The 56,252-nt window shown below is 66.9% G+C and carries 50 protein-coding genes and 1 pseudogene (2 of these 51 cut by a window edge); 22 read left to right on the forward strand and 29 right to left on the reverse strand.

The annotated features are described in order from the left end of the window. The 3 genes from DIE06_RS05815 to DIE06_RS05825 all read right to left on the reverse strand — a co-directional run. A protein-coding gene (locus tag DIE06_RS05815) for a LysR substrate-binding domain-containing protein (RefSeq protein WP_185733353.1) crosses the window boundary here: on the reverse strand, nt 1-635 show its 5' portion. It extends 286 nt beyond the left edge of the window; the window shows 635 of its 921 coding nt (coding positions 1-635); its start codon is at nt 633-635; the stop codon falls past the left edge of the window. A gap of 238 nt (nt 636-873) precedes the next feature. Beyond that, nucleotides 874-1,467 (reverse strand): hypothetical protein, encoded by a 594-nt coding sequence (locus DIE06_RS05820; RefSeq protein WP_124660559.1) that lies wholly within the window; start codon nt 1,465-1,467, stop codon nt 874-876. A gap of 241 nt (nt 1,468-1,708) precedes the next feature. Then, complete coding sequence (locus DIE06_RS05825) at nt 1,709-3,097, reverse strand: NCS2 family permease (RefSeq protein WP_124660560.1); 1,389 nt, start codon at nt 3,095-3,097, stop codon at nt 1,709-1,711. Nucleotides 3,098-3,507: 410 nt separating this feature from the next. On the opposite strand from DIE06_RS05825, the pseudogene DIE06_RS39520 reads away from it, so the two are divergent. Then, nucleotides 3,508-3,603: pseudogene (locus tag DIE06_RS39520) on the forward strand (O-methyltransferase); the annotation flags it as partial. Nucleotides 3,604-3,787: 184 nt separating this feature from the next. Here DIE06_RS39520 and DIE06_RS05830 read toward each other — a convergent pair. The 7 genes from DIE06_RS05830 to DIE06_RS05860 all read right to left on the reverse strand — a co-directional run bounded on the left by DIE06_RS05830 (nt 3,788) and on the right by DIE06_RS05860 (nt 10,176). Next, nucleotides 3,788-4,324 carry a DUF3455 domain-containing protein gene (locus DIE06_RS05830; protein ID WP_124660561.1) on the reverse strand — a complete coding sequence of 179 codons (537 nt, stop codon included), beginning with the start codon at nt 4,322-4,324 and terminating at the stop codon, nt 3,788-3,790. A gap of 138 nt (nt 4,325-4,462) precedes the next feature. After that, complete coding sequence (locus DIE06_RS05835; RefSeq protein WP_124660562.1) at nt 4,463-5,467, reverse strand: aldo/keto reductase; 1,005 nt, start codon at nt 5,465-5,467, stop codon at nt 4,463-4,465. A gap of 29 nt (nt 5,468-5,496) precedes the next feature. Further along, nucleotides 5,497-6,612: an alkene reductase gene (locus tag DIE06_RS05840; protein WP_124660563.1), complete on the reverse strand. Its 1,116-nt coding sequence runs from the start codon at nt 6,610-6,612 to the stop codon at nt 5,497-5,499. Between the two features lie 68 nt (nt 6,613-6,680). Then, nucleotides 6,681-7,487 carry a 2,5-didehydrogluconate reductase DkgB gene (gene dkgB, locus DIE06_RS05845; RefSeq protein WP_124660564.1) on the reverse strand — a complete coding sequence of 269 codons (807 nt, stop codon included), beginning with the start codon at nt 7,485-7,487 and terminating at the stop codon, nt 6,681-6,683. A gap of 147 nt (nt 7,488-7,634) precedes the next feature. After that, a complete protein-coding gene (locus DIE06_RS05850) occupies nt 7,635-8,603 on the reverse strand; it encodes an LLM class oxidoreductase (RefSeq protein ID WP_124660565.1) in 969 nt (322 codons plus the stop codon). 16 nt (nt 8,604-8,619) lie between these two features. Continuing rightward, complete coding sequence (locus tag DIE06_RS05855) at nt 8,620-8,943, reverse strand: MoaF-related domain-containing protein (RefSeq protein ID WP_124660566.1); 324 nt, start codon at nt 8,941-8,943, stop codon at nt 8,620-8,622. A 30-nt stretch (nt 8,944-8,973) separates the two neighbouring features. Then, the gene (locus DIE06_RS05860; RefSeq protein WP_124660567.1) at nt 8,974-10,176 is read right to left on the reverse strand and encodes an MFS transporter; all 1,203 of its coding nucleotides are present in this window, start codon (nt 10,174-10,176) and stop codon (nt 8,974-8,976) included. Nucleotides 10,177-10,277: 101 nt separating this feature from the next. Here DIE06_RS05860 and DIE06_RS05865 point away from each other — a divergent pair, with 101 nt between their 5' ends. Next, nucleotides 10,278-11,222: a LysR family transcriptional regulator gene (locus DIE06_RS05865; protein WP_124660568.1), complete on the forward strand. Its 945-nt coding sequence runs from the start codon at nt 10,278-10,280 to the stop codon at nt 11,220-11,222. A gap of 116 nt (nt 11,223-11,338) precedes the next feature. Here DIE06_RS05865 and zwf read toward each other — a convergent pair whose 3' ends face one another. After that, nucleotides 11,339-12,814, reverse strand: a complete 1,476-nt coding sequence (zwf, locus tag DIE06_RS05870) for a glucose-6-phosphate dehydrogenase (RefSeq protein ID WP_124660569.1) — start codon at nt 12,812-12,814, stop codon at nt 11,339-11,341. 204 nt (nt 12,815-13,018) lie between these two features. Between zwf and DIE06_RS05875 the strand changes: the two genes are divergently transcribed. Both DIE06_RS05875 and DIE06_RS05880 read left to right on the forward strand, forming a co-directional pair. Continuing rightward, nucleotides 13,019-13,597: a TetR/AcrR family transcriptional regulator gene (locus tag DIE06_RS05875; protein WP_124660570.1), complete on the forward strand. Its 579-nt coding sequence runs from the start codon at nt 13,019-13,021 to the stop codon at nt 13,595-13,597. Between the two features lie 186 nt (nt 13,598-13,783). Then, nucleotides 13,784-14,653 (forward strand): SDR family NAD(P)-dependent oxidoreductase, encoded by an 870-nt coding sequence (locus tag DIE06_RS05880; RefSeq protein WP_124660571.1) that lies wholly within the window; start codon nt 13,784-13,786, stop codon nt 14,651-14,653. Nucleotides 14,654-14,821: 168 nt separating this feature from the next. Here the strand turns inward: DIE06_RS05880 and DIE06_RS05885 are convergent, their stop codons facing one another. From DIE06_RS05885 to DIE06_RS05895, 3 genes are all read right to left on the reverse strand, one after another. Then, nucleotides 14,822-15,400: a peroxidase-related enzyme gene (locus DIE06_RS05885; RefSeq protein ID WP_124660572.1), complete on the reverse strand. Its 579-nt coding sequence runs from the start codon at nt 15,398-15,400 to the stop codon at nt 14,822-14,824. A gap of 85 nt (nt 15,401-15,485) precedes the next feature. Next, nucleotides 15,486-16,469: an MDR family oxidoreductase gene (locus DIE06_RS05890; RefSeq protein WP_124660573.1), complete on the reverse strand. Its 984-nt coding sequence runs from the start codon at nt 16,467-16,469 to the stop codon at nt 15,486-15,488. 45 nt (nt 16,470-16,514) lie between these two features. Beyond that, complete coding sequence (locus tag DIE06_RS05895) at nt 16,515-17,153, reverse strand: TetR/AcrR family transcriptional regulator (RefSeq protein ID WP_124660574.1); 639 nt, start codon at nt 17,151-17,153, stop codon at nt 16,515-16,517. A 229-nt stretch (nt 17,154-17,382) separates the two neighbouring features. On the opposite strand from DIE06_RS05895, the gene DIE06_RS05900 reads away from it, so the two are divergent. Together DIE06_RS05900 and DIE06_RS05905 are read left to right on the forward strand one after the other, a co-directional pair. Next, a complete protein-coding gene (locus DIE06_RS05900) occupies nt 17,383-18,573 on the forward strand; it encodes a M20 aminoacylase family protein (protein ID WP_124660575.1) in 1,191 nt (396 codons plus the stop codon). 56 nt (nt 18,574-18,629) lie between these two features. Continuing rightward, nucleotides 18,630-19,961 (forward strand): MFS transporter, encoded by a 1,332-nt coding sequence (locus tag DIE06_RS05905; protein WP_124660576.1) that lies wholly within the window; start codon nt 18,630-18,632, stop codon nt 19,959-19,961. Between the two features lie 35 nt (nt 19,962-19,996). Here the strand turns inward: DIE06_RS05905 and DIE06_RS05910 are convergent, their stop codons facing one another. Next, the gene (locus DIE06_RS05910) at nt 19,997-20,917 is read right to left on the reverse strand and encodes a LysR family transcriptional regulator (RefSeq protein ID WP_124660577.1); all 921 of its coding nucleotides are present in this window, start codon (nt 20,915-20,917) and stop codon (nt 19,997-19,999) included. A 136-nt stretch (nt 20,918-21,053) separates the two neighbouring features. Here DIE06_RS05910 and DIE06_RS05915 point away from each other — a divergent pair, with 136 nt between their 5' ends. Both DIE06_RS05915 and DIE06_RS05920 read left to right on the forward strand, forming a co-directional pair. Then, nucleotides 21,054-21,836, forward strand: a complete 783-nt coding sequence (locus DIE06_RS05915; protein ID WP_124660578.1) for a transporter substrate-binding domain-containing protein — start codon at nt 21,054-21,056, stop codon at nt 21,834-21,836. Nucleotides 21,837-21,879: 43 nt separating this feature from the next. Beyond that, a complete protein-coding gene (locus DIE06_RS05920) occupies nt 21,880-22,995 on the forward strand; it encodes a succinylglutamate desuccinylase/aspartoacylase family protein (protein WP_124660579.1) in 1,116 nt (371 codons plus the stop codon). A gap of 261 nt (nt 22,996-23,256) precedes the next feature. On the opposite strand, the gene DIE06_RS05925 is transcribed toward DIE06_RS05920, so the two are convergent. Continuing rightward, nucleotides 23,257-24,045 (reverse strand): IclR family transcriptional regulator, encoded by a 789-nt coding sequence (locus tag DIE06_RS05925; RefSeq protein WP_059508612.1) that lies wholly within the window; start codon nt 24,043-24,045, stop codon nt 23,257-23,259. A gap of 227 nt (nt 24,046-24,272) precedes the next feature. Between DIE06_RS05925 and pcaF the strand changes: the two genes are divergently transcribed. Beyond that, complete coding sequence (pcaF, locus tag DIE06_RS05930) at nt 24,273-25,475, forward strand: 3-oxoadipyl-CoA thiolase (RefSeq protein WP_124660581.1); 1,203 nt, start codon at nt 24,273-24,275, stop codon at nt 25,473-25,475. 101 nt (nt 25,476-25,576) lie between these two features. Here pcaF and DIE06_RS05935 read toward each other — a convergent pair whose 3' ends face one another. After that, nucleotides 25,577-26,089 carry a DUF523 domain-containing protein gene (locus DIE06_RS05935; protein WP_409364487.1) on the reverse strand — a complete coding sequence of 171 codons (513 nt, stop codon included), beginning with the start codon at nt 26,087-26,089 and terminating at the stop codon, nt 25,577-25,579. 448 nt (nt 26,090-26,537) lie between these two features. On the opposite strand from DIE06_RS05935, the gene DIE06_RS05940 reads away from it, so the two are divergent. Further along, the gene (locus DIE06_RS05940) at nt 26,538-28,082 is read left to right on the forward strand and encodes a PAS domain-containing methyl-accepting chemotaxis protein (RefSeq protein WP_124660583.1); all 1,545 of its coding nucleotides are present in this window, start codon (nt 26,538-26,540) and stop codon (nt 28,080-28,082) included. Between the two features lie 403 nt (nt 28,083-28,485). Beyond that, entirely contained in the window at nt 28,486-30,030 is a 1,545-nt protein-coding gene (locus DIE06_RS05945; RefSeq protein WP_124660584.1) for a PAS domain-containing methyl-accepting chemotaxis protein, read from the forward strand. 61 nt (nt 30,031-30,091) lie between these two features. Here DIE06_RS05945 and DIE06_RS05950 read toward each other — a convergent pair whose 3' ends face one another. The 7 genes from DIE06_RS05950 to DIE06_RS05980 all read right to left on the reverse strand — a co-directional run bounded on the left by DIE06_RS05950 (nt 30,092) and on the right by DIE06_RS05980 (nt 36,833). Then, the gene (locus tag DIE06_RS05950; RefSeq protein WP_124660585.1) at nt 30,092-30,538 is read right to left on the reverse strand and encodes a hypothetical protein; all 447 of its coding nucleotides are present in this window, start codon (nt 30,536-30,538) and stop codon (nt 30,092-30,094) included. 25 nt (nt 30,539-30,563) lie between these two features. Beyond that, nucleotides 30,564-31,022, reverse strand: a complete 459-nt coding sequence (locus tag DIE06_RS05955) for a hypothetical protein (protein ID WP_260433541.1) — start codon at nt 31,020-31,022, stop codon at nt 30,564-30,566. After that, complete coding sequence (locus DIE06_RS05960; RefSeq protein WP_124660586.1) at nt 31,015-31,662, reverse strand: M35 family metallo-endopeptidase; 648 nt, start codon at nt 31,660-31,662, stop codon at nt 31,015-31,017. Before DIE06_RS05960 ends, DIE06_RS05955 begins: the two co-directional genes overlap by 8 nt. A 4-nt stretch (nt 31,663-31,666) precedes the next feature. Continuing rightward, the gene (locus DIE06_RS05965; RefSeq protein ID WP_311767618.1) at nt 31,667-32,284 is read right to left on the reverse strand and encodes a PAAR domain-containing protein; all 618 of its coding nucleotides are present in this window, start codon (nt 32,282-32,284) and stop codon (nt 31,667-31,669) included. 331 nt (nt 32,285-32,615) lie between these two features. Continuing rightward, complete coding sequence (locus tag DIE06_RS05970; protein ID WP_260433542.1) at nt 32,616-33,707, reverse strand: hypothetical protein; 1,092 nt, start codon at nt 33,705-33,707, stop codon at nt 32,616-32,618. A gap of 267 nt (nt 33,708-33,974) precedes the next feature. Then, on the reverse strand, nt 33,975-35,444 hold the full coding sequence (gabD, locus tag DIE06_RS05975; protein ID WP_124660588.1) for an NADP-dependent succinate-semialdehyde dehydrogenase: 1,470 nt from the start codon (nt 35,442-35,444) through the stop codon (nt 33,975-33,977). Nucleotides 35,445-35,543: 99 nt separating this feature from the next. Continuing rightward, entirely contained in the window at nt 35,544-36,833 is a 1,290-nt protein-coding gene (locus tag DIE06_RS05980; protein ID WP_124660589.1) for a 4-aminobutyrate--2-oxoglutarate transaminase, read from the reverse strand. A gap of 120 nt (nt 36,834-36,953) precedes the next feature. Between DIE06_RS05980 and DIE06_RS05985 the strand changes: the two genes are divergently transcribed. After that, a complete protein-coding gene (locus DIE06_RS05985) occupies nt 36,954-38,462 on the forward strand; it encodes a PLP-dependent aminotransferase family protein (protein ID WP_124660590.1) in 1,509 nt (502 codons plus the stop codon). A 96-nt stretch (nt 38,463-38,558) separates the two neighbouring features. Here DIE06_RS05985 and DIE06_RS05990 read toward each other — a convergent pair whose 3' ends face one another. Next, on the reverse strand, nt 38,559-39,395 hold the full coding sequence (locus DIE06_RS05990) for a DMT family transporter (protein WP_124660591.1): 837 nt from the start codon (nt 39,393-39,395) through the stop codon (nt 38,559-38,561). Nucleotides 39,396-39,510: 115 nt separating this feature from the next. Between DIE06_RS05990 and selD the strand changes: the two genes are divergently transcribed. Next, nucleotides 39,511-40,575: a selenide, water dikinase SelD gene (gene selD, locus DIE06_RS05995; RefSeq protein WP_124660592.1), complete on the forward strand. Its 1,065-nt coding sequence runs from the start codon at nt 39,511-39,513 to the stop codon at nt 40,573-40,575. A 20-nt stretch (nt 40,576-40,595) separates the two neighbouring features. Here selD and DIE06_RS38175 read toward each other — a convergent pair whose 3' ends face one another. Further along, nucleotides 40,596-40,763: a hypothetical protein gene (locus tag DIE06_RS38175; RefSeq protein WP_185733354.1), complete on the reverse strand. Its 168-nt coding sequence runs from the start codon at nt 40,761-40,763 to the stop codon at nt 40,596-40,598. 194 nt (nt 40,764-40,957) lie between these two features. On the opposite strand from DIE06_RS38175, the gene DIE06_RS06000 reads away from it, so the two are divergent. Next, nucleotides 40,958-42,049 (forward strand): purine nucleoside permease, encoded by a 1,092-nt coding sequence (locus DIE06_RS06000; RefSeq protein ID WP_124660593.1) that lies wholly within the window; start codon nt 40,958-40,960, stop codon nt 42,047-42,049. 218 nt (nt 42,050-42,267) lie between these two features. Here the strand turns inward: DIE06_RS06000 and DIE06_RS06005 are convergent, their stop codons facing one another. Then, nucleotides 42,268-42,564, reverse strand: coding sequence for a DUF4148 domain-containing protein (locus DIE06_RS06005; protein ID WP_124497192.1), 297 nt, complete (start codon nt 42,562-42,564; stop codon nt 42,268-42,270). Nucleotides 42,565-42,981: 417 nt separating this feature from the next. After that, nucleotides 42,982-43,986 carry a putative multidrug efflux transcriptional regulator CeoR gene (gene ceoR / locus DIE06_RS06010; protein ID WP_124660594.1) on the reverse strand — a complete coding sequence of 335 codons (1,005 nt, stop codon included), beginning with the start codon at nt 43,984-43,986 and terminating at the stop codon, nt 42,982-42,984. Between the two features lie 173 nt (nt 43,987-44,159). Between ceoR and DIE06_RS06015 the strand changes: the two genes are divergently transcribed. From DIE06_RS06015 to opcM, 4 genes are read left to right on the forward strand one after another with little or no spacing between them, the layout of a single operon-like run. Beyond that, a complete protein-coding gene (locus DIE06_RS06015) occupies nt 44,160-45,020 on the forward strand; it encodes an alpha/beta hydrolase (protein WP_124660595.1) in 861 nt (286 codons plus the stop codon). Between the two features lie 31 nt (nt 45,021-45,051). Beyond that, entirely contained in the window at nt 45,052-46,269 is a 1,218-nt protein-coding gene (gene ceoA / locus DIE06_RS06020; protein WP_124660596.1) for a multidrug efflux RND transporter periplasmic adaptor subunit CeoA, read from the forward strand. Nucleotides 46,270-46,315: 46 nt separating this feature from the next. Next, nucleotides 46,316-49,528, forward strand: coding sequence for a multidrug efflux RND transporter permease subunit CeoB (ceoB, locus tag DIE06_RS06025; RefSeq protein ID WP_124660597.1), 3,213 nt, complete (start codon nt 46,316-46,318; stop codon nt 49,526-49,528). 10 nt (nt 49,529-49,538) lie between these two features. Further along, on the forward strand, nt 49,539-51,074 hold the full coding sequence (gene opcM, locus DIE06_RS06030; protein ID WP_124660598.1) for a multidrug efflux transporter outer membrane subunit OpcM: 1,536 nt from the start codon (nt 49,539-49,541) through the stop codon (nt 51,072-51,074). 143 nt (nt 51,075-51,217) lie between these two features. Here the strand turns inward: opcM and DIE06_RS06035 are convergent, their stop codons facing one another. Beyond that, complete coding sequence (locus DIE06_RS06035; RefSeq protein ID WP_124660599.1) at nt 51,218-52,327, reverse strand: 3-deoxy-7-phosphoheptulonate synthase; 1,110 nt, start codon at nt 52,325-52,327, stop codon at nt 51,218-51,220. 218 nt (nt 52,328-52,545) lie between these two features. Between DIE06_RS06035 and DIE06_RS06040 the strand changes: the two genes are divergently transcribed. The 4 genes in view from DIE06_RS06040 to DIE06_RS06050 are tightly spaced (at most 13 nt apart) and all read left to right on the forward strand, a layout consistent with a single transcriptional unit that may run on beyond the window. Then, nucleotides 52,546-53,508, forward strand: coding sequence for a diiron oxygenase (locus DIE06_RS06040; RefSeq protein WP_124660600.1), 963 nt, complete (start codon nt 52,546-52,548; stop codon nt 53,506-53,508). A gap of 13 nt (nt 53,509-53,521) precedes the next feature. Next, the gene (locus tag DIE06_RS38655) at nt 53,522-54,121 is read left to right on the forward strand and encodes an aminodeoxychorismate/anthranilate synthase component II (RefSeq protein WP_221624041.1); all 600 of its coding nucleotides are present in this window, start codon (nt 53,522-53,524) and stop codon (nt 54,119-54,121) included. Then, on the forward strand, nt 54,121-55,656 hold the full coding sequence (gene pabB / locus DIE06_RS06045) for an aminodeoxychorismate synthase component I (protein WP_221624042.1): 1,536 nt from the start codon (nt 54,121-54,123) through the stop codon (nt 55,654-55,656). The genes DIE06_RS38655 and pabB overlap by 1 nt, the downstream gene beginning before the upstream one ends. A gap of 11 nt (nt 55,657-55,667) precedes the next feature. Beyond that, on the forward strand, nt 55,668-56,252 hold the 5' portion of the coding sequence (locus tag DIE06_RS06050) for a prephenate dehydrogenase dimerization domain-containing protein (protein ID WP_185733355.1). 318 nt of this gene lie beyond the right edge of the window; the window shows 585 of its 903 coding nt (coding positions 1-585); its start codon is at nt 55,668-55,670; the stop codon falls past the right edge of the window.

The raw sequence follows: 56,252 nt of genomic DNA on the forward strand, positions 1-56,252 counted from the left end.
ATCATCACGCTGTGCGGGAACTGCTCGGCGCCGACCGTGACGATCCATTCGGCGTCGAGTAATTCCTCTAAACGGCGCGCGTGCGCGAGCGGATGGCCTTCGCGCATCACCACGGTGAACTCGGTCGACAGCAGCGGCACCTGCGTGAAATCGCGGTCGAGCGCGGGCACATGGTGCATCGCAGCGATGTCGAGCGTGCCGTTGCGCAGCTGCGCGAGCGCGTCGGGCACCGTCACTTCCTCCAGATGCAGGCTGACGTTCGGCATCGACCGGCGGAAGGCCGTGACCGCGTGCGGCAGCGCGGTCAGCGCGATCGACGGCATCGTGCCGACCGCGACGCGCCCCGACATTTCCCCTTTCACCTGCTCGACGGCCTCGACGGTGCGGCGCATGTCGCCGAGCAGCTGCTCGGCACGCGGCAGCAGCGCATGGCCGCACGCGGTCAGCTCGACGCCGCGCACGCTGCGCACGAGCAGTTCCGCGTTCAGCGCCGTTTCGAGTTCGCGGATCGTATGCGTGATCGCGGGCTGCGTGACGCCGAGTTCGCGTGCGGCGGCGCGCAGGCTCTTGTGATGCGCGGCGGAGACGAACGCCTGGAGCTGCGCGATGTTCAGGTGGTTTCGGATGCGGGTCATCGATCGGTTCGGATCTGGCGGCGGGCCGGGGCGCCGGCGCGAAGATCGACAGGGTAGCGCGCCGCGACGGCGGGCGCGGGGCGGAACAAAAATCGCGGAGCTGGGCACGGAATCGTTTCGTCGCGACCGACGGCTGACCGATCAGGATTGCCAATGACGGCGCGTGCGTGTTCGTCGTGTTGTCGATGCCCATCGCGATGCGGCGTATCCCGCCGATGTTGGACGGCCACCCCGTGTATCAGGCGAGTGCCAGTTCGACGGCCGCGAGCGTGCGGCGACGGATCCAGCCGCTCGCAAGCCGGATCGTGAGCCAGTACGGCAGGAACAGCAGGCGCGTGCGGATGCTCGGACAGTGCACGAAGGTCTCGGTGCGCAGCAGTCGCGTGCCGGCGGGCAGTCCGACGACCTCGAACCGCAGCACCAGCTTCGCGTCATTCGGATCGTCGTGCCGGACGAACGCCGCGGCGTCGTCGATCGTCCGCACGTCGGGTGTCGGGCGCCAGAAGCGGCCGACGAGCCCCAGCGACAGCGACGTGTCGTCGCGATGCAGCAGCGTGAACGTATCGAAGCCGAAGCGGGCGCGCTCGGCTTGGGCGGGGCGGTTGCGCAGCGCGCGGGCGATGGCCGCCGGCGATTCGCGCACGGCAAGCAGCGCGTCGATGACCGGGTCGGCGCGCATGTCGAGCGCGGCCACGGCGTCGATGATGCGCGACGGCGACGCGTCGATCGGCCGCGATTCGTGAATTTCGACGAACCCGAACGACGGGATGAACGGCGGCTTGTGCGCCGCGTTCCGCGTGTCCGATTCGCAGGCGATGCCGAACGGATTCATGAGGGTTCCGGAGGACAAAGCGCGATCGTAGCACTGCGTGGGGAATCGCGAGGCGACGCATGCCGCCGCGGCTTTCCGCGTCGACCGGACAACACGGGGCGGAACCCCGGCGGCGCCGACAAAAAAGGCCTGGAAGCACGCGTTTCCAGGCCTGGAGACCATCAATGACGATGGTGGAGGAGACGGTGTCGTCCCGATGCGCGCCGTCCTTTTCGCCGGCGGCGTCGCGCATGATCCGCGGTCAGATCGCCCAGCCGCCGAGATAGAACGTGACGAGCACGGCCGCGATGAGCACGGTGCCGACGTTGAGCTTGCGGAATTCTCCGCTGGCGACGCGGCCGATCACGAGCGTCGAGAAACCGAGCATGATGCCGGTCACGATGTTCGCGGTCAGCACGATGAACACCGCGCACACGAGGCCCGACATCGCGTCGACCATGTCGTCCATGTGCAGCTTGCTCACGCTGCCGAGCATCAGCAGGCCGACGTACATCAGCGCGGGCGCCGTTGCGTACGACGGCACGAGGCCCGCGAGCGGCGAGAAGAACATCACGACCAGGAACAGCAGGCCGACCACCGCGGCCGCGAGGCCCGTCTTCGCGCCGGCGGCCACGCCGACGCTCGACTCGATGTAGGCCGCGGCCGGCGCGCCGCCGAGGAAGCCGGAGAAGATCGAGCTGATGGAATCGGCGGTCAGTGCGCGGCCGCCGTTGATGATCCGGCCGTTCTCGTCGAGCTGGCCCGCCTGGCCCGCGACCGCGCGGATCGTGCCGGTCGCGTCGAACACGGCGGTCATCACGAGCGCCAGCACGCTCGGCAGCACGGCCATCGACAGCGCGCCCTTGATGTCCATCGCGCCGATCAGCGACGCGTGGCCAGGTGCGCTCAGCGACGGCAGCGCGAAGACGCCGCGATACTTCACGGCCGGATCGAACGCGAGGCCGATCAGCGAGATCCCGACCACGACGAGCAGGATGCCGCCCGGCACGCGACGCTTCTCGAGCCCGAAGATCGCGGCGAGGCCGACGACCGACATGATGACCGGGAACGCGGTGATCTGGCCGAGCGAGACCGGCAGGCCGGCGCCCGGGTTCTTGATCACGAGACCGACGTCGTTTGACGCGATCAGCAGCAGGAACAGGCCGATGCCGATCCCGGTGCCGTGCGCGACGCCCGCGGGCAGGTTGCGCAGGATCCACGAACGCACGCCCGTGACCGAGATGCCCGTGAACACGAGGCCCATCAGGAACACGGCGCCGAGCGCGACGGTCGGCTGCAGGCCCTTGCCGAGCACGAGGCCGAACGCGGTGAACGCCGTCAGCGAAATTGCGCAGCCGATCGCGATCGGCAGCTTCGCCCACAGGCCCATCAGCAGCGAACCGAAGGCGGTGGTGAGGCAGACCGCGACGAATACCGCGCTCGTGTCGAAGCCGGCCTTGCCGAACATGCCGGGCACGACGAACACGGAATAGACCATCGCGAGGAACGTGGTCACGCCCGCGACGATTTCGCGACGCTGCGTGCTGCCGCGCGACGAAATGTCGAAGTACCGGTCGATGACTCCCGTGGTGCCGAGGTCCGTTTCTTCCGCGCCGACGCCGACCGTCGGCTGCACCGGGGTATCACTCATGAGCTTGCTCCTTTATCAGCATGCTGAAACGGCCTGTAGCGGACCGTCATCAGGGTGTCTCGTATCTGGTTGAAATAATCGGCAACGTCGTGGGGACGCATGACGTGATTCGTGTCGTCGTACGCGCTGCGAGGCGGGTGCGAGGGTGTCGCGTCGTACGACGCGTGGTGCGGTCGACCTGTCACGTGTGCTTTGCCGTAGCGAAGGTTAGGCGAACGGCCCATCGCGTCCCATTGGGGGAAGAGCATGCAGCGCATGTCGCAGCGCTTATATCGGCGTGCAACCGGGCTTCGTCGTCGCGGAACGCGTGTATACGCCTAGTTCGAATTCGTTAAGGCGATTATTTGAAGGCGGGATCGGCGGGCCGGGCGGGGGGCGGGTGATGCATCGAGTCTTACGAGTGTCTTTCATCGAGGCTGCGCCTCGCGGCCGCGCTGCGCGACAACGGCGGCGGCCGGGTGATCACGAGCGAGTTCGAGGCGTCGACGGTCGCGCGTGCGCGAGCCACGCAACGGCTATCTGTCGGTGCCGTTCGGCGGGTGCCGTTCGGCGGCGATGTCGAACTGTCGATGCGGGTTCGCTGAGGCTGAGTCATTGCATCGCAGCCGGAGCGATATCGTTGAAACGAAGGATGCCTGATCGAATGGATGCGGCGGCAACGCGCTGGATCCGGGCAGCCGTCGTCGTGCGTTACTTCAGGAACACGTAGCGTGCGAAATACGGAAAGCGGCCGACCGCATGCTCGGTCGAACACGTCGCCTCCGGTGGCGTGCCGCCCGCGGTATCGAGCCGCTGCACGAAGCGCACGCCGGCGAGCGCGCCGGTCGTGGCCTTCGCGTCCGTTGCGGCCGGCGTCGCGGCGAGCAGGAGTTGTGGAATGCTGCCCGGGTGCGCGCCAGGCGCTTCCGCGAGCTTCTTGCCGGTGATCCGGCTGCCGTCGGTCGCTTCCCACGACGGCCCTGCGCCGTGCCGGACGACGAGCGTGCCGCCGGCATCGAACAGCATCGCTTCCGGGTGCTGGAACACCCACGCGAGCTTGTGTCCGGCATCGTAGTCGCACGTGTAGACCTGCACGCCGGCCGCGGTCGTCGACAAAACGGGCGCGGCCGGCTGGGGCGGCGCGAGACCGGCGGCTTCGTCGGCGCGGGCGGACACGGTACAGAGGGCCAGCGCAACGCAGGCCACGACGGCCGGCAACGTGGCGCTTTTCAGGGAGCGGCTTTGCATGGCGGGCATCCTTTCAGGTCGGGTGACGAGCAACCGTCGACGAACCCGTAAACGCTAGACGCCAATCGCGCCGGCCGCAATGCGCAAATGGCAATCGCGGCGATAGTCGCCGCGCCGGTCCGATTCAATCTTCGAATCTCAGGCCGCGCCGGGCGGCGTCGGTGCGTGTTCCGCGATCAGGCGTTCGGTCTTCAGCGCGTCCCACAGGCCGGCTGGAATCGGCGCCGACGCGAGCCGCAGGTTCTCGTCGATGCGATCGGGCCGGCTCGCACCGGGGATCACGGCCGCGACCGCCGGATGTGCGAGCGAGAACTGCAGCGCCACCGCGCGCACGTCGACACCGAACCGTTCGCAGGTCTGCCGGATGCGCGCGACGCGATCGAGCATGGCCTGCGTGGCCGGCTGATATTCGAAGTGGGTGCCGCCGGCGAGCACGCCGGAGTTGTACGGACCGCCGACGATGATGCCGAGCCCGCGCGCGACGCTTTCCGGCATCAGCCGTTCGAGTGCGCCAGCATGGTCGAGCAGCGTGTAGCGGCCGGCGAGCAGGAAGCCGTCCGGGTCCGAGCGCTCGAGCGCGAGTTCGCACGGCTCGATCCGGTTCACGCCGAGGCCCCAGCCCTTGATGACCTTCTCGTCGCGCAGCCGCGTGAGCGCCTTGGCCGCGCCCGACATCGCGACGTCGAACACGTCGAGCCAGCGCTCGCCGTGGAAGTCGATCGCCGGATCGTGGATCCACACGGTATCGAGGCGGTCGGTGCGCAGACGCTCGAGGCTCGCCTCGATCGAGCGCAGCGTGCCGTCCTCGGTGTAGTCGTAGACGATCCTGTTCGGCAGGCCGTGGCGGAACAGCCCGCCCTTCTCGCCGAGATCGCGTTGCGATGCATCCTCGTGCTCGTCGAGCACGAGCCGGCCGACCTTGGTACCGAGCGAATATTCATCGCGCGGACGGCCGGCGAGCGCTTCGCCGAGGCGCAGCTCGGCGAGCCCGGCGCCGTACAGCGGCGCGGCGTCGAAGTAGCGGATACCGGCGTCCCACGCCGCGTCGACCGTGGCCAGCGCTTCGTCGTTCGGGATGTCCCGATACATGTTGCCCAGCGGCGCGGTGCCGAAACCCAGGCGGGAAGGGAGCGTGATTCTCATGAGCAGTCTCGGGTGGCTGGACGGCCCGCTCAGGCCGCGGCCTGGGCGAGCGTCGGATAGTCGGTCAAGCCTGCCGCGCCGCCGCCGAACAGCGTGTTGCGGTCGTGCGGCGTGAGCGCGGCGCCGGTGCGCAGGCGCTCGGGCAGGTCGGGATTCGCGACGAACGGGCGGCCGAAGGCGACGAGGTCGGCCCAGCCGGCGGCGATCGCTGCGCGGGCGCGTTCGGCGGTATAGGCGCCGGCGTAGATCAGCACGCCGGGGTATGCGGCGCGCAGCCATTGCTTGAATTCGACCGGCATCAGCGGTGCGTCGTCCCAATCGGCTTCCGCGATGTGCAGGTAGCCGACGCCGAGTTCGCCGAGCAGCGTCGCGGCGGCGAGATAGGTCGTCTCCGGATCGTCGTCGACGCAGCCATTCAGCGTGGTCAGCGGTGCGAGGCGGATGCCGACGCGCGACGCGTCACCGGTGCCCTCGATCAGCGCCTGCGTGACTTCGCTCAGGAAGCGCAGCCGGTTCTCGAGCGAGCCGCCGTAGGCGTCGGTACGCGTGTTCGCATTCGAGTCGATGAACTGGTTCACGAGATACCCGTTCGCGCCGTGCAGTTCGACGCCGTCGAAGCCGGCCTCGATCGCGTGGCGGGCGGCGGCGCGGTATTGATCGACGACCTCGCGGATTTCGTCGACGGACAGCGCCCGCGGCTCGGAGGCCTGCACGAAGCCCGGCGTGCTGCCGTCTTCACCGGCGATGAACACGTTCACGCCCTTCGCCTGCAGCGGCGACGACGATACCGGCTGGCGGCCGCCGAGCAGGCTCGTGTGGCTCAGCCGGCCGACGTGCCACAGCTGCGCGAAGATGCGGCCGCGCGCGGCGTGGACGGCATCCGTCACCTTGCGCCAGCCGGCAACCTGCGCAGGCGTATGGATGCCGGGCGTCCATGCGTAGCCCTTGCCGAGCGGCGCGATGTAGGTGCCTTCGCTGACGATCAGGCCCGCGCTTGCGCGCTGCGCGTAATACGCGGCCATCAGTTCGTTGGCTTCGTCGCCGGGCTGGCTCGCGCGCGAACGCGTCATCGGCGGCATCACGATGCGGTTCGGCAGCGTCAGCGCGCCGAATTGCAGCGGTTGGAACAGCGGGTCCTGGGTCATGGTGGTGTCCTGTCGGTGCCGCGGCCTTCGGGCCACGGCGGATCAAATGGAGAATGCGGGCGGCGCGCTTAGTCCCACTTCGGCGCGAGGCCGGCCGGGTCGACTTCGCGGCCGTTGCGCTCGAGCGCGGCGATCTGCGCCATGTCCTCGTCGGTCAGGCGCAGCGTCTGCGCGAGCAGGTTGCTGGCGAGGTTCTCGCGCTTGGTCGACGACGGAATCACCGAGTAGCCGAGCTGCAGTGCCCACGCGAGTGCAACTTGCGCCGGCGTCGCGTCGTGGCGTTTCGCGATCGCGCCGATCACCGGGTCGCCGAGCACCTTGCCGTACGCGAGCGTCATGTACGACGTCACGTGGATGCCTTTGGCGTTGAGGAACTCGACCAGCTTGCGGTTCTGCAGGTACGGGCTCAGTTCGATCTGGTTCGTCGCGATCGCATCCTTGCCGACCGCCGCGATCGCTTCCTGCGTCAGTTCGATGTTGAAGTTCGAGATTCCGATCTGGCGCGTGAGGCCCTTCGCCTTCGCATCGGCCAGCGCGGTCATGAACGCCGGGACCGACACGCCGTTGTCCGGGGCCGGCCAGTGGATCAGCGTCAGGTCGACATAATCGGTGCGCAGCTTGCGCAGGCTTTCCTCGAGGCTGGCGACCAGCTTTTCCGGTGCGTAGTTGTCGACCCAGATCTTCGTCGTGAGGAACAGGTCTTCGCGGCGCACGCCCGACGCGGCGATCGCTTCGCCGACCTCGGCTTCGTTGCCGTAGATCTGTGCGGTGTCGATCGCGCGGTATCCGACTTCGAGGCCGTTACGGACCGAGTCGATGACAACCTGGCCTTGCAGACGGAACGTACCGAGGCCGAATGCGGGAATGGTGCTCATCATGGGCTCCTGAAGGGGGAACGATTGCGGTATGGAAGTCATTCTGGCGTTCGAGACTGATGAGATAAACGCCTTTAGAGGTCAAAAATATTTGACTTGAAATCAAATATTGGTCGTGGATCCGGCTCGGCCGACGGCGTGCCGGCCTCAGGCGGTGCCCGTCCGCGCGTTCGCGCCGGCAGCGGCATTCGCATTCGCGTGGAATGCCGGCAGCACGTCGGATGCGATCTCGGCCATCGTCTCGTCGAGCGGACGCCGGTTGCGGCGGAAATGCAGGCCGATGTGCTGCGCGCCCGCGTCGCGCATCGCCACGAGTTCCTCCGTCAGCGCGACGCGCCCGGCGCGCGCGCCGAAGCGGTGTCGCTGCAGCGGTTCGTGTGGATCTTCCGCGAGGTCGAGATGGATGAAGCTCACGTACGGCTTGTTGCCGGCCACCGCGCGCCAGTTCGCGACACGGTGCAGGTGATCGTCTGGCGTGCCCGGATAGGCGAGGCAGCCGTCCATGTGTTCACCGATCCATGCGGGCGTCTGCTGCGCGAGACCCGCGACCAGCAGCGGTACCGGCGAGCGTGCGGCCGGCAGGACGTCGAGGCCGGGCGGCAGATGGCCGCGCGCGCCGTCGCGCAGCAGCGCGATCTGATCGCGGAAGTTCGCGCCGCGCGATGCGAAGTCGCGGCCGAACAGCGGATATTCCACCGGCCGGTCGCCGCTCGCGACGCCGAGCAGCAGGCGTCCGTGGCTCAGTTCCTGGATCGTCGCGGCCGATTTCAGCGTCAGCAGCGGTTCGCGCAGCGGCAGCACGACGGCCGCCGTGCCGAGCAGGATGTCGCGCGTGATGCCGGCGAGGTAGCCGAGATACGAGAACGTCTCGAACACCTGCGCGGCGTCGCCGAATGACGGGTCGTACACCGGCACGTCGCGTACCCAGAGCGCGCGGAAGCCGAGCGTGTCGGCCAGTTGCGCGAGCTCGGCGTGGCGTTCCAGGTCGGGCACGCCGGGGCGGCGGCCGTCATGCTGGCGCTTCGCGTCGCCGGCCGGCGACCAGTCGTTGTCGAGCGGCAGTTCGATGCCGATGCTGAAGCCGCCGTCGGCGAGCTTGTCGAGTGAAGTGGACATGGTCGGGCGCCTCCGTTCAGACCGCGCGCAAGCTGCCTTCGAGCCGGTAGAAATCGAGCGACGACGCGGTGAAGAACGAGCGCGACGTGCCGGCGGCGAAATCGTCGATGTGCACGACCGTCGCGCGGTCGGCTTCCTGCCACGAGATCGCAAAGGTTTCACCGGCGATGTGCTGCCACGTACAGGCGACTTCGCCGTTCGCGCCGGCGTACGCGCCTTCGGTGATTTCGTAGCGCATGCGGAGGCCGTCCTCGTCATACGCGTTGAGGGCGGTGAGCCCGTCGTAACGGACTTCGAAAGTCTTGCCGGCGAACGGCGGGCGTGGGTTCGATGCATTCATGGTGGTGAGCTCCTGCAAGGAAAGTGACGTTCAATGGGCGAGTTCGACGGGTTCGGCCGTGCGTTCGGGCAAGCCCTCGCCGCGGTCGAGACGGCCGCTCAGCGCGGTCAGCGCGAACGCACCGAGTGTGACGGCGGCGGCGATCCACGGCGTATGGCCAAGGCCGACGTTCGCGACGATCAGGCCGCCGAGCGACGAGCCGCCCGCGACGCCGAGGTTGAACGCGGCGATGTTGAAGCCCGATGCGACGTCGGTGGCGTCCGGCGCGAAGTGGCGCGCCTGCTTGACGACGTACACCTGCAGGCCCGGCACGTTGCCGAAGGCGACCGCGCCCCACGCGAGCATCGTCAGCACCGCCAGCCACTTCACGTGCACCGTGAAGGTCAGCGCGAGCAGCACGATCGCGAGCAGCAGGAAGATCCGCTTCAGCGCCTTGACCGGGCCGACGCTGTCGGCCAGCTTGCCGCCCCATACGTTGCCGAACGCGACCGACACGCCGTAGCCGACGAGCACAAGGCTGACCTGCGACGGCGTGAAGCCGGCGATCTGTTCGAGCAGCGGCGCCATGTAGGTGAACGCGATCAGCGAGCCGCCGTAGCCGACCGCCGTCATCCCGTAGACGAGCAGCAGGCGCGGCTGGGCAAGCACGCGGAACTGGCGCGCGAGCGGCGCCGGCGGCGTCCGCGGGAGCCCGCGCGGCACGAAGGCCACCGCACCGAGGAACGCGACGAGGCCGAACAGCGCGACGATCAGGAACGTCGCGCGCCAGCCGAAATGCTGGCCGATGAAGGTGCCGAGCGGAATGCCGGCGACGAACGCGACGGTCATCCCGCTGAACATCGTCGCGATCGCGCTGGCGGCCTTGTCCTTCGGCACGAGCGTGGTCGCGATGATCGAGCCCACCGAAAAGAACACGCCGTGCGCGAGGCCGGTGAGCACGCGCGCGACGATCAGCGATTCATAGCTCGGCGCCTGCCAGGCCACGAGGTTGCCGACCGTGAAGAGCGCCATCAGCGCGGCGAGCAGCGTCTTGCGCGGCACGCGGCCGGTGAGCGCGGTGAGGAGCGGCGCGCCGATCGCGACGCTCAGCGCGTAGAGGCTGACGAGCAGGCCGGCCGACGGCAGGCTGACGCCGAGATCGGCGCCGATCGTCGGAATCAGCCCGACGATCACGAATTCGGTCGTACCGATGGCAAAGGCGCTGATGGTCAGCGCAAGCAGGGCGAGTGGCATGATGGGATCCAGGTTCCAGTCAGGATGGATCGCAGTGTGCCGACTTTACTTTTGCGGAAAAACTGGTCTATAAACCAAATTGTTTTGATTTCAGATCAAGAATGAAGATCACGCTCGACGAACTCCAGGCCTTTGCCGCCGTGGTCGACACCGGTTCGATCACCGCTGCCGCGCAGCAGCTCGACCTCACCGTGTCGGCCGCGAGCCGCACGCTCGCGCGGCTCGAGGAGAAGCTGAAGACCACGCTGCTGCGCCGGACCACGCGCCGGCTTGAACTGACCGAGGAGGGGCGCGCGTTCCTGCAGGATGCGCGCGCGATCATCGAATCGGTCGAGAACGCCGAGGAGCAGATGCTCGCGCGGCGCGAGATGCCGTCGGGGCGGCTGCGGGTCGATGCCGCGACGCCGTTCATGCTGCACGTGATCGTGCCGCTCGTGCGCGGCTACCGCGAACGCTTCCCGAAGGTCGAGCTCGAGCTGAACAGCAACGAGGGGATCATCGACCTGCTCGAACGGCGCACCGACGTCGCGATCCGGATCGGCCGGCTCAAGGATTCGACGCTGCACAGCCGGCGGATCGGCAACAGCCGGATGCGCATCCTCGCGAGCCCCGCGTACCTCGAGGCGCACGGCCAGCCGCGCAAGGTCGAGGATCTCGGCAAGCACACGCTGCTCGGCTTCACGCAGCCCGAATCGCTGAACGTGTGGCCGATCGTCGGCACGGACGGCGAGCCGAGCCGCATCGAGCCCGGCATCTGGTCGTCGAGCGGCGAGACGCTGCGGCAGCTCGCGCTGGAGGGCGCGGGCATCGTGTGCCTGTCGGATTTCATGACCGCGCAGGATCGCGAGGCCGGCCGGCTCGTGCAGGTGCTCGCGCGGCAGACGCTCGACGTCGAACAGCCGATCAACGCGGTGTATTACCGGAATACCGCGATCTCGTCGCGGATTGCGTCGTTCGTCGATTACATGATCGAGGTGCTGGGCGGCGGGAGCAGCGGCAGCGATGCGGCGGCGCGGCGCAAGGCTGCATGGATGCGGCCGCTGTAACGGCGGCGCGCCGGAAGGGAGGCGGGTGGCCGGTGGTGGGCGACCGGCGGCGGGCACCCGGTGTGACCCGGCGTGCCGCACGGCGCTTGCGCCGCGGGCACGCCTTCGTGCAGGGGTTACGCTTCCTCGGACCACGACATGTTGTCGCGCGCCAGCAGCGCCGACGATGCCGCCGGCCCGAACGTGCCCGCGGTGTACAGGCGCGGGCGATCGCCGAGTTGCTTCCAGCCGTCGAGGATCGGCTCGACCCACGACCACGCGGCCTCGAGCTCGTCGCGGCGCATGAAGTGCGTAAGGCGTCCGCGGATCACGTCGATCAGCAGCCGTTCGTACGCTTCCGCGCGTCGTTCCGGAATCGCCTGCTGCAGGTCGAGGTTCAGGCTTACGGGCACCATCTTCATTCCGCTGCCCGGCTCCTTCGCGAGCATCTGCAGCTGGATCGACTCCTCCGGCTGGAGCTGGATCACGAGGCGGTTGCTGTAGTGGCGCGGGCCGGTCGGGATGATCGAGAACGGCATGTCGGCGAACTCGATCACGATTTCCGACTGGCGGCGCTGCAGCCGCTTGCCGGTGCGCAGGAAGAACGGCACGTTCGCCCAGCGCCAGTTGTTGATGTGCGCGCGCAGCGCGACGAAGGTTTCCGCGTGGCTGTCCGCCGGCACGTTGTCTTCCTCGAGATAGCCCTTGACCGGCTGGCCGTCGACCGCGCCGGCCGTGTACTGGCCGCGCACCGTGTCGCGCGCGACGTCCGACAGCGCCATCGGCCGCAGCGAGCGCAGCACCTTCAGCTTCTCGTCGCGCACGGCGTCCGGGTCGAGCGACACCGGCGGCTCCATCGCGACGATGCACAGCAGCTGCAGCAGGTGGTTCTGCACCATGTCGCGCAGCGCGCCGGTATGGTCGTAGAAGCCCGCGCGGCTGCCGACGCCGACCGTCTCCGCCACCGTGATCTGCACGCTGCGGATGCTCGGCGCCTGCCACAACGGCCCGAAGATCGGGTTGCCGAAGCGCAGCACCATCAGGTTCTGCACGGTTTCCTTGCCGAGGTAATGGTCGATCCGGTAGATCTGCGATTCCGCGAAATGCTTGCCGACCGCATCGTTGATCGCCTTCGCCGACGCGAGATCGTGGCCGAGCGGCTTTTCGAGCACGACGCGCGAGCGCGCGTCGACGAGGTGCGCGGCCGACAGGTTGTCGCAGATCGTCGTGAACAGCTCCGGCGACGTCGACAGGTAGAACACCCGGATCGCGTCGCCGCGCGCCGCTTCGGCGAGGCGCGCGTAGTCTTCCGGCGCGCTCACGTCGATCAGCACGTACTTGAACAGGTCGAGGAAACGCGCCCATGCGTCGGCGTCGAACGCCTTGTCGTCGATGAACGGGCGCGACTGCTCGTCCATGAACTTGCGGTAGCCGTCGATGCCCCAGTCGCGGCGGCCGACCGCGATGATGCGGGTCTCCGGCGGCAGGTTGCAGTGCAGGTGCGCCATGTACAGCGCGGGCAACAGCTTGCGGGCGGCCAGGTCGCCGCCGCCGCCGAAGATGATCATGTCGACGGGCTGGTCGGCTTCGGTCTGGTTGGGCTTATTCGTCATGAGTGGTTCGCGGTCTGAAGCAGGGTAAGCGTGGAACGAACGTCGAAGCGCCGGGCGCCGGTGCGTTGGCGCGCCAGTACGTGAAAACGCTAATAGTGCACGCTTTTGATCGATTGCGTACGGGTTCCCGCGTATGTAACAGGACTTGCATTCCGTACGGCCGCATGTTTATGATTGAGCGCTCACTCATTAAAGGAATCCAACGTGGCCCGACCGCGCAGCCCCGACAAGCACGACGCCATCCTCGCCGCCGCCGCCCGCGCGCTCGCGGAGGACGGTGCGGGCGCGACCACCGCGCGCATCGCGCGGCTCGCCGGCGTCGCGGAAGGCACGGTGTTCACCTATTTCGAGACCAAGGATGCACTGCTGAACGCGCTGTACCTGAGCCTGAAGGCCGCGATGCGCGAAGCAATGATGACCGGGTTTCCGGAGCACGCGCCGGCCGAACAGGCGATGCGGTATGCGTGGAACGGCTATGTGTCGTGGGGCGTCGCGAATCCGGACGGGCGGCGCGCGCTGCGGCAGCTGGGCGTGAGCGGCCGCATCGACGAAGCGCATCGGGCGGCCGGCGCCGAAGGGTTCGGTTCGGTGCATGCGCTGCTGCGGGAGCACGCCGCCGCGTCTGGCGGGCTGGAGGCCGGCGACGCGCATGCGTTCTGCGCGGCGCTGTTCACGTCGATCGCGGAAACGGCGATGGAGTCGATCGCGCGCGAGCCGGCACTGGCCGATGCGTATCGGGAGGCCGGATTTCGCGCGTTGTGGGCCGTGCTGCATGCGGTGTGAGCCGGGGCCGGCGTAACGGTCAGCTGGAGGCGGGGAGCGGCGGCGCGTCCGGTTCGGACGCCGCCGCGACCACGGAAGGCGGTTTCAGGCAGGGCGAGGCATGACGAACACGGTCATTTCCTCGCTTATATTAATGAGTGAGTAATCATTCATTTTTGTGGTTTCAACTTTCTCGAGGAGTGGAAAATGTCGAAAGTCTGGCTGGTGACAGGGGCTGCACGCGGTTTGGGGCGCGCCATCTCGGAAGCGGTGCTGGCGGCGGGCGACCGGCTGGTGGCCGGTGCGCGCGATCCCGCTCGGCTCGCGGATCTGAAAGAACAGTACGGCGACCGCTTGCTGCCGGTCGAGCTCGATGTGACCGACGAAGCGGCGGCCGCACACGCGGTGGCGGCTGCCCTCGATGCGTTCGGCCGTCTCGACGTGCTGGTGAACAACGCGGGCTACGGTCATTCGGCGCCGTTCGAGCAGATGGGCGCCGACGACTTCCGCGACCAGATCGAAACGAACCTGTTCGGCGTGGTCAACCTGACGCGCGCGGTGCTGCCGACGATGCGCGCGCAGCGCGCGGGCCACATCTTCCAGGTGTCGTCGGTCGGCGGCCGCACGTCGACGCCCGGCCTGTCCGCGTACCAGGCCGCGAAGTGGGCGGTTGGAGGATTCAGCGACGTGCTGTCGAAGGAAGTCGCGCCGTTCGGCGTGCGCGTATGCACGCTGGAGCCGGGCGGGATGCGCACCGAATGGGCCGCGCAGGCGAAGCGCGACGTCGACGGCCTGCTGCCCGACTATCAACCGTCGGTCGGGAAGATTCTCGAGCTGCTCGGCGCGTACGGCGGCCACGAGGTCGGCGATCCCGCACGGATCGCGGCGCTGATCGTCGAGCTGTCGCGTCGAGACGACGTGCCGATGCGCCTGCTGCTCGGCGGCGATGCGTTGTTCGTGTGCGAGCAGGCGGAAACGCAGCGTGCGGAAGAGGCGGCGCGGTGGCGCGATGCGACGCTGTCGACGATGTTCCCGGACGCGAAGCTGCCGGACGGGCTGCAGGCGTTGAAGAAGTAAGTGAGCGCTGACCGTCGCCCGCTTGCCGGCGATGCAGGTCGAGCGGCAGGTCGCGGGGGGACGGCGCCCGCTTGCCGGTAGCGGCCGGCAAGCGCCCGTGCGATCGACGGTGTCTTTTACCGGCGCCGATAGCGCGGCCACGTGCCGCCTGCGTGACCGCGCTGCCCTTCAACGCCCCAGCGCGTAGAACTCCGCGTTGGGCCGCATGTTCGTCACGTTCGCGATGCGATTGGACATCCCGAAGAACGCCGAGATCGCCGCGATGTCCCAGACGTCATCCTCGGTGAAGCCATGCGACTTCAGCGTATCGAAATCCGCTTCGCCCACCTGATGCGCGGTCTGCGAAACCTTCATCGCGAAGTCGAGCATCGCCTTCTGCCGCACGGTGATGTCGGCCTTGCGATAGTTGGTCGCGACCTGGTCGGCGATCAGCGGATCCTTCGCGCGAATGCGCAGGATCGCGCCATGCGCGATCACGCAGTACTGGCACTGGTTCACGGCGCTGGTGGCCACGACGATCATTTCCCGTTCGGCCTTGGTGAGATTGCCCGGCTTGTCCATCAGCGCGTCGTGGTACGCCATGAACGCGCGAAACTCGTCCGGGCGATGCGCGAGCGTGAGGAACACGTTCGGGATGAAGCCCGACTTTTCCTGGACGGTCGCGATCCGTTCGCGGATGTCGTCGGGCAGGTCTTCGAGCGCCGGTACCGGAAAGCGGCTGACGGGCGCGTGGTCTGCAGCGGTCATGAGGTCTCCTGGATAAAGTGGCACGGGCGAACGCGATGCGCGCGCCGCCGGCCGGAAATGAAACGACGGGTTGCCGTTGCCGGCGTCATGCGTTGACGTCCACGACGATGCGGCCGCGCACCTTCCCGCCGATCAGTTCCTCGGCGAGCGGGATGGCGTTGCCCAGGCCGACCTGATGACTGATCGCGCCCAGCTTCGCCACGTCGAGATCGGATGCGAGCCGGCGCCATGCGTCCAGCCGTTCGGCGCGCGGGCACATCACGCTGTCGATGCCGACCAGCGTCACGCCCCGAAGGATGAACGGCGCGACGGTGGCGGGGAAGTCCATGCCGGCGGCCAGGCCGCAGGCCGTCACCACGCCACGGTAGCGCGTGGTCGCACAGACGTTGGCGAGCACGTGGCTGCCCGCGACGTCGACCGCGCCGGCCCAGCGTTCCTTGCCGAGCGGCTTGCCGGGTGCACTGAATTGCGACCGGTCGAGGATCTCCGCCGCGCCGAGCTGCCGCAGGTAGTCGGCATCGGCCGGGCGGCCGGTCACGGCGACGACGCGATACCCGAGCCGCGCGAGGAGGGCGGTGGCGACGCTGCCGACGCCGCCTGCCGCGCCGGTCACCACGATCTCGCCGTCGTCCGGGCGCACGCCATGCCGTTCCAGCGCCATCACGCACAGCATCGCGGTGTAGCCGGCCGTGCCGATGGCCATCGCCTGTTGCGGCGAAAACGCGGACGGCAGCGGCACCAGCCAGTCGCCGTCGACGCGCGCCTTCTGGGCCAGGCCGCCCCAGTGCGTCTCGCCGACGCCCCAGCCGTTGAGCACGACGCGATCGCCTGCGCGGTAATCCGGATGCGTGCTGTGCTCGACTTCGCCGACGAGGTCGATGCCCGGCACCATCGGAAACTTGCGGACCACGGGGCTCTTGCCGGTGATCGCCAGCCCGTCCTTGTAGTTCAACGTCGAATAGCCGACCCGGATCGTCACGTTGCCCGCAGGCAGCTGCGTGTCGTCCAGCGTCTGCAGACGCGCGTGCTGGCCGGTTTCGTCCTTGTCGATCACGATGCCCTGGAACATCCGTCCTCCTTTCTAGACCGATCGTCTAGTTAATGGTAAAAAAACTCAGCGGCGAGGCAGTCCATCGAAGAAAAACTGCGCGAACAGCGCGAGCGGCGCGTCGCTGCGTTCGAGCTTCGCGCGCAGCACGGCGCCTTCCCAGCCGATCCAGAAAAACGCGGCCAGCTCGGCAGGGTCGGCCGAGGCCGCCAGTTCGCCGGCCTGCTGCGCGGCGACCAGGCAGTCGGCCAGCCGGCGTTGCCAGTCCTCGAACGTTGCACGCAGACGCGCGCGGAAACTTTCGGGCAGCGCGCCCATTTCCTGGCCGAGGTTGCCGATCAGGCAGCCGCGGCCGTATTCGTAACGCGCCATGCCGTCGCGCGCATCGTCGACGAACGCGCGCACGCGCGCCAGCGGCGACTGTTCGGTCTGGCTGAAATGGCGGTCCAGCTTGCGCGCGAAGAACTCGGCGTAGCGATCGATCAGCTCGAGGCCGAACGCTTCCTTGTTGTCGAAGTAGTGATAGAACGAGCCCTTCGGCACACCGGCGCGCCCGAGGATCTCGTCGAGTCCGGTGGCGGAAAAGCCCTTTTCGGTGAGCACTTCCAGCCCGGTGCGCAACAGCATGTCCCGCGTCGCGACGAGGTCGTCGTGCTGTTTCGGTGGCCTGCCGCGGCGGCGAGGCGGATCAGTTCGAACGTCCATGCGCGAATAATAGACCGTTCGTCTCAAAAATCAATGGCGCGTGTGCCGGGCGAGTTGGGCGAGCACACGCCGTCGATCTTTGCCCGTACTAACCCTGATTAACAAAGCTTATCGCGGTGAAAAATTCCGCATCTTATTGAACCGTTTTCGGCTCGCTATAGTGGCTCGCTTTCCCGCACGCAACCATCCGCGTGCGGCTGACACGCTGACGATCAGCAGGAGCCGCTTGATGACCACCGACGTCCGATTCACCGAAATCGAGGATCTGATGCCCGCCGCGGGCGGGCTGCGCGAGATCCGCCATCACATTCACCACCACCCGGAACTCGCGTACGAGGAGCACGAAACGGCCGCGCTTGTCGCGGACAAACTCGAGCAATGGGGCTGGCGGGTGACGTGCGGGGTCGGCAAGACAGGGGTCGTCGGCACGCTGCGGGTCGGTGACGGCAAGCGCAGCATCGGCATCCGCGCCGACATGGACGCGCTGCCGATCCTCGAGGCGACCGGCCTGCCGTATGCGAGCGGCACGCACGGCAAGATGCACGCGTGCGGACACGACGGCCACACGACGATGCTGCTCGGCGCCGCCCAACACCTCGCGAAGACGCGCAACTTCTCCGGCACCGTGCACCTGTATTTCCAGCCGGCGGAAGAGCACGGCGTCGACAGCGGCGCGAAGAAGATGATCGACGACGGCCTGTTCGAGCGCTTTCCGTGCGATGCGGTGTTCGGCATGCACAACCATCCGGGCGCGGCGCCCGGCGTGTTCCTCACGCGGCGCGGCCCGTTCATGTCGGCCGGCGACAAGGCGATCATCTCGATCGAGGGCGTCGGCGGCCACGCGGCGCGGCCGCACCTGACGGTCGACCCGGTGGTGGTCGCGGCGAGCATCGTGATGGCGCTGCAGACGATCGTCGCGCGCAACGTCGATCCGTCGCAGCCGGCGGTCGTCACGGTGGGCTCGATGCACGCCGGCACCGCGAACAACGTGATCCCGAACGGCGCGCGCCTCGAACTCAGCGTGCGGTCGTTCAGCCCCGACGTGCGCGCGCTGCTCAAGCGCCGCATCGTCGAGCTCGCCGAGTCGCAGGCCGCGAGCTATGGCGCGACCGCGCACGTCGAGTACATCGAAGGATATCCGGTCGTCGTCAATACGGATGCCGAAACGGATTTCGCCGCGCAGGTCGCGCGCGAGCTGGTCGGCGACGCGCACGTCGTCGAGCAGGCCGACCTGCTGATGGGCAGCGAGGATTTCGCGTTCATGCTGCAGCAGCGGCCCGGCTCGTTCGTGCGGCTCGGCAACGGCGAAGGCGAGGACGGCTGCATGGTGCACAACCCGAAGTACGACTTCAACGATCGCAACCTGCCGATCGGCGCGGCGTTCTGGACGCGTCTCGTGGAGCGCTACCTCGGGCAGTAACCCCCGCAGCGGCGCGCGGCCGGCGCTTCCGGCCGTATTGAGAGGAGATACGAACGATGCAGAAAGACCATCTCGCGCTGCACCCCGCGTCGACGGAGGCCGCCGAAACCGATACGCGCGCCGCGCCGGCCGTCACGAAGCGCGGCGCGATCGCGGCGGCCGTGATCGGCAACTGGCTGGAGTTCTTCGACTTCACCGTGTACGGCTTTTTCGCGGTGCTGATCGGCAAGCTGTTCTTCCCGTCGAGCGACCCGACCACGTCGCTGCTGCTGTCGGTGGCGACGTTCGCCGCCGGCTTCTTCACGCGGCCGCTCGGCAGCGTCGTGCTCGGCGTCTACGCGGACCGCAAGGGCCGCAAGGCCGCGCTGAACCTGACGATCATGCTGATGGCGCTCGGCACCGGCCTGATCGCGATCGCGCCGACCTACGCGCAGGCCGGCGTGGCCGCGCCGATCCTGGTCGTCTGCGCGCGGCTGATGCAGGGCTTCTCGCAGGGCGGCGAGTTCGGCGCGGCGACGTCCACGCTGATCGAGCAGGGCGGCACGTCGCACCGTGCGTTCCGCGCGAGCTGGCAGCTCGCGACGCAGGGCGGCGCGGCGCTGATGGGTTCGGGCTTCGCGGCGCTGCTGTCGAACACGCTGACGAAGGATGCCCTCGAGGGCTGGGGCTGGCGCCTGCCGTTCCTCGTGGGCGTGCTGATCGCGCCGGTCGGCATGGTCTTGCGCCGCCGGCTCGCGGACGATGCGCCCGGCGACAGCCATCACGGGATCGAACGCGGCGTGCTGCGCGAGCTGTTCTCGCGGCACACGCGCACGGTGCTGCTGTTGATGCTGACGGTGATGGGCGGCACGGTGTCGACCTACATCCTGACCTTCTACATGCCGACCTATGCGATCCATACACTCGGTCTGCCGATGAAGCTGTCGATGTTCGTCGGCGTCGCGTCGGGCTGCGTGATGCTGGCGACGTGCCCGCTGTTCGGCTGGCTGTCGGACCGCCTCGGCAGCCGCCGCATGCCGATCTTCGTCGGGCGCGGCGTGCTCGTGCTGCTGCTGTTCCCGGCGTTCTGGCTGATGAACCATCATCCGACGTTGTCGGTGATCCTGCCGCTGACCGCGCTGATGCTGCTGTTCTATTCGCTCGGGTCGGCATCGGAAATGGCGCTGATGTGCGAGTCGCTGCCGCGCCATGTGCGTGCGACCGGCATCTCGATCGCCTATGCGCTCGCGGTGACGATTTTCGGCGGCACCGCGCAACTGATCGCGACCTGGCTCGTGAAGACGACGGGCAGCAAGCTCGCGCCGGCCGGCTACGTGGCCGCCTGCGTGGTGCTGTCGCTGATCGCGGTCGCGATGCTGCGCGAGACGGCGCGCGAGTCGATGGACTGACGCGCCGAGGCGCGGCGTGGTGCTCCGTGCCCGGGTTACCGCCCGCGCACGGTCCTCAGGTACGACGCGAGCATCGTCGCCAGTTCCTGCGCGGCCGGCGTCAACGGCACGGCCGCGCGTTGCAGCAGGCAGACGTCCTGCGATTCCGCCTGCTCGCGCACCGGCACCTTCGCGAGCGCGCCCGCGAACGGCCCGTGCCGCGTCACGGCTTCGGATTCGAGCGCGAGGCAATCGGTCTGCGTGACGAGTTGCAGCGTCTCGAACATCCCTTCGACGGTCGCGATGATCTTCGGCGCCGGCTGGCCGTGCGCGTCGAAATACGCGAGCAGCCGGTTGACGACCGGATCGGCGCTCAGGTTCGGCGAGCGCGTCGACACCCACGCGTAGTCGGCCAGTTCGGCAAGCGATTGCGCGTGCTGCCGCGGATGGCCGCCGCGGCACACGACCACCGGCGCCGATGCATGCAGAGGCGTGACCGCGAGAGCGGTCGTGTCGGTTTGCTTCGCGACGAGTGCGATCGCGAAATCCACCGCGTTTTCGCGCAGCCAGCCGATCATCATCCGCGACGTGCCGGTGCGCAGGTGCACGTCGACCTTCGGGAAGCGCGCGCGGAACGCGGTCAGCACCGGTGCGAACGCATCGATCAGCGGTTCGGTCACGAGGCCCAGCGTGACAGTGCCTTCGTACGCGCCGCTCAGCTGGCGGATCTCGTGCTCGACCTGCTCGCATTCGCCGAGGATCGCCCCCGAGCGTGCGAGCAGCCGCTGGCCGACGGCCGTCGGCACGATCCCGCGATTGGTGCGCGTGAACAGCGTCGCGCCGAGCGTCGTCTCGAGGCTCTGGAGCTGCTGGGTGACACCGCTCTGTGCGAGATCGAGCGCGCGTGCGGCTGCGCGCAGGCTGCCGTGTTCGACGACGGCCTGGAAGATGCGGAGCTGGGACAGCGTGAACGCCATGGTCGAGCGCGAAGCCGGTGATCGAAAATACTGATCATGATAAGACAGCGGGCAATTCCGGCGGCGACGCGCGCGCACTACGATCGCAGGCAGTCCGGCCCATGCCGTTTGTCCCACTTTCCGCCTATCGTCGACCATGAAACGCTTCCGCCGCTTCTTCGTTCCGCTGGTTTCCCTGTGCATCGGCTTCGCGGCGACGTCCGCGCATGCGCTCGACGCGCACGTGGTGCGCTTGGGTATCGATCCGACCTATCCGCCGATGGACGCGAAGGCGCCCGACGGCAGCCTGAAGGGCTTCGACGTCGATCTCGGCAACGAGATCTGCCGCCGTGCGCAACTGCGTTGCCAGTGGGTCGAGCTCGAATTCTCCGGGATGATTCCGGCGCTTCAGGCGCGCAAGATCGACGCGATCCTGTCGTCGATGGCGATCACCGAGAAGCGCGAGAAGCAGATCCTGTTTTCGTCGAAGCTGTTCCGCTTCAAGTCGCGGCTCGTCGCGCGGCCCGAGCGCGGGCTCGGCAGCACCGCCGCGTCGCTGGCCGGCAAGCGCGTCGGCGTGCAGTCGGGCACGCAGTTCGAATCGTGGGCGCTCGCGCACTGGGCGCCCGCCGGCGTCGGCGTGGTGCCGTACAAGAGTCAGGACGACGTGTTCGCCGATCTCGTCAACGGCCGGCTCGACGCCGCGCTGCTCGGCACGGTGGAAGCCGACTACGGCTTCCTGCGCCAGCCGAAGGGCAAGGGCTTCGCGTTCGTCGGCGCGCCGCTCGACCTGGGCGATCGCGGCGTCGGCATCGGGATGCGCCAGTCGGACACGGCGCTCAAGGCGTCGATCGACGGCGCGATCGCGTCGATGCTGAAGGACGGCACGTACGACCGCATCGCGAAGCGGTACTTCGATTTCAACCCGTACGGCGACTGAGCCGCGCGCCCCGTTTCCCCGCATTTTTCATTCGAGACCATCGATGCAGATTCGCACCACGCCGCTCCTGCCGCCGTCGATCGGCACGCAGCGCACGCTGACGAGCTTCCATTTCGGGCCGGCCGACGCCGGCCGCAAGATCTACCTGCAAGCCGCGCTGCACGCGGACGAGACGCCTGCGATGCTTGCCGCCGTCGCGCTCAAGCAGCGGCTCGCGCAACTCGACGCGGATGGCCGGCTCGCGGCCGAGATCGTGCTCGTGCCGGTCGCGAACCCGGTCGGACTCAATCAGCATCTGTTCGGGCAATTCATCGGGCGGTTCGATCTCGCGAGCGGGCGCAACTTCAATCGCGGCTTCCTGCCGCTCGCTGACATCGCCGCGCGGGCGCGCGACCGGCTCGGCGCGGACCCGGAGCGCAATCGCGCGATCGTGCGCGAATGCGTCGGCGCGGCACTCGACGAGATCGCGCCGCGCACCGAATTCGACGCGTTGCAGCTTGCGTTGCTGAAGCTGTCGCATGACGCCGACGTCGTGATCGACCTGCATTGCTCGCTCGAAGCGGTGATGCACGTGTACACGAGCGACACCGCGTGGCCGCAGGTCGAGCCGCTCGCGCGCTATCTCGGCGCCGAGGTGTCGCTGCTCGCCGAGGATTCCGGCGGCCACGCGTTCGACGATGCGCATCACCTGCTGTGGACGCAGTTGTGGCAGCATCTGCCGGAACGCGCGCCGATGGCGGCGGGCACGGTGGCCGTGACCGTCGAATGCCGCGGCCAGCGCGACGTGACGCACGAATACGCGGCGCGTGACGCCGATGCGCTCGTCGACTATCTGGTGTGGTGCGGCGCGGTGCGCGGCGAGCGCACGCCGCTGCCGCCGCTCGCCGCGCCGGCCACGCCGCTCGCGGGCAGCGAGCAGTTCTACGCGCCGGTGAGCGGGATTCTCGTGCACCGCGCGACGATCGGCGCGACGATTCGCGCCGGCGATCCGCTGTTCGACATCGTCGATCCGCTGACCGACGCGATCACGACGGTGTCGAGCGGCACCGACGGCGTGTTCTACATGCGCCGCGCGATCCGCTTCGTGACGGCCGGCGCGCCGCTCGGCCGCGTGACGGGCATGGTGCCGGTGCGCAAGGGCATGCTGCTCGGCGCGTGAGCAGCGGGTACGGTGTACGAGAGGCGCCGCGCAATTTCGTTCTCGTCAAATTGACCGGGCTGTGCCGCGTCACTAAATTGAGCGGTGCGGAGTTCGCTCCGCGTTCCGTGAGAAGGCGTTACAGCAGAGTCAGAGTTGAGCGGGCGGCCAGGTGCCGCCCGTCTTTTTATGCGTCAATTGTCGTATCGCCGACACGACAGTCGAAGCTGACGCCGCGGCGCGCCGGCTTTGGGGAAAACGTCCGGGCGCCGGCCCGCCCCCTTACCCGCGCCGCGCCACCAGTTCCGACACGGTCTGCGCGGCCTGCTGCAGCGGCCCGAGAAACTCCTTCACCATCTGCTTCGCGGTGTGCCGCTGCGCGTTGCCGCTGATGTTCATCGCGGCGATCACCTGCCCGCGCCGGTTGCGGATCGGCGCGGAGATCGACATCAAGCCCACTTCGAGTTCCTGGTCGACCACGGCCCAGCCTTGCTGGCGCACCTGCGCGATCGTCGCCTTCAGTTCCCCGATGTCGGTGATCGTGCGCGGCGTGTGTGCGCGGATGCCGCTCTGTGCGAGCGTTTCGTCGAGCGTCGCGTCGTCGAGCGCGGACAGCAGCACGCGCCCCATCGACGTGCAGTACGCGGGCAGGCGGCTGCCGATCGACAGGTTGATCGTCATGATCTTGTGGGTCGGCACGCGCAGCACGTAGACGATCTCGGTGCGGTCGAGCACGGCGGCCGAACAGCTTTCGTGGATCTGCGCGGACAACTGCTCCATCACCGGATCGGCGAGATTCCAGAACGGCATCGACGTGAGATACGCGAAACCGAGCTCGAGGATCTTTGGCGTGAGCCGGAACAGCCGGCCGTCGGCCTCGACGTAGCCGAGCGTCTGCAGCGTCAGCAGGATCCGGCGTGCGCCGGCGCGCGTAAGCCCGGTGGCCGAGGCGACCTCGGTGAGCGTCTGCTCCGGGCGCTGGGCGTCGAACGCGCGGATCACTGCGAGGCCGCGCGCGAACGACTGCACATAGGAGTCGCCCGGTTTCGTCTGGATGTCTTCGGTTGTCATGAACGGTCGGATTGTCGTGCAGCCGAGAAGATAGCGCATGGGGCCTGACACGCCAACCGCGCCGCGGACCGGGCGCTTGACAGGTCGTCCCCGCACTCCCTATGATGCGTTGAACGTTCGATACACGATCTTATGTTCGTATATAGAACATTTAAGCGCATCCCGGCGGGCAATGCAAGGGGCGCGTTTCAAACACTTCCCAGCCTTGCATGAGACCGGAGACACAAATGACCGAAGCTTTTCTGTGTGATGCGATCCGTACCCCGATCGGCCGTTACGGCGGCGCGCTGTCCGGCGTGCGCGCCGACGATCTCGGCGCGGTGCCGCTCAAGGCGCTCGTCGAGCGCAACCGCGACGTCGACTGGACGGCGATCGACGACGTGATCTACGGCTGCGCGAACCAGGCCGGCGAGGACAACCGCAACGTCGCGCGCATGTCCGCACTGCTCGCGGGCCTGCCGGAGGGCGTGCCGGGTTCGACGATCAACCGCCTGTGCGGTTCGGGGATGGACGCGGTCGGCGTGGCCGCGCGCGCGATCAAGTCGGGCGAGGCCGCGCTGATGGTGGCCGGCGGCGTCGAAAGCATGACGCGCGCGCCGTTCGTGATGGGCAAGGCTGCCAGCGCGTTCGCGCGCCAGGCCGACATCCACGATACGACGATCGGCTGGCGCTTCGTCAATCCGCTGATGAAACAACTGCATGGCGTCGATTCGATGCCCGAGACGGCCGAGAACGTCGCGGTCGACTACAACATCAGCCGCGCCGACCAGGACCTGTTCGCGCTGCGCAGTCAGCAGAAGGCCGCGCGTGCGCAGCAGGACGGCACGCTCGCCGAGGAAATCGTGTCGGTCACGATTCCGCAGAAGAAAGGCGATCCGGTCGTTTTTTCGCGTGACGAGCATCCGCGCGAAACGTCGCTCGAGACGCTCGCGAAGCTGAAGGGCGTCGTGCGTCCGGACGGCTCGGTGACGGCCGGCAACGCGTCGGGCGTCAACGACGGCGCCGCCGCGCTGCTGCTCGCGAACGAGGCCACCGCGAAGCGCTTCGGCCTGACGCCGCGTGCGCGCGTGCTCGGCATCGCGACGGCCGGCGTCGCGCCGCGCGTGATGGGCATCGGCCCGGCGCCCGCCACGCAGAAGCTGCTCGCGCGGCTCGGGATGACGATCGATCAGTTCGACGTGATCGAGCTGAACGAAGCGTTCGCGTCGCAAGGTCTCGCGGTGTTGCGCATGCTCGGCGTCGCCGACGACGATCCTCGCGTGAATCCGAACGGCGGCGCGATCGCGCTCGGTCATCCGCTCGGCGCGTCGGGCGCCCGGCTCGTGACGACCGCGATGTACCAGCTGCATCGCACCAACGGCCGCTTCGCGCTGTGCACGATGTGCATCGGCGTTGGCCAGGGCATCGCGATCGCGATCGAGCGCGTGTGATCGCGTGATGCGGTGAAGCGCGCGGAATGCGCGCGGCTTCATCGTGTTCCCGTTCCAGACGATGTGGCCGGCACGAGAAGCGCTTCGTGCCGGCCACATCGTCATTCGGCCGGCGAATATTGCGCGAGGCGTTGCGCGAGGCGCGCGGCGAGCGTGTCGATCTCGGTGTCCGCGAACACCTCGACGCCATGCTGGCGCAGCAACGCGGCCGTCACACCGGCGCCGGCATGCCGCCGGCCCGCAAAACTCCCGTCGTAAATGAAGCTGCTTCCGCAAGACGGACTCCCGTCCGCCAGGATCGCGAAGCGGCAGTCGTGCGCGCGTGCCAGCGCGAGCGCGGTCTGCGCGCCGTCGACGAACGGCGCCGTCACGTCGATTCCATGCACGTCGACGATGCGCGCGGCACCGGCCAGCACGCGTTGCCCCGATTCGCCGTCCGCGATTTCGGCGGGCGGACGCGGCACGCTCAATCCGCCTGCCAGCTCCGGACACACGGGCACCAGGCGCCCTTCGCGTTGCCATCGTGCGAGCGTTTCATGCGCGGCGGTCTTTGCCGAGCCGTTGTAACGGACGGGGTGACCGAGCACGCACATGCTGACGAGGATCTTCGGCATGGCCGGCGGTTGCGGTGCGTTCTGCAATGTCGTTCTCCGTCGTGTTTATCGCCGTCATGCGCGGCCAGCGCCGTATTCCGGGGGGGGCGATTCAAGTGGCGGGGGGGACTTTTTCAACGAATTCGAATGCCGGTTGAATGGATTTGATCAGGCTGAATTGTTTTGCTGTTTGCAACGATTGAGCGAACTGGTGTGTTTGCTGACATAAATTCGTCAAGCATCGGGCCGTATCCGCACAGAGTCGGACGCGATTATCGCGGGATTGCTTGATCGAAATCATGCCGATGAGCGAAATCGATATTTTATGCGTTTCCGGATTAAGGTTTTTCCGGAGGTTGCCGACAGCAGGAACGAGACCGTCGTAAAGCGATAAACCGTTTTTCGGCTACTGAGCGTGATTTCCGCGCCGCGCGGACCCCACATCCGGATCCGCCTTTCGGAGCCCTGCATGCGCAACAACCAGCCTGTCACCCAACAAGAATTCGAATTTCCCGACGACGTCACGCTGATGTCGACCACCGATGCCGACAGCATCATCACGTACGCGAACACGACGTTCGCGTACGTGAGCGGTTTCTCGACCGATGACCTCGTCGGCCAGCCGCACAACGTCGTGCGGCACCCGGACATGCCGAAAGAGGCGTTCGCCGACATGTGGGCGACGCTGAAGAGCGGCGAACCGTGGACCGCGCTCGTGAAGAACCGCCGCAAGAACGGCGACCACTACTGGGTGCGCGCGAACGCGGTGCCGGTGATGCGCAACGGCGCGCCGCACGGCTACATGTCGGTGCGCACCAAGGCGCCACGCGACGAGATCCCGGCCGCCGATGCGCTGTACCGCGCGTTCCGTGAAGGCAGGGCCGGCCAGCGCCGCTTCCACAAGGGATTGATCATCCGAACCGGGCTGCTGCGCATCGCGTCGCTGCCGCAGACGATGTCGGTGCGCGCGCGCGTTCAGTCGGCGCTGTGCGCGCTGGCGCTGGCTGTCGTCGGCGCTGGGTGGGCGTGCGGACTGACCGGCGGCGGGCTCGCGGCGTTTGCCGGGGCGGCGGCCGGCGTGTCGGTGGCCGCCGGGCTGTGGCTCGATGCGCAGATCGTGCGTCCGCTGAAACGGCTGCACGACCAGGCGCTGAACGTCGCGACCGGAGAAAGCCGCCGCGGCGTACGGATGGATCGCGTCGACGAGATCGGCATGACGCTGCGCACGATCAACCAGCTCGGGCTGATGTTCCGCTGGCTCGTCGACGACGTCAGCGAACAGGTGCACAACGTGCAGCGCGCGAGCAACGAGATCGCGCAAGGCAACAACGACCTGAGCGCACGCACCGAACAGGCCGCGTCGAGCGTGCAGGAAACCGCCGCGTCGATGGCCGAGATGACGGCCACGGTCGACAGCAATGCGGAGACCGCGCTGCAGGCGAACCGGCTCGCCGTGTCCGCGAGCGAAGCGGCCGAGCGCGGCGGGCAGGCGGTGAGCGAAGTCGTCACGACGATGAACGACATCACCGACAGCTCGCGCAGGATCGCCGACATCATCGGCGTGATCGACGGGATCGCATTTCAGACCAACATCCTCGCGCTGAACGCGGCGGTCGAAGCGGCGCGCGCGGGCGAACAGGGGCGCGGCTTCGCGGTGGTCGCCGGCGAGGTGCGGGCGCTCGCGCAGCGCAGCGCGAACGCCGCGAAGGAAATCAAGACGCTGATCGGCGCGAGCGTCGACCGGGTCGAGTCGGGCGCGCGGCGGGTCGACGATGCCGGCAGGACGATGGAGGACATCGTCACGCAGGTGAAGCGCGTGTCGGACCTGATCGCGGAGATCAGCTCGTCGACGGCCGAGCAGAGCACCGGGGTCGCGCAGGTCGACCAGGCGGTCGTGCATCTGGACAACATCACGCAGCAGAACGCCGCGCTGGTCGAGCAGAGCGCGGCGGCGTCGGAAAGCCTGAAGCAGCAGGCGACGCGACTGGTGGATGCGGTGAACGTGTTTCGGTAATCGGCGGGGGCGCGCGTTTGCGCGTCCCGTTCCGTTGCTGCGAGGCGAGGCGGCGAAATCTCCGATTTCCGATTCGGTTCGAATGGATTAAACGAGAAGGATTCGCATTCATGACGCCGGCGCTATCCGCCAAGCCCGTCGGGACGAATGCCTCGAATAATCAGGCGATTATGGTTCGGATATTTGATAAAACCGGATTTCTGATTCACATATAAACAAAGTGTTCGGCTAAATCAAGATGATGCGAAATTGATGCATATTTACCCGAAGCCGGCATAATGTTTTCGCCAAATCTGCCGAAAGCGCAGGAGTGTGATCGAACGCATGCGGGCGGACCGCGATGCGTACGGTCTCGATTCAATCCACAAGCGGACGCAAGATCCGCAACACGGAACTCCACACCATGCGCAATAACCAGCCTGTCACGCAACGCGAATTCGAATTTCCCGACGACGCGACGCTGATGTCGACCACCGACGCGGACAGTTACATCAAGTACGCGAATGCCGCGTTCATCCAGGTCAGCGGATTTTCTCCCGAGGAGATTGAAGGCCAGCCGCACAACGTCGTGCGGCACCCGGACATGCCGAAGGAGGCATTCGCCGACATGTGGGCGACGCTGAAGAACGGCGAACCGTGGACCGCGCTCGTGAAGAACCGTCGCAAGAACGGCGATCACTACTGGGTCCGTTCGAATACGGTGCCGGTGATGCGCAACGGGCAGCCGACGGGCTACATGTCGGTGCGCACCAAGGCGTCGCGCGACGAGATCGCGGTGGCCGACGCGCTGTACCGCGCGTTCCGCGAAGGCAAGGCTGGCCAGCGCCGTTTCCACAAGGGGCTGATCGTCCGTACCGGGTTGATGCGTGTCGCGTCGCTGTTCCAGACGATGTCGGTGCGCGCGCGCGTTCATTCGACGCTGTGCGTGCTCGCGCCGGCCGTCGTCGGCGCGGGGTGGGCGTGCGGACTGACCGGCGGCGGGCTCGCGGCGTTTGCCGGGGCGGCGGCCGGCGTGTCGGTGGCCGCCGGGCTGTGGCTCGATGCGCAGATCGTGCGTCCGCTGATTCAGTTGCGCGACCAGGCGTTGCGCGTCGCCACCGGCGAGAGCCGCACCGGTGTGGCGATGAACCGGGTCGACGAGATCGGCATGACGTTGCGCACGATCAACCAGCTCGGGCTGATGTTCCGCTGGCTCGTCGACGACGTCAGCGAACAGGTGCATAACGTGCAGCGCGCGAGCAACGAGATCGCGCAGGGCAACAACGACCTGAGCGCGCGGACCGAACAGGCGTCGACCAGCGTGCAGCAGACGGCGGCGTCGATGGCCGAGATGACGGCCACCGTGTCGAGCAATGCGGAGACGGCGCTGCAGGCGAACCAGTTGTCGGTTTCGGCGAGCGAGGCGGCCGAGCGCGGCGGACAGGCGGTGAGCGAAGTCGTCACGACGATGAACGACATCACGGCGAGTTCGCGCAAGATTTCCGACATCATCGGCGTGATCGACGGGATTGCGTTCCAGACCAACATCCTCGCGCTGAACGCGGCGGTCGAAGCGGCGCGCGCGGGCGATCAGGGGCGCGGCTTCGCGGTGGTCGCGGGCGAGGTGCGGGCGCTCGCGCAGCGCAGCGCGAACGCCGCGAAGGAAATCAAGACGCTGATCGGCGCAAGTGTCGATCGGGTCGAGTCGGGCGCGCGGATCGTCGACGGCGCGGGCAAGACGATGGAGGACATCGTCACGCAGGTGAAGCGCGTGTCGGACCTGATCGCGGAGATCAGCTCGTCGACGGCCGAGCAGAGCACCGGGGTCGCGCAGGTCGACCAGGCGGTCGTGCATCTGGACAACATCACGCAGCAGAACGCCGCGCTGGTCGAGCAGAGCGCGGCGGCGTCGGAAAGCCTGAAGCAGCAGGCGACGCGACTGGTGGATGCGGTGAACGTGTTTCGGTGATGGGCGGGGCAGGAGGAAGGCGGCCCGCATTGCGCGGGCCGGTGTGGGGTGTCCTGCTACGTCATTGCGCCTTCGGTATGGGATTGAGGTTCGGGCAACCGTGGCCCGGGCATCCCGGACTGACGTTTACTTCGACGCCTCGCCCGGATTGGCCGAACTCGTCCGGCTTGAAAATTTTCCCCGCCAAGGCGCCTTTCTCGCCACGGATCGAATGCTGATCCAAGACAGCCATCACGTTCTCGGTCCGCCGCGCTGCAAGTTGTTGCGCGTCGCGTTCGGTTTGCTCGGCCAGTCCAATTAGCCATACCGTATCAATGATCGGGAAGCGCCTGTGCATGTCGCTTGACCATGCCGACAACCTCGACAGTTCAGCCGGAGAAATCGCACTCGAATCAGCATCGAAAACAATATCGATGTAACGGGCGGGCATGTTCGACGCGCCGTCACACGCGAACGCTGCATGTGCGCAGCTCAACGCGAGCGCGGCGGCGGTCAGGAACTTAGTCACCGTTGACAACGTACTCCCCGTTATGTCACTGCGCCTTCGGTATCGGGTTTAGGTTCGGGCAACAGTGATTAGGGCATCCTGGGCCGAATGTGATTTCGACACGCCGCCCTGTATCGTCAAATTCGCTCGCGGGAAACGGTAATTTGTAGATTCGCGCGATCATGGAATTTCGTTCGCCTCGAATCGAAAATTGATCTAACGCGGCCTTGACATTCGCAGCACGCTGGTGAGCAAGAGCTGTAGGCTTTCTCTCTGTCGGTTCCGCTAATCCAACGATCGACACCACATCGACAATGGGGAAGCGATCACGCATGTCGTTTGACCATACGGAGAGCTTCGCCAATTCGGCGGTAGATATGTCGCTTGAATTGTTGTCGAATCGCACATCAAAATCCCAACCGGGCATGTTCGACGGACCATCACATGCGAACGCCGTATGTGCGCAGCTCAATGCGAGCGTGATGGCAGCTATGAACTTAGTCAATGTCGATGACGTACCCCGCGATGCTGTCGGCGTTGTTGATTGCCAAGTCAGGGTTTGACCGTCCCCAACCGGGGAGCAACGGCGTAATCGTGTATTGGTCATCGGTTGACGACATCGTGTCGCGAAAATGAGTGGCTTCGTGAATGATAGTTGACACGTGCGAATCAGCGTTCGCTGTCCACGGGCGCATCGTGCAGAATCGCTCACTGATGGCGATGGTATGTGTTGCCGTGTCCGGCGCGCATACGTGGGCGGCTTCGTTTGTCGTTCCTCGTGGGTGAGGCATGCAACCCGTCGCAAGATCGCCAGCGCTGCCGCTTCGAACCACGTTGTTTTCGTTGAATGCGCGAACCACGGTAAGCACTTTCGTCAAGCCGGTGAGCAGATGCATACGTGTGCGTTCGTCGGTTCGACCGAACCACTTGAGAACCCGATCCCTGTCAATCTTCGACCACTTTTGCAAATCAGCAATGCGGATCGTCAATCGGTCAACCGCTCGCCCTTGCGCTACTGCAAAAGCCTTGCGGAATTCCGAGTTGGTCATGTTTTCGCAGATCGGACGCAAGTCAACATCCGCGAATGTCTGCGATCCCGCGATGGTGTTTGTGGTCGTCTCGGCGACGGTAGTTTGGTTTCCCATCTTTTCAATCCTCGATGACAAGCTTCAATGTCTGCGCGCGTTCGGTTTGCACGCGCACGGTGCAGCCGCGCCGATCACTAACGCCGGATGCAAGCACGTTCCCGGATCGATCCTTGATCCAATAGCGCACGTTGCTTAGCGGTTGCTTCGTCCTCACGTCGCGGATCACAAATTGATCGCTGTGAATGTCCGATGCCGGTACGTATCGAGCGGGTGTGAATGCCGAATATCCAGTGAAAGGGCTCCCCGAGCCATGGCCACCGTCTCCCCCAATGAAAAACGTGCAATCGTTGCCCGCGACTAGAAGGTTTTGCCCGCATGGACAAAGTACCGCGTCACCTTCCACGGCTACGGCCCGTCCGCTGCCGACAACGGATACAGCGCTTCCTGCTATCGGAAACATGCCCTCGCAATTTCCACATGTCGCTTTGTCGCCGTCCAAGGCAATGTGCTTGTTGTTCACGAATATGCTGGCTGTGCCCGCTATGACGGTTCCACCCGTCGTCGTTGCGTCGCCGTTCCTGATTGCTCGCCGGCTCATGGCAATGTCCTCAATCGAAGTTGGTGAAGGCCCAATCGGCTGACTCCGGGTCATAAATTGCGTATTGATTGATCGCGGCATCTTCAATGGCGATGGTCGGCGGCGTGCTCTTCTTATTTCATTGGCTCGGATATTTTGGATATGGACGAGCCATAACAGTGGCCGGGAAGATTTTCCTTGTATATAGGATAAGTACGACTTTTATTTTGGACTGCGACTGAAATTTAATATCATGGTGATCAGTGAGGTCGGGGTGAAGGGGGCGATCAGAACAAGGCGGCGTCTGAGAGACTGAAGCAGAAGGCGACACGGCTGGTGGCGGCGGTGAACATATTCTGCTGATTGCGGGGATAAAGAGAAGTCACGGGCACGGCGTAGAGGCGCGCCGGCCGGCGCATCGCGCCGACGGCGGTCAGATCAGTGCCGGCTGCAGCGGCGCACGATGCTCGCGCACTTTGACGATGCGGTATTCGTTACGCAGCCCCTCGTCGGTGATGATCTGCGTCTGACGCAGATCGACGACCAGTACGTCTCCCTTCCCGAAGCGCTCGCCGGCGTCGACCTTCGCGAGAAACTGTTCGTCGTCCAGCGCGGCGAAGAACGCGAACGAGCCGTCGTGCACGCGCCACTTGTTGCCGTCCTTGAACACGACGGATTCGAGCAGCAGCACCTTGTGCGTGATCGTATCCGTGACCACTTCCCCGGGATCGTCACTCATCGAGAACGCATCGAGTTCATCGTTCTCGATCGCGAGTTCGACTGCGTCACCGCGAACGATGCCGAAGCTCGAGATGCCTTCGCGTTCGAGCGGAGACAGCACTTTCTGCAGGCTGACGCGGACCGCCCGGTTCCGGTAGAGCCGATAGATGGCTTCCTCGACAACGAAGGATTCCAGTTCCGATATCCAGACCCGGGTATTCGTCCCCTCGGGCTCGGTGCGCTGCGGCTTGCGCCCGCGCAGCGCGCGAATGAGGCCGATCAGGCCGCCGCCTCCGACGATGCCGAGTGCGGCGAGGATCGCCAGCGCGTTGCTGAACTCATTGGCGCTCGGCCCCGCGAACAGGTCGCGGAGCTGGCTCGCGAGCGACTGGACGAAGATCAGCTCGGAGTGGAACGAACCGGCCTTGAAGCTGCCCCGGACCTGGAGTCGAACCTCGGTATTCTCGCCATTGAGCTCCTTATTGGCGGACGTGAAGAGGTCGGCCATCGCGATCAGCGCCGGCGCGAGGTCGCGTACGTCCATCCGGTGCTCGGCGAGCGCCGGCCCGTCGTAGATCACGTTGAACGACTGGTGGTTGCTCGTGCCGCTGGCGCTTCGCGGCGGCGGGAGCATTTGGCGATGGGCGGTACTCACGATCATGAGAGCGCTCCGCGATTCGCAGGAGCGATGATGCACCTCGGGCATCGGTGGAGCCCGGGGCGAATGCGACGACGTGGCCGAGGGACGCTGCGCACGGGCTGTGCGCGAACCGCGCAATCGGGTGAGGTGTTCATGGGCGAGCAAACGGGATCGAGGTGGAACGCTCAATCTAGCGGTTTGCTGGCGAACGAGAAATGAGACTTGAACGAAATTGGGTGGGGTATGCCGTTCGGCAGAGACCGGCCTTGCGGTCGCAGTCGCAGTCGCATGCGCGGAGCATGCGGACATCGAGCGGACCGAGGTAGCGAAAGGTGACGCGGGCACGGCGGAGAGGGCCACCGGCCCGCGTCGGGACCGCCCGGTTCGGCCGGGCGGTCAGGGCCTGTCACCGAAGCGACGGGCCCCGAACCGTCAGACGGCGAGACAGAGGTACTTGATCACGACGTAGTCGTCGATGCCGTAGTGCGAGCCTTCGCGGCCGAGGCCCGACTGCTTGACGCCGCCGAACGGCGCGACTTCGTTCGAGATCAGGCCAGTGTTCACGCCGACCATCCCGTACTCGAGCGCTTCGGCGACCTTCCACACGCGGCCGATGTCGCGGCTGTAGAAGTACGCGGCGAGACCGAACTCGGTGTCGTTCGCGAGGCGGATCACTTCATCGTCGCTGCCGAACTTGAACAGCGGCGCGAGCGGCCCGAACGTCTCTTCCTTCGCGACCTTCATCGCAGGCGTGACGCCCGTCAGCACGGTCGGCTCGAAGAAGCCGTGGCCGAGCGCGTGGCGCTTGCCGCCCGTCACGACGGTCGCGCCCTTCGCGAGCGCGTCCTCGATGTGCGCCTCGACCTTCAGCACGGCCGCTTCGTTGATCAGCGGCCCCTGCGTGGCGCCCGGCTCCGTGCCGCGACCGACCTTCAACTGGCCGACCGCCGTCGCGAGCTTCTGCGCGAACTGGTCGTACACGGCTTCGTGCACGTAGAAGCGGTTCGTGCACACGCACGTCTGGCCGCTATTGCGGTACTTCGATGCGATCGCGCCCTGCACGGCCGCGTCGAGATCGGCATCGTCGAACACGATGAACGGTGCGTTGCCGCCGAGTTCCAGCGACACCTTCTTGACCGTCGCCGCGCATTGCGACATCAGCAGGCGGCCGACCGGCGTCGAGCCGGTGAACGACAGCTTGCGCACGATCGGGTTCGACGTGAGTTCGCCGCCGATCGCCTTCGGGTCGCCCGTGACGACGCTGAACACGCCCGCCGGCACGCCCGCGCGCTCGGCCAGCACGGCCATCGCGAGTGCCGAGAACGGCGTGGCTTCCGCCGGCTTCACGACGATCGGGCAGCCAGCCGCGAGCGCCGGGCCGACCTTGCGGGTGATCATCGCCGCCGGGAAGTTCCACGGCGTGATCGCCGCGCACACGCCGATCGCTTCCTTCGTCACGACGATGCGCTTGTCGCTCGCCGGCGTCGGGATCGTGTCGCCGTATACGCGCTTGCCTTCTTCCGCGAACCACTCGAGGAACGACGCCGCGTAGCCGATCTCGCCCTTCGCCTCGGCCAGCGACTTGCCCTGCTCGGTCGTCAGGATCAGCGCGAGGTCGTCGGCGTTTTCCATCATCAGGTCGTGCCACTTGCGCAGGATCGCCGCACGTTCCTTCGCGGTCTTCTTGCGCCACGCCGGCCATGCGGCGTTCGCGGCCTCGATCGCGTGACGCGTCTCGGCCGTGCCCATCGCCGGCACGGTGCCGAGCAGGCCGCCGGTTGCCGGGTTGCGGACTTCGAACGACTCGCCGTTCGCCGCGCCTTGCCATTCGCCGTCGACGTACGCCTGCTGGCGGAACAGCGACGGATCTTTCAGTGCCAGGGTTTCCTGAACGGTGCTCATATGAATCGCCTGCTTTGAAAAGGACGGATAAGGACGGATGAAACGGCCGCCGCCGTCATGAAGACGGCGGCGGCGCATTCAGTTGAAGTGGGCGGGAACTCAGGCCGGCACGCCGACCGTTTCCTTCAGCACTTCCTCGAGGATCACGAGCGCTTCGTCGAACACGGCCTGGGGAATCGTCAGCGGGAACAGGAAGCGCACGACGTTCGAGTACACGCCGCACACGAGCAGCAGCAGCCCGCGCTCGAGCGCGCGCGCCTGCACGCGCTTCGTGAATTCCGCATCCGGCTCGCCCGACCCCGGCTTCAGGAACTCGACCGCGATCATCGCGCCCGGGCCGCGCACGTCGGCGATCTGCGGCACGTCGGCCTGCAGCGAATTCAGCTTCGCCTTCAGCACGTCGCCGAGTTGCGTCGCGCGCTCGCACAGCTTCTCTTCGTCGATGATCTCGAGCACCGCGTGCGCCGACGCGACCGCCAGCGGGTTGCCCGCGTACGTGCCGCCAAGGCCGCCGGGCGCCGCAGCGTCCATCACGTCCGCACGGCCGACGACGCCCGACAGCGGCATGCCGCCCGCGAGGCTCTTCGCCATCGTGATCAGGTCGGCCAGCACGTCGTAGTGCTGCATCGCGAACAGCTTGCCAGTCCGCGCGAAGCCCGTCTGCACTTCGTCGGCGATCAGCAGGATGCCGTGCTCGTTACAGATCTTGCGCAGCGCGCGCACGAAGTCGGCCGGCGCCGGGTTGAAGCCGCCTTCGCCCTGGACCGGTTCGAAGATGATCGCGGCGACGCGCTTCGGATCGATGTCGGCCTTGAACAGCATCTCGATCGCCTTGATCGAGTCGGCCGTCGTCACGCCGTGCAGCGCGTTCGGGTACGGCGCGTGGAACACGTCGCCCGGGAACGGACCGAAGTTCAGCTTGTACGGGGCGACCTTGCCGGTCAGCGCCATGCCCATCATCGTGCGGCCGTGGAAGCCGCCCGAGAACGCGATGACGCCCGGACGGCCGGTCGCGGCGCGGGCGATCTTGATCGCGTTTTCGACGGCTTCGGCGCCGGTCGTGAAGAACGCGGTCTTCTTCGGGAAGTCGCCCGGCGCGCGTTCGTTGATCTTTTCCGCCAGTTCGACGTACGACGCGTACGGGACGATCTGGTAAGCGGTGTGCGTGAAGCTGTTCAGCTGGTCCGCGATCGCCTTGACGATCTTCGGGTGGCGGTGGCCCGTGTTCAGCACCGCGATGCCGGCGGCGAAATCGATGAAGCGGCGGCCTTCGACATCCCACAGCTCCGCGTTCTCGGCGCGGGCTGCGTAGAAATCGCACATCACGCCGACGCCGCGCGGGGTGGCGGCGTTCTTGCGGGCCTGCAGGTCGGCATTCTTCACGGTCATCTCCTTGATGTTCTGTCCGGTGGGATAAAAATCGGCCGCATTGGCAGCCCATGGAGGCGACTATAATCACATTTGGCTCTGACAATCAGAGCCATTTCAATAAATAATCAGGAGCCAATCATGCGCGCAAGCGTGTTGTCGGACTGGCTGGCGCAGCGCCTCGTGCGCGGCGGCGAACAGCCGATCTACCGGCAGCTGCACCGACTGCTGCAGCAGGCGATCCTGTCGCGCGAACTGCCGGCCGGCACGCGTGTACCGTCGTCGCGGCTGCTGGCCGCCGAGCTCGGGATCGCGCGCAACACGGTCACGCAGGTTTACGAACAGCTTGCGCTCGAAGGCTATGTGAACTCGGCGACGGGGCGCGGCACGTTCGTCGCCGACAGCGCGCCGGACGAGATCGTCGGCGCGCCGTCCGACCCGGCCGCCGGGCCGGCGGTGGTGCCATCGTCCGCGCGGCGGCTGTCCACGCGCGGCACGCGGCTCGTCGAGGGCGCGGGCGTGTCGAAGCGCCAGGGCGGCGCGTTCATGCCCGGCGTGCCCGATGTGTCGCGCTTTCCGGCGCGCGTGTGGACGCGGCTGCACAACAAGTATTGGCGGCGCCTGCGCCCGGATCTGCTGACCTACGCGCCGGGCGGCGGGCTCGCGCTGTTGCGCGAGGCGCTGGCCGACTACCTGCGCACGTCGCGTTCGGTGCGCTGCACGCCCGAGCAGATCGTCATCACGACCGGTATCCATCAGTCGATCGACCTCGCGGTGCGGCTCCTGACCGATCCGGGCGACGTGATCTGGACCGAGGATCCGTGCTACTGGGGCGTGCGCAGCGTGCTGAACGTGTCGGGGCTGACCACGCGGCCGATCCCGGTCGACGACGAAGGGATCGCGCCGTCGGCCGCCGATCTCGCGGAGCCGCCGAAGCTGATGCTCGTCACGCCGTCGCACCAGTATCCGCTCGGGATGGTGATGAGCCTCGCGCGGCGCCGGATGCTGCTCGAATACGCGCGACAGCACGGCTGCTGGATCATCGAGGACGACTACGACAGCGAATTCCGCTACGGCAGCCGGCCGCTCGCGTCGCTGCAGGGGCTCGATACGGCCGGGCAGGTGATCTATGTCGGCAGCTTCGGCAAGACGCTGTTCCCGGGGTTGCGGGTCGGGTATCTCGTCGCGCCGGAACCGCTCGCGGAGAGCTTCGCGACCGCGAGCGCCGAGCTGTATCGCGAGGGTCAGCTGCTGCAGCAGGCGGTGCTCGCCGAGTTCATCGCGGAAGGGCATTTCGTGTCGCATATCCGCAAGATGCGCACGCTGTACGGGCAGCGCCGGGAGGTGCTGCTCGATGCGGTCGCGCGGCGCTACGGCGACACGCTGCACGCGCTCGGCAGCGATGCGGGGCTGCATCTCGTCACGCGGCTGCCGAACGGTGTCGACGATCGCGCGGTCGCGCAGGCCGCGCTCGAACGCAACATCGTGGTTCGTCCGCTGTCCGGCTATTACGCGGAGCGCGCGCGCGCGGCGTCGGGCTTGCTGCTCGGCTATGCGTGCGTGCCGGAGGACGAGATTCCGACGGCGTTCGCGACGCTGGCCGAGGCGATCGACGAGCGCGCGTTCGACACGGCCGTCGCGGCGGTTTGACGGGAACGGGACGGCAACATCTACACTCGGCGAGGCAGGCCGCCGCAAGGGGGGCGAATGATCGTTTTCCCCTTGCGGCCTCGATGCTCGCGTGCGTTACAGCCGGATCAACACCGCGCCCGCGACCACCAGCGCGCACGCGGCGAGCCGCTGCGCGCCGGGCCGCTCACGCATCGCGAACCAGCCGATCGCGACCGCGAAGATCGAGCTCGTCTCGCGCAGCGCCGACACGGTCGCGACCGGCAGGTGCCGGTACGCGAGGATCACGATCGCATAGGCGGCGAGCGAGATCGTGCCCGCGACCGCGCCTTGCCGCAGCGACGCGCGCGAGCCGAGCACCGCGCGCGGGCCGCCGCGCACCGCGCAGACCAGCACGAGCTGCGGCACGCTCCACAGCAGGTATACCCACGCGATGTAGCTGAGCGCGCTGCCCGACACGCGCGAACCGATCCCGTCGCAGATCGAATACGCGGCGATGAACACGCCGGTGAGCAGCGCATACGGCACGCCTTCCGCGGAGAACCGCAAGCCGCGGCGCAGCGCGAGCGACATGATCCCGAACGACACGAGCGCGATGCCGGCAAAACCGAACGGCGTCGGCCGTTCGTGCAGCACGGCGAACGCGAGCACCGACACGAGCAGCGGCGACATCCCGCGCGCGATCGGGTAGATTTGTCCGAACTCGCCGCTGCGGTACGCGCGCGCGAGCGTGAAGCAGTACGCGACCTCGAGCACCGCCGACGCCGCGACGTACGGCCAGGCCGCGGGCGCCGGCGCGGGCAGCAGCGCGACGCCCGCGATGCCGAACGCGAGATACGGCAGCGACATCGTGCCGAGCTGGACGAGCCGGTCCTCGCTGACATGCAGGAACGCGTTCCAGATCGCGTGCAGCAGCGCGGAACACAGCACGAGGCCGATGAAGAGGTGATCCATCGATGAAGGCGCGGACGAAGGCGGGAGCGGGCAAGGGCCGTCAATTATGTGGGTATCGGGCGCGCTCGCGCGGAATTGTCGATAATGGAACGTTGTTATTCACCGGATGCCGACGATGACCGAAGCCACCCTCACCCCGCCCGCCGTTCCGCGCCTCACGAGCCTGTCGCACGGCGGCGGCTGCGGCTGCAAGATCGCGCCGGGCGTGCTGTCCGAACTGCTGAAGCGGGCGACGCCGCCGGCGCTGTTCCCGGACCTGCTGGTCGGCACCGAGACTTCCGACGACGCGGCCGTCTACCGGCTGAACGACGAGCAGGCGATCGTCGCGACGACCGACTTCTTCATGCCGATCGTCGACGATCCGTTCGACTTCGGCCGCATCGCGGCAACCAACGCGCTGTCCGACGTCTACGCGATGGGCGGCAAGCCGATCCTCGCGCTCGCGCTGGTCGGGATGCCGATCAACGTGCTGCCGCACGAGACGATCGCGGCCGTGCTGCGCGGCGGCGAATCGGTGTGCGCGGATGCCGGCATTCCGGTCGCGGGCGGCCACTCGATCGATTCGGTCGAGCCGATCTACGGGCTCGCGGCGATCGGCGTCGTGCATCCGTCGCGCGTGAAGCGCAACGCGGCCGCGCGCCCGGGCGACGTGCTCGTGCTCGGCAAGCCGCTCGGCGTCGGCGTGCTGTCGGCCGCGCTGAAGAAGAACCAGCTCGACGACGCGGGCTACGCACAGATGGTTGCGACGACCACCAAGCTGAACCGGCCGGGCGCCGAACTCGCCGCGCTGCCGGGCGTGCATGCGCTGACCGACGTCACGGGCTTCGGGCTGCTCGGCCACACGCTCGAGCTCGCGCGCGGCGCGAACCTCACCGCACGCGTGCATTACGCGTCGCTGCCGTGGCTGGCGGGCGTCGAGGCGTTCGTCGCCGACGGCGTGTTCACCGGCGCATCGGGCCGCAACTGGGCCGCGTATGGCGCCGACGTGCGCCTCGCGGACGGGCTGCCGCCGGTCGCGCAGGCGCTGCTGACCGATCCGCAGACGTCCGGCGGCCTGCTGGTCGCGTGCGCGCCGGATGCGGTCGACGACGTGCTCGCGTGTTTCCGCGCCGACGGTTTCGACCGCGCGGCCGTGATCGGCGAGATGGTGGATGGCCCCGCGCGCGTCGACGTCGCCTGACGCCGAATCGCCACACCGGATTATTTTGCGGTCGCTGGAATCGATGCCTTCCCTCGAAGGCATCGACGACCGATGAACGATTTCCTGTTCGGGCTGATGATCGCGAACCAGGCGATGCACATCGTGGTCCACATCGAGTAATTCGCATCGGTGGTGCGCGTGCCGACATCGGCGTGCGTGTCGGTCAATCCGATAGTATTCCTGATGTTATTGCGCGACGTGCATGTCGATTCCGTCGCGCATTCCATGCATGCCCCAGGCGCACTCGAACACCGCCTGCCGTTTCGTAGTCGGGTTCCGCATCGCGCACGCGCGTTCTATACTCCCTCGCGCAGTCTCCGAGAGCCGTTCTCACCCAACATCACCGAAACCAGGAACGCCGATGCTGACTCGCTCCATCCTTTCCGCAGCTGCATTCTCGCTTGCCGCCTGTGCGACCGCGCCGTCGATCGCGCAGGACCACCAGGGCAACGACCAGGGCAACGACCAGGGCAACGCTGCATTCGCCGAGACCGGCGCACAGGGCCGCCCGGTCAAGGTCATGATCATCACGATGTTCGGTCCGGAGGGCCAGGCATGGCTCGACCGGCTCGGCCCGTGGCGCGACATCACCGTACCTGGCCTGTCGCCCGACTATCCGGCCGTTCACTGCAACAAGCAGGACGTGTGCGTGGTGACGACCGGCATGGGTTACGCGAACGCCTCCGCGACGATCATGGCGCTCACGTTCTCGCAGCGCTTCGATTTGCGCCGCACGTATTTCCTGGTATCGGGTATCGCGGGCGTCGACCCGGCGCAAGGCACGGTCGGTTCCGCTGCCTGGTCGAAATACCTGGTCGACTTCAGCCTGCAGTGGGAACTCGATGCGCGCGAGATTCCGGCCGGGTGGAACACGGGCTTTCTCGGCATCAATACGAAGAGCCCGAACGACAAGCCGCCGCTCGACTATCGCACCGAAGTGTTTCAGCTCAACCCGCAGCTGACCGATGCCGCGTATGCACTGTCACGCAACGTCGTGCTCGCCGACAGCGCGCAGGCGCAGGCCGCGCGCGCGAAGTTCACGTATGCACCGGCGAACCGGCCGCCAACGGTGATCCAGTGCGACACGTCATCGGGCAATACGTGGTTCTCCGGCACGTTGATCGGCGAGCGCGCGCGCCAGTGGACGAAGATCCTTACCGACGGCAAGGGTACCTACTGCATGACCGCGCAGGAAGACAACGCGACGTATGAAGCGCTCAAGCGTGCGGCGAGCGTGAAGCGGGTCGACCTGTCGCGCGTCGCGGTGCTGCGCACGGGTTCCGATTTCGACCGGCCGTATGCGGGGCAGACGAGCGCCGACAACCTGCTGAACTACGCGGACCAGGGCGGCTTCGCTCCGGCGACCGAAAACCTGTACCGCGCGGGCAATCCGCTCGTGCAGGACATCGTCACGCACTGGAGCGAATGGCGTGACGGCGTGCCGCGCCGGTAACGGCCAGACGTCATCAGCCGGACGTCAGCGCGAAGGTCAATGCGCGTGCTGCGCGGACCGGAACGGCGTCCACACCGGCGTGGTGTCGTCCCAATGATCGAGCGGCGAAGGAAGTTGATCGTTCATCACAGGCTCCTGCAACTTACTGACTAATCGAGTGTTCGACGGCGGTATCACGACGCCGCGCGGCGGATCATCCGCTGCGCGGCGTCGCACATTTACCGGCCCGCGCCGGCGAGCTGGTTGCCTTCCGGCGTCGGGCGATACGGGCCTTGTGCGAGTTCGAGCCCTTGCGGATACGAATTCGCCTTGCGCAGCCAGGCCAGCGTGCCGTCGCGGCGAGCCTGCTCGACTTCCGCGCTGACTTCGGCGCGCGTGCGCGGACCGTTGTTGTGCTGCGTGTACCACGACGTGTTGCCGTAGTCACCGGCGTGCGGGGTGGTCGTATCGGCGAAGGCCGGAGCGGACACGGCGAGTGCGAGGGCAACGGCGGAGAGAAGGTGGCGGCGGTTCATGGCAAGACTCCTGTGTCGATATGAGTTAGCGCTCCAGCGCCGACTCCGGTCCCATCAAGCGGGATCTGTTCGATGCGCAACGAGGTGCGCGACAGGGTTTACTCTAGGTATCTGTCCGGGCGCGATAAATGCGGCAGACGCGAATTGATCTGTCGTGGTGGAGGAACAATCGCGATCCGCACCGTCGGCAGGGGTATTCGAGAATCGTGCACAGCCGCCTGCAGCGGGGCTCGCGGCGATACGACACGGCATGCGCGATCGCGCGCACGGCGATTGCCGCACGCGGCGCAAAGGTGTGATGCGGATTCGGGAAAGACGCTGTGCGCGGCGGGGAAGGTGGCACGCAGGTGACGCCCACACGGCACGCAGGCGGGACGGCGCGCGAACCTGACAGCCCGCGCGCCGCGCTTCAGACGATTACGCGACCCACTCGTTGATGACCGGCGTGTCGAGCGCCGGCGCGCGCTCGGCTTCCTCGAACGTGCGCTTGCTGCACGTCGCATCGAGGCTGCCCTTGCCGCTCAGCAGCGGGCAGCGGTCGAACACTTCGGCGATCCAGTCGACGAACACGCGCACCTTCGGCGACAGGTGCCGGCTGTGCGGATACACGACCGAGATCGGCATCGGCAGCGGCTTGATGCCCGGCAGCACTTCCTTGAGCCGGCCTTCGCGCAGCTGCGGCAGCACCATGAACAGCGGCGGCTGGATCAGCCCGAAGCCCTCGACGCCGCAGGTCACGTACGCATCCGCATCGTTGACCGACACGATGCTGTTCATCTTGATCTCGGTTTCCTTGCCGTCGATCAGGAACGACCAGTCGATCGTGCGGCCCGTGCGGCTCGAGAAATAATTGACGGCCTTGTGGTCGCTCAGGTCCTCGATCGTCTGCGGCTCGCCGTGATGTTCGAGATACGACGGCGAGGCCACCGTCACGCCCTCGAACAGGCCGACGCGGCGCGCGACGAGCGACGAATCCTGCAGCGCACCGACGCGGATCACGCAGTCGACGCCTTCCTGCAGCAGGTCCACCGGTCGGTCCGACAGGCCGAGCTGCAGGTCGATGTCCGGATAGCGCGTGTGGAATTCGCACAGCGACGGAATCACGAGCAGTCGTCCGATCGAGCCCGGCATGTCGATACGCAACTTTCCGTGCGGCTTCCGGTTGTTGTTCTGGAAGCTTGCTTCGGTTTCCTCGACATCGGCGAGGATCCGCACGCAGCGTTCGTAGTACGCGGCGCCGTCCGGCGTGAGCGACAGCCGGCGCGTGGTCCGGTGCATCAGGCGCACGCCGAGGAATGCTTCGAGATTCTGGATGATCGTCGTGACGGACGCCCGCGGCAGGCTGAGCGTTTCTGCTGCCTTGGTGAAGCTGCTTGTATCGACGACGCGAGTAAACACCTGCATGGCCTGAAGCCGGTCCATCACAACCTCCGCAATCTAATGAGCCCCCGGAACAAAGAGGCTGCGCCGCTTTGTAGGCGGCGCAGCCCGGGATTGTTCGGAGGCGTTGAATTGTGTTGCCGGATTATAGGCATTTATCCCAATGTCTGCCGGACCCAGAATTCGTTCCATCTCGAAATGGATGCTGCATCGTCATGGACGCTTCTGAATTCAGCAAATTCCTGCAAGCCGCGTTGCCCGCCGAAGCCAGAGCCGGCGCGGCATTGACGGTCGCGGAGGTGGAAATCCCCGGCTACGCGCAGGACATCGCGCTGCGTCTCTACCGGCGCGCGGACAAGACCGGATTGCCGGTAGTGCTTTACTTCCACGGCGGCGGTTTCGTGCGCGGCACGCTCGATGACGCGGATTTCGCCGCGCGCTTTTTAGCAGAACGCTTACCAGCTCTCGTAGTGTCGGTCGATTATTCGCTCGCGCCGGCCTTTCCTTTTCCGGCCGCGCCGGAGGATGCGTATCGCGCCGCCGTCTGGGCCGCGACGCGCGCCCGCGCGTTCGGCGGCAATCCGAAGAAGATCGGCGTCGCGGGGCACGACGCGGGCGGCCAGCTCGCGAATTGTCTCGCGTTCATCGCGCGCGATCGCGGCGAAGTGTCGATCGCCGCGCAGGCACTGTTCGGGCCGATGCTCGACCCGAGCATGACGCGCATCGGCGACGCCGAACGCCTGTCATCGGACATCACCGCGCGCGAATGCGCGGCCTGTTATCGCGCCTATCTGCCGCAGGCGGCGCAGCGCATGCACCCGTATGCGGCGCCGCTCGAATCGGTGCGCCTCGCGGGCCTGCCGCCGACGCTCGTCGTCACCGCGCAGAACGACGTGCTGCACGTCGAAGCGGAGAAATATGCGGGCTGCCTGATTTCGTCGGGCGTGCTCACGCAGGTGATCCGCTACCCGGACGTCACGCACGCGGCGCTCGCGACGCACGAAGCCGCGCTCGAGGAAGCCGTGCGCTTCTTCCAGTGCCGCTTCCAGGCGCGCCACCCGAACCGTTCCGAATAACCAGACCAATCCACGCTTACTGGAGATCCACATGGCCATCCTACGCACCTCCCGTTCCCGAATCGCGACCGCGGCGATCGTGACGCTCGCCGTCGTCGGCCTCGGCACGTTCGGCGCGATGCGCGTTAACGCGAACGCGCCCGAGAAAGCGGCGGCGCCGCTGCCCGAAGTCGACGTCGCGACCGTCGTGCCGCAGACCGTCACCGACTGGCAAGGCTATTCGGGCCGCCTCGAGGCGGTCGAGAAAGTCGACGTGCGCCCGCAGGTGTCGGGCACGATCGTCGCGGTGAACTTCAAGGACGGCGCGCTCGTGAAGAAGGGCGACGTGCTGTTCGTGATCGATCCGCGCCCGTACCAGGCGGAAACCGACCGCGCGGCCGCGCAGCTCGCCGCCGCGCAGGCCCGCAACGGCTACGCGCAGAGCGACTGGCAGCGCGCGCAGCGGCTGATCGGCGACAACGCGATCGCGAAGCGGGACTACGACGAGAAGCAGAACGCCGCGCGCGAGGCGAGCGCGAACCTGAAGGCAGCCGACGCCGCGCTGGAAACGGCCCGCATCAACCTCGGCTACACGCGGATCACGGCGCCGGTCTCGGGCCGCGTGTCGCGCGCGGAGATCACGGTCGGCAACGTCGTGTCGGCCGGCGCATCGGCCACGCCGCTGACGACGCTGGTGTCGGTGTCGCCGATCTACGCGTCGTTCGACGCGGACGAGCAGACCTACCTGCAGTACATCAACGGCGCACGCGACGGCCGCAAGGTGCCGGTCGAACTCGGCCTCGCGAACGAGACGGGCTATTCGCGCAGCGGCGTGATCGACTCGGTCGACAACCGGCTCGACACGTCGTCCGGCACGATCCGCGTGCGTGCGCGCTTCGACAACGCGGACGGCACGCTCGTCCCGGGCCTCTACGCGCGCGTGAAGGTGGGCGGCAGCGCACCGCACCAGGCGCTGCTCGTCGACGATGCGGCCATCAACACCGACCAGGACAAGAAGTTCGTGTTCGTCGTCGACCAGCAGGGCCGCGTGTCGTATCGCGAAGTGCAGCCGGGCATGCAGCACGGCAACCGGCGCGTGATCGTGAGCGGTCTTTCCGCAGGAGACCGCGTGATCGTGAACGGCACGCAGCGCGTGCGGCCGGGCGAGCAGGTGAAGCCGCACATGGTCCCGATGACGGGTGGCGATGCGCCGTCCGCGCCGCTCGCGGATAACGCGAAGCCGGCCGCACCGGCGAAGGCGGATTCGTAAGCGGCGCGCCGCTACGTTTTCCGCGTTCAACCAGACAGAGCAACCCATGAACATTTCCAAATTCTTTATCGACCGGCCGATCTTTGCAGGAGTCCTATCGGTGATCATCCTGCTCGGCGGGGTGATCGCGATGTTCCTGCTGCCGATTTCGGAGTATCCGGAAGTCGTGCCGCCTTCGGTGATCGTGAAGGCGCAGTACCCGGGCGCGAACCCGAAAGTGATCGCCGAGACGGTCGCGTCGCCGCTCGAAGAGCAGATCAACGGCGTCGAGGACATGCTCTACATGCAGTCGCAGGCGAACAGCGACGGCAACATGACGATCACCGTCACGTTCAAGCTCGGCACCGATCCGGACAAGGCCACGCAGCTCGTGCAGAACCGCGTGAACCAGGCGCTGCCGCGTTTGCCGGAAGACGTGCAGCGGCTCGGCATCACCACGGTGAAGAGCTCGCCGACGCTGACGATGGTGGTCCACCTGATCTCGCCGGACAACCGCTACGACATGACCTACCTGCGCAACTACGCGCTGATCAACGTGAAGGATCGCCTGTCGCGGATCCAGGGCGTCGGCCAGGTGCAGCTGTGGGGCTCGGGCGACTACGCGATGCGCGTGTGGCTCGATCCGCAGAAGGTCGCGCAGCGCGGGTTGTCCGCCGAGGACGTCGTGCAGGCGATTCGCGAGCAGAACGTGCAGGTCGCGGCCGGCGTGATCGGCGCGTCGCCGTCGCTGCCCGGCACGCCGTTGCAGCTGTCGGTGAACGCGCGCGGCCGCCTGCAGACGGAAGACGAGTTCGGCGACATCGTCGTGAAGACGACGCCGGATGGCGGCGTCACGCACCTGCGCGACATCGCGCGGATCGAGCTCGACGCGTCCGAGTACGGGCTGCGCTCGCTGCTCGACAACAAGCCGGCCGTCGCGATGGCGATCAACCAGTCGCCGGGCGCGAACTCGCTGCAGATCTCCGACGAAGTGCGCAAGACGATGGCCGAGCTGAAGCAGGACATGCCGGCCGGCGTCGACTACAAGATCGTCTATGACCCGACGCAGTTCGTGCGTTCGTCGATCAAGGCCGTGGTGCACACGCTGCTCGAGGCGATCGCGCTGGTCGTGATCGTCGTGATCGTGTTCCTGCAGACCTGGCGCGCGTCGCTGATTCCGCTGATCGCGGTGCCGGTGTCGATCATCGGCACGTTCTCGCTGCTGCTCGGCTTCGGCTACTCGATCAACGCGTTGTCGCTGTTCGGGATGGTGCTCGCGATCGGTATCGTGGTCGACGATGCGATCGTGGTCGTCGAGAACGTCGAGCGCAACATCGAAAGCGGGATGAACGCGCGGCAGGCGACCTACAAGGCGATGCAGGAAGTGAGCGGGCCGATCATCGCGATCGCGCTGACGCTCGTCGCCGTGTTCGTTCCGCTCGCGTTCATGTCGGGCCTGACCGGCCAGTTCTACAAGCAGTTCGCGATGACCATCGCGATCTCGACGGTGATCTCGGCGTTCAACTCGCTGACGCTGTCGCCGGCGCTGTCCGCGATCCTGCTGAAGGGGCATGGCGACAAGGAAGACTGGCTCACGCGCGTGATGAACCGCGTCCTCGGCGGCTTCTTCAGGCGCTTCAACAAGGTGTTCCATCGCGGCGCGGAGAACTACGGCCGCGGCGTGCGCGGCGTGCTGTCGCGCAAGACGCTGATGCTTGGCGTGTACCTCGTGCTGGTGGGCGCGACCGTGCTCGTGTCGAAGGTCGTGCCGGGCGGCTTCGTGCCCGCGCAGGACAAGGAATACCTGATCGCGTTCGCGCAACTGCCGAACGGCGCGTCGCTCGACCGCACCGAGAAGGTGATCCGCGACATGGGCTCGATCGCGCTGAAGCAGCCGGGCGTCGAGAGCGCGGTCGCGTTCCCGGGGCTGTCGGTGAACGGCTTCACGAACAGCTCGAGCGCGGGCATCGTGTTCGTCACGCTGAAGCCGTTCTCGGAACGGCACGGCAAGGCGCTGTCGGCCGGTGCGATCGCCGGTGCGCTGAACCAGCAGTACGGTGCGATCAAGGATTCGTTCGTCGCGGTGTTCCCGCCGCCGCCGGTGCTCGGCCTCGGCACGCTCGGCGGGTTCAAGATGCAGATCGAGGATCGCGGCGCGGTCGGCTACGCGAAGCTGTCGGATGCGACCAACGACTTCATCAAGCGCGCGCAGCAGGCGCCGGAACTCGGCCCTTTGTTTACGAGCTACCAGATCAACGTGCCGCAGTTGAACGTCGATCTCGACCGCGTGAAGGCGAAGCAGCTCGGCGTGCCGGTCACCGACGTGTTCAACACGATGCAGGTGTATCTCGGCTCGCTGTACGTGAACGACTTCAACCGCTTCGGACGCGTGTACCAGGTGCGCGTGCAGGCCGACGCGCCGTTCCGTCAGCGCGCGGACGACATCCTGCAACTGAAGACGCGCAACGACCGTGGCGAGATGGTGCCGCTGTCGTCGCTCGTCACGGTGACGCCGACGTTCGGCCCGGAAATGGTCGTGCGCTACAACGGCTACACGGCGGCCGACATCAACGGCGGCCCGGCACCAGGCTTCTCGTCGGGTCAGGCGCAGGCCGCGATCGAGCGCATCGCGCATGAAACGCTGCCGCGCGGCGTGCGGTTCGAATGGACCGACCTCACGTACCAGCAGATCCTCGCGGGCGATTCGGCGATGTATGTGTTCCCGATCAGCGTGCTGCTCGTGTTCCTCGTGCTCGCCGCGCTGTATGAAAGCCTGACTCTGCCGCTCGCGGTGATCCTGATCGTGCCGATGAGCATTCTGTCGGCGCTGACGGGTGTATGGCTCACGCAGGGCGACAACAACATCTTCACGCAGATCGGCTTGATGGTGCTGGTGGGGCTGTCGGCGAAGAACGCGATCCTGATCGTCGAGTTCGCACGCGAGCTCGAGCATGACGGCAGGACGCCGTTCGAGGCCGCGATCGAGGCGAGCCGGCTGCGGCTGCGCCCGATCCTGATGACGTCGATCGCGTTCATCATGGGCGTCGTGCCGCTCGTCACGTCGACGGGCGCGGGCTCCGAGATGCGGCATGCGATGGGTATCGCGGTGTTCTTCGGGATGCTCGGCGTGACGCTGTTCGGGCTGATGCTGACGCCGGTGTTCTATGTCGTGCTGCGCACGCTGGCGGGCGGCAAGATTCACGTCGCCGGCAAGGATTCGGCGGGGTACGGCGTGTCGCCGGGTGCGTCGGGTTCGGGCGTGCCGGCTCCGGATGCTTGAGGATACAACGATGAACAACATGCACAACACGAACGGCCTGATGCGCTTCGCGAAGGTGGCGGCCGCGAGCACCCTGCTCGCGACGCTGCTCGCCGCGTGCGCGGTGGGGCCCGACTACAAGCGCCCGGATGTGTCGACGCCCGCGGCGTTCAAGGAAGCGCCGACGCTCGCGGCCGGCGAACAGGCCGGCACGTGGAAGACCGCCGAACCGGCGGACGGCGCGCATCGCGGCGAATGGTGGAAGGTGTTCGGCGATCCGGTGCTCGACTCGCTCGAGTCGCAGGCGCTGGCCGCGAACCAGAACCTGAAGGCCGCGGCGGCGCGCGTCGAGGAAGCGCGCGCGGCGACCCGCACCGCGCGTTCGCAGTGGTTCCCGCAGGTCGGCGCCGGGTTCGGTCCGACGCGCGAAGGACTGTCGTCGGCGTCGCAGTTCCAGCCGCAGGGCACGGGCCCCACCACCGCGACGCTGTGGCGCGCGCAGGGCACGGTGTCGTACGAGGCCGACCTGTTCGGCCGCGTGAGCCGCAACGTCGAGGCATCGCGCGCCGATCAGGCGCAAAGTGAGGCGCTGTTCCGTTCGGTGCAGCTCGCGCTGCAGGCGGACGTCGCGCAGAACTACTTCGAACTGCGCCAGCTCGACTCGGACCAGGATCTGTACCGCCGCACGGTCGAACTGCGCGACCAGGCGCTGAAGCTGGTGCAGCGCCGCTTCAACGAAGGCGACATCAGCGAGCTCGACGTGTCGCGCGCGAAGAACGAACTGGCGACCGCGCAGGCCGATGCGGTCGGCGTCGCGCGCCGGCGCGCGGCGTCCGAGCATGCGCTCGCGATCCTGCTCGGCAAGGCGCCCGCGGACTTCGCGTTCAAGGAAACGCCGATCGTGCCGGTCGCGGTGAGGATCCCGGCGGGCCTGCCGTCCGCGCTGCTCGAACGCCGGCCGGACGTGTCGGCGGCCGAGCGCGCGATGGCGGCCGCGAACGCGCGGATCGGCCTCGCGAAGTCGGCGTATTTCCCGAAGCTCGATATCACGGGCGCGTTCGGGTATGAGGCGTCGACGCTCGGCAACCTGTTCCTGTGGTCGAGCCGCACGTTCCTGCTCGGGCCGTTCGCCGGCACCGCGTTGACGCTGCCGCTGTTCGACGGCGGGCGGCGTGCGGCCGGCGTGCAGCAGGCGCGCGCGCAGTACGACGAGCAGGTCGCGAACTACCGGCAGCAGGTGCTCGTCGCGTTCCGCGAGGTCGAGGACAATCTCGCCGACCTGCGCCTGCTCGACGACCAGATTCGCGCGCAGGATGCGGCCGTCAATGCGTCGAGGCGTGCGGCGACGCTGTCGCGTACGCAGTATCAGGAAGGCGAAGTCGCGTATCTCGACGTGATCGACAGCGAGCGGTCGGTGCTGCAGTCGCAATTGCAGGCGAACCAGCTGACGGGTGCGCAGGCGGTGTCGACTGTCAACCTCATCCGCGCGCTGGGTGGCGGTTGGGGCGCCGCGCCGACGGCGGTCGGCGATGCGGCGTCAGTCAAGGCGGACGTGGCCGCGCGTTGAGGCGCCCTGCGCATGGAAAGCAAAACCCGATCCGCGACGATGCGGATCGGGTTTTTTCTTGGGCGGCCCGTTGTTGCGCCGAAGCGCGCCGGGGGGTGTCCGCGCCTCGTCGGCGGACCGTTCCCGGCAGCGCGAGGGCGGCGCTATGCGACCGTATCGAACGCCGTCATGGCCTGCGGTATTGAAGCGCCTGAAGCCGTTCGTCCCGCACGGCGTGCGCGCACCCCGTGCGCCAGTTGCGCGAGCACGTCGACGGTGGTGCCGATCGACAGGCAGCCGTCCGTAATACTTTGCCCGTACACGAGCGCACCGCCCTGGACCACGTCCTGGCGCCCCTCCACCAGGTTCGATTCGATCATGACGCCGGCGATGCCGGTCGATCCGCACGCCATCTGTGCGGCGATGTCCGCGCAAACACCCACCTGGTTCAGATACCGCCGACTCGCATTGGCATGACTTGCGTCGATCACGACGCGGCGGTGCAGATTCGCGTCGCCTAGCCGATCGAGCGCATCGGCGACGCTCGCTGCATCGTAGTTCGGCGCGCGTCCGCCGCGCAGCACGACATGACCGAACGCATTGCCTGGCGACGATGCGACGTGCACGCGACCGTCCGGATCGATCGACACGAACCGGTGCGCATGCGCGGCGGCGCGGATGGCGTCGATCGCGATCTGGACGTTGCCGTCGGTGCCGTTCTTGAACCCGACCGGCATCGGCAGATTCGACGCGATCTCGCGATGGATCTGCGACTCGGTCGTGCGCGCGCCGATCGCGCCCCACGCGATGAGATCCGCGAGATAGGCCGACGAATACGGATCGAGAAATTCGGTCGCGGCAGGCACGCCGAGCGCATTGATGTCGATCAACAGCGCACGCGCGATGCGGATGCCGCGATCGATCCGATGGCTTCCGTCCAGATACGGATCGTTGATCAGCCCTTTCCATCCCACCGTGGTGCGCGGTTTCTCGAAATAGACGCGCATGACGATCTCGAGCGTATCGCCGAACGCATTGCGCGCATCGGCCAGCATGCGCGCATAGGCGAGCGCCGCGTCGGGGTCGTGGATCGAGCATGGCCCGACGATCGCCAGCAGCCGGTCCGATGTGCCGCCGACGATATCGCTCGCGGCGCGTCGGCCGAGCGCGACGGTATTCGCCGCGACGACGGTGCAGGGCAGCTCGGCGACCACTTCGGCCGGCGACGGAATGCGCTCCGCGGCGCACGCGGCGTGACGAGTATCGATTGGCATTGGACCTGCCTCTAAAGGGGGGGACATGAAGTGAGCCGTTTTATAGCAGCGCACCGATCGCATCGACACTATCAGTTCCGCTAGGTCGTCTGGCCGTCGCGTGCGCGCAGCGGCGGAAGCCGACCTATCAGACCTGATAGGTCACAGGCTCGCTTCGGTTTCGTCTAATACGGCCGGTCTCGCTCAGTCGAATCAACGCCGTATTTCAGGAGCCGCCGATGAATCAGGCACAAGAAAATCACCCGGCGCCGGACGGCGCCATCAGCGCGTGGTACGAAAAGGCGACAGTGCGCTATACGCCGCGCATCATCGTGCCCGACTACACAACCGACGCACTGATCTACCCGACCGCCCTCAGCATCATTTGCGAGCATCCGCTCGTCGTGGCGCGCGGCAAGGAGATCAGGTCGTTCATCCTCACGCAGTCGGCATACCGCTTCCTCTACGGAGTCGGCCTGCTCGAGACCAAGTTCGTGATCCAGTGCAGCCTCGACCTGGTGCACGACCGCATCTTTCCGGTCGATGACGTGGAGCGCCTGCAGGCGCTCACTGTCATCATCGACGAGGGTTATCACGCGCATGTCGCGCTCGACTACATCGTGCAGATGCGCGCGAAGAGCGGCATCGCACCGCTGTCGGTGCCGCAGACGAACCGCAAGCTCGATGCGACGGCGCGGGTCTACGCGACGCTGCCTCCCCAACTCAGGATGGACTTCCAGCTGCTGGCGGTCACGCTCGCGGAGAACGTGCTCACGAACGAGATCGCGACGATGGGCCGCGAGAAGGAGTTGACGAAGTCCTACATCACGCTGATGACGGATCACGTGATGGACGAGGGACGGCATTCGAACTACTTCAACGATCTGATGCGCAAGCGCTGGGCGCAGCTCGACGCGACCGTGCAGTCGACGTTTGGCACCTTGTTGCCGGCATTTCTCGACGACTTCCTCGGCATCGATCCGCATCGCGCCTTCGAGCGCGAGATGCTCGACGCATGCGGCTTCCCGAGCGGTGACGTGCAGCGCATTCTCGACGATACGCAGGATACCTATTCAGGCAATCACGCGACGCTGTCGACCCGTACGAAGGCACGGCTGTTACGACTCGCGAAAACGTTCGGCATCCTCGATCGGGACGACGTTCGCGACGCGTTCGCGGCCCGCGGATACGCATTCCAGTAAGGGAGACGCCGCCATGTGCAATACCCTCATCGTCGACAACTTCGATTCCTTTACCTACAACCTTTTCCAGTACATGGGCGAGGTCTGCGGCGAGGAACCGGACGTCGTCCTGAACACGGTCGAGCCCGACGACATCGATCTCGGCCGCTACGACTGCATCATCATTTCGCCGGGGCCCGGCCATCCGGCGACTGCCGGCGACGTCGGGGCGAGCGTGAAGGTCATCGAACGGGCGCGCGTGCCGGTCCTGGGCGTCTGTCTCGGTCACCAGTGCATGGCGCAGATGCACGGCATGGACGTCGTGCATGCCGACGAGCCGGTGCACGGGCGCATCAGCGTGATCCAGCACGACAATCGCGGCGTGTTCGCCGGGCTGCCGGCCGACCTGTCGGTCGTGCGCTACCACTCGCTCGTCGTCAGGGAGGTGCACGACCCGTTCGTCGTCACGGCATGGGGCGCCGGCGGGATGATCCACGGCATCCGTCACGTGAGCCGGCCGCTGCACGGCATTCAGTTTCATCCCGAATCGATCTGCACGCAGGCCGGCAAGGCGCTGTTGACGAACTTTCGCGACATCGCGCTTGCGCATCGCGCCGGTCGGGAGGTGCAGTGATGCATGCCGATCATCAGGTCCTGTCCGCCGCGGCGCCGGCTTCGACGTTCCGCGCCGAATGGCGCGTCATCGACGCGTGCCCCGATCCGCTCGACGTGTTCGATGCACTGTTCGGCGAGAGCCGGAATGCGTTCCTCCTCGAGAGCAGCGTGGTGCGGGACGGGTTCTCGCGCTTCTCGTTCGTCGGCGATGCGCATGCGCCGGGCGCCGAGGCGTTTCGCTACGATCTGGCGACGCGTCGCGTCGAAGTCGAGACCGACGCCGGCACGTCGTCCTGCACCGTGCCGAACTTCTTCGATTTTCTGGCTGACCGGATCGCGGCCGTTCGCATCGACGGCGCGGACGAACTGCCGTTCGGTTTCGACGGCGGCTACGTCGGTTATCTCGGCTACGAACTGAAGGCCGAAGCGGGGAGCGGATGCGCGCACGCGAGCGACGAGCCGGCGGCCGTCTTCATGTTCGCCGGCCGCCTCGTCGCGATCGACCACATCGCGCACCGTACGTACCTGCTGCACCTCGTACCGGCGGACGCGGATGCGGCGCGGCCCGGATCGTCCGGCGAGGCTCGGCTCGCGAACGACTGGCTGGCGGCCGCCGAGCGCGCGGTGCGGCGGCCGGCGCACGCCGTTTCGGCGGCTGCGGCTGCGCCGCGCCGTGCCCGCATGTCGATCGAAGCGGTCGAGGCGTGGATCGGCAAGCATGCACGCATTCGCCATCCGCGTGCGCGTTATATCCAGCGGATTCGCGACGCGCTGAAGGAGATCGTCGACGGGGAAACCTACGAGGTGTGCCTGACCAACACGATCGAATTCGTTCCCGATTTCGCGCCCCTCGAGCTGTATCGCGTACTGAGGCAATGCTCGCCGGCACCGCACGCGGGGTTCTTCCGGGCGGGCGATTTTCATCTGCTGAGCGCATCGCCGGAGCGCTTCATCAGCGTGAATTGCGACCGTCGCGTCGAGGCGAAGCCGATCAAGGGCACGCGTCCGCGCGGTGCGACTCCCGACGAGGATCGCCGGCAGATCGAGGATCTGCTCGGCAGCGAAAAGGACCGCGCGGAGAATCTCATGATCGTCGACCTGCTGCGCAACGATCTTGGGCGCGTTTGCGAGCTCTCCACGGTCGACGTGCCCCGGCTGTTCGATGTCGAAACCTATTCGCACGTGCATCAGCTCGTCTCGACCATCTCGGGGACGCTGAAGTGTGGCGTGTCGAGCGTCGATTGCGTGCGCGCGGCGTTCCCGGGCGGTTCGATGACCGGCGCGCCGAAGCTTCGCACGATGGAGATCATCGATCGGCTCGAGGCGGGGCCGCGCGGCGTCTATTCGGGCGCGTTCGGCTGGTTCGGTCTGTCGGGCGCCTGCGACCTCAGCATCGTGATCCGCTCGCTCGCGGTCCTCCCCGGGAAGGCTCGGTTCGGCGTCGGCGGCGCGCTGACGGCGCTTTCCGATCCCGAAGAGGAATTCGTCGAAACGATGGTCAAGGCGCGCAACCTGATCGAGGCGATCGAATCCCTCAAGGCGGCCGGCGCATGACGGAGCGAGCCATGTCACAACGATACGCGGTCATCGGCGCCGCGGGCAGCATCGGCGGCCTGGTCGCGCGCTTGCTGCGGGCCGACGGCCGGCATGTGGACTGCATCGACCTGCGGGGCGGCGAGGCAGGCGACGCCGGGCACTGGATCGAGGCGGACATCCTCACGCCGAGCCCTGCGGCGGCCGACGTGCTGCGGCGCGCCGATACGGTGGTGTGTGCGATCTCGTTCGAGTTGCTCGCCGATGCGCTGCCGTCGCTGCTGGCGCACATCAGGCCGGACTGCGCGCTGATCGAGACGCTGTCGATCAAGGCGCCGCTCGCCGCTCTGCTCGAACGGCTGGGCGAGGCGCTTGCCGACCGGGAAGTCGCCGGCATCAATCCGATGTTCTCCGGGGACCTCGACCCTCGCGGGCGTCCGGCCGCGGCCGTCGTCCATCGCGGGGAGGCCGCCGGCCCGCGCGCCGGCGCATTCTTCGACGTGCTGCGTCGCGCGGGACTCGTGATCGTGCCGATGGATCCGCATGCGCACGACCGCTCGATGGCGATCTTGCAGACGCTGGTGCACGGCGCCGTGCTGGCGTTCGGTGACGTGTTG

Origin of the sequence: Burkholderia sp. Bp8998 (assembly GCF_003854235.1) — a bacterium.
Classification (GTDB): domain Bacteria; phylum Pseudomonadota; class Gammaproteobacteria; order Burkholderiales; family Burkholderiaceae; genus Burkholderia.

Excerpts from the sequence above, each read along its gene's own strand:
- DIE06_RS05820 (WP_124660559.1), bottom strand. The coding sequence starts at position 1,467 with ATGAATCCGTTCGGCATCGCCTGCGAATCGGACACGCGGAACGCGGCG.
- DIE06_RS05825 (WP_124660560.1), bottom strand. The coding sequence starts at position 3,097 with ATGAGTGATACCCCGGTGCAGCCGACGGTCGGCGTCGGCGCGGAAGAA.
- DIE06_RS05830 (WP_124660561.1), bottom strand. The coding sequence starts at position 4,324 with ATGCAAAGCCGCTCCCTGAAAAGCGCCACGTTGCCGGCCGTCGTGGCC.
- DIE06_RS05835 (WP_124660562.1), bottom strand. The coding sequence starts at position 5,467 with ATGAGAATCACGCTCCCTTCCCGCCTGGGTTTCGGCACCGCGCCGCTG.
- DIE06_RS05840 (WP_124660563.1), bottom strand. The coding sequence starts at position 6,612 with ATGACCCAGGACCCGCTGTTCCAACCGCTGCAATTCGGCGCGCTGACG.
- dkgB (WP_124660564.1), bottom strand. The coding sequence starts at position 7,487 with ATGAGCACCATTCCCGCATTCGGCCTCGGTACGTTCCGTCTGCAAGGC.
- DIE06_RS05850 (WP_124660565.1), bottom strand. The coding sequence starts at position 8,603 with ATGTCCACTTCACTCGACAAGCTCGCCGACGGCGGCTTCAGCATCGGC.
- DIE06_RS05855 (WP_124660566.1), bottom strand. The coding sequence starts at position 8,943 with ATGAATGCATCGAACCCACGCCCGCCGTTCGCCGGCAAGACTTTCGAA.
- DIE06_RS05860 (WP_124660567.1), bottom strand. The coding sequence starts at position 10,176 with ATGCCACTCGCCCTGCTTGCGCTGACCATCAGCGCCTTTGCCATCGGT.
- DIE06_RS05865 (WP_124660568.1), top strand. The coding sequence starts at position 10,278 with ATGAAGATCACGCTCGACGAACTCCAGGCCTTTGCCGCCGTGGTCGAC.
- zwf (WP_124660569.1), bottom strand. The coding sequence starts at position 12,814 with ATGACGAATAAGCCCAACCAGACCGAAGCCGACCAGCCCGTCGACATG.
- DIE06_RS05880 (WP_124660571.1), top strand. The coding sequence starts at position 13,784 with ATGTCGAAAGTCTGGCTGGTGACAGGGGCTGCACGCGGTTTGGGGCGC.
- DIE06_RS05885 (WP_124660572.1), bottom strand. The coding sequence starts at position 15,400 with ATGACCGCTGCAGACCACGCGCCCGTCAGCCGCTTTCCGGTACCGGCG.
- DIE06_RS05890 (WP_124660573.1), bottom strand. The coding sequence starts at position 16,469 with ATGTTCCAGGGCATCGTGATCGACAAGGACGAAACCGGCCAGCACGCG.
- DIE06_RS05895 (WP_124660574.1), bottom strand. The coding sequence starts at position 17,153 with ATGGACGTTCGAACTGATCCGCCTCGCCGCCGCGGCAGGCCACCGAAA.
- DIE06_RS05900 (WP_124660575.1), top strand. The coding sequence starts at position 17,383 with ATGACCACCGACGTCCGATTCACCGAAATCGAGGATCTGATGCCCGCC.
- DIE06_RS05905 (WP_124660576.1), top strand. The coding sequence starts at position 18,630 with ATGCAGAAAGACCATCTCGCGCTGCACCCCGCGTCGACGGAGGCCGCC.
- DIE06_RS05910 (WP_124660577.1), bottom strand. The coding sequence starts at position 20,917 with ATGGCGTTCACGCTGTCCCAGCTCCGCATCTTCCAGGCCGTCGTCGAA.
- DIE06_RS05915 (WP_124660578.1), top strand. The coding sequence starts at position 21,054 with ATGAAACGCTTCCGCCGCTTCTTCGTTCCGCTGGTTTCCCTGTGCATC.
- DIE06_RS05920 (WP_124660579.1), top strand. The coding sequence starts at position 21,880 with ATGCAGATTCGCACCACGCCGCTCCTGCCGCCGTCGATCGGCACGCAG.
- DIE06_RS05925 (WP_059508612.1), bottom strand. The coding sequence starts at position 24,045 with ATGACAACCGAAGACATCCAGACGAAACCGGGCGACTCCTATGTGCAG.
- pcaF (WP_124660581.1), top strand. The coding sequence starts at position 24,273 with ATGACCGAAGCTTTTCTGTGTGATGCGATCCGTACCCCGATCGGCCGT.
- DIE06_RS05935 (WP_409364487.1), bottom strand. The coding sequence starts at position 26,089 with ATGCCGAAGATCCTCGTCAGCATGTGCGTGCTCGGTCACCCCGTCCGT.
- DIE06_RS05940 (WP_124660583.1), top strand. The coding sequence starts at position 26,538 with ATGCGCAACAACCAGCCTGTCACCCAACAAGAATTCGAATTTCCCGAC.
- DIE06_RS05945 (WP_124660584.1), top strand. The coding sequence starts at position 28,486 with ATGCGCAATAACCAGCCTGTCACGCAACGCGAATTCGAATTTCCCGAC.
- DIE06_RS05960 (WP_124660586.1), bottom strand. The coding sequence starts at position 31,662 with ATGGGAAACCAAACTACCGTCGCCGAGACGACCACAAACACCATCGCG.
- DIE06_RS05965 (WP_311767618.1), bottom strand. The coding sequence starts at position 32,284 with ATGCCGCGATCAATCAATACGCAATTTATGACCCGGAGTCAGCCGATT.
- gabD (WP_124660588.1), bottom strand. The coding sequence starts at position 35,444 with ATGAGCACCGTTCAGGAAACCCTGGCACTGAAAGATCCGTCGCTGTTC.
- DIE06_RS05980 (WP_124660589.1), bottom strand. The coding sequence starts at position 36,833 with ATGACCGTGAAGAATGCCGACCTGCAGGCCCGCAAGAACGCCGCCACC.
- DIE06_RS05985 (WP_124660590.1), top strand. The coding sequence starts at position 36,954 with ATGCGCGCAAGCGTGTTGTCGGACTGGCTGGCGCAGCGCCTCGTGCGC.
- DIE06_RS05990 (WP_124660591.1), bottom strand. The coding sequence starts at position 39,395 with ATGGATCACCTCTTCATCGGCCTCGTGCTGTGTTCCGCGCTGCTGCAC.
- selD (WP_124660592.1), top strand. The coding sequence starts at position 39,511 with ATGACCGAAGCCACCCTCACCCCGCCCGCCGTTCCGCGCCTCACGAGC.
- DIE06_RS06000 (WP_124660593.1), top strand. The coding sequence starts at position 40,958 with ATGCTGACTCGCTCCATCCTTTCCGCAGCTGCATTCTCGCTTGCCGCC.
- DIE06_RS06005 (WP_124497192.1), bottom strand. The coding sequence starts at position 42,564 with ATGAACCGCCGCCACCTTCTCTCCGCCGTTGCCCTCGCACTCGCCGTG.
- ceoR (WP_124660594.1), bottom strand. The coding sequence starts at position 43,986 with ATGGACCGGCTTCAGGCCATGCAGGTGTTTACTCGCGTCGTCGATACA.
- DIE06_RS06015 (WP_124660595.1), top strand. The coding sequence starts at position 44,160 with ATGGACGCTTCTGAATTCAGCAAATTCCTGCAAGCCGCGTTGCCCGCC.
- ceoA (WP_124660596.1), top strand. The coding sequence starts at position 45,052 with ATGGCCATCCTACGCACCTCCCGTTCCCGAATCGCGACCGCGGCGATC.
- ceoB (WP_124660597.1), top strand. The coding sequence starts at position 46,316 with ATGAACATTTCCAAATTCTTTATCGACCGGCCGATCTTTGCAGGAGTC.
- opcM (WP_124660598.1), top strand. The coding sequence starts at position 49,539 with ATGAACAACATGCACAACACGAACGGCCTGATGCGCTTCGCGAAGGTG.
- DIE06_RS06035 (WP_124660599.1), bottom strand. The coding sequence starts at position 52,327 with ATGCCAATCGATACTCGTCACGCCGCGTGCGCCGCGGAGCGCATTCCG.
- DIE06_RS06040 (WP_124660600.1), top strand. The coding sequence starts at position 52,546 with ATGAATCAGGCACAAGAAAATCACCCGGCGCCGGACGGCGCCATCAGC.
- DIE06_RS38655 (WP_221624041.1), top strand. The coding sequence starts at position 53,522 with ATGTGCAATACCCTCATCGTCGACAACTTCGATTCCTTTACCTACAAC.
- pabB (WP_221624042.1), top strand. The coding sequence starts at position 54,121 with ATGCATGCCGATCATCAGGTCCTGTCCGCCGCGGCGCCGGCTTCGACG.